This window comes from Micromonospora sp. NPDC050784, from assembly GCF_044456765.1.
In the GTDB taxonomy this organism is placed as follows: Bacteria; Actinomycetota; Actinomycetes; order Mycobacteriales; family Micromonosporaceae; genus Micromonospora; species Micromonospora foliorum.
In genome coordinates this window covers 1-57,040 of sequence record NZ_JBITGG010000029.1, presented here as the reverse complement: position 1 = coordinate 57,040, position 57,040 = coordinate 1, and the positions used below count along the sequence as shown (strand labels likewise).

Sequence of the window (57,040 nt, the reverse complement as noted above, 5' to 3'; positions counted from 1 at the left end):
GGTATACGAAACCCGAGCTCAGAGAGCAGATCAAGGAAGAGGTCAAGGCCTCCGACAAGGGCGGCCGACCGGGGCAGTGGTCGGCGCGCAAGTCGCAGCTGGTCACTCAGGAGTACAAGAAGCGCGGCGGCGGATTCCTGGGCGAAAAGGACGAGCGGCAGAAGTCACTGCAGCGCTGGGGCAACGAGAAATGGCAGACGAAAGAGGGCGACACCCGGGCCCGCAAGGACGGCACGACCAGTCGCTACCTGCCCAAGAAGGCCTGGGAGGAGATGTCGGAGAACCAGAAGCAGGCGACCGACACGAAGAAGCGCGAAGCGTCCCGAACCGGCAAGCAGTACGTCGCCAACACCGGGCCGGCCAAGCGAGCCCGTCGGGATGCCACCACGGCCGGCCGGATGTCGGAGATGTCGGTCGCGGAGGCGGCCAAGCTGGTCCGTGGCCTCGACACGCGACAGCTCAAGACCGCGCTGCGTAACGAGCGTGCCAGCAAGGACCGCAAGACGCTCGTCCAGCGGTTGGAAGCCGAGCTCAACCGGCGCGGCTGACCCAGCCCTCGAGCGCCTTAACCCGGCCTTAGCCTCCGGACAGCGCGGTGCTATCCCGAACTGGCCGATCCTCGGAGTCGACAACCGAGGAAAGGTGGACACCACGATGAAGCGCACCAATCTGCTTCTGGCGTCGGTCGGCGGGTCGGCGGTGCTGGCGGTGGCCGGGGTCGCGCTCGGCGTCACCGCCGCGAACGACTCACGGACCGGCGGCACCGCACTCGCCGCGGCAACCGTCGCGCCGACGGCCACCGACGCGCCGGAAACCACCGGTTCGCCGTCGGCCGGCACCCCATCGGGTACGCCGTCGGCCGGCACCCCATCGGGTACGCCGTCGGCCGGCACCCCATCCGGTACGCCGTCGACCGGCAGCGCGCCGGCGGGTAGCGCGGTCGACGAGAAGCGCGCCGGTGAGATCGCCCTCGCCAAGGCCGGTGGCGGTCAGATCGTCGAGGTCGAAGCCGAGCAGGAGCACGGCCGGCCGGTGTGGAGCGTCGAGATCGTCGCGGGCGACACCGAACACGAGGTGGACGTCGACCGGGACAACGGTTCCGTGGTCAAGGCCGAGCAGGAGCCGGTCGACGACGATGACAACGACGCCGACGACGCGGACGACGACGACAAGGACGACGACAACGACGACGACGACGACGACTGACCGAGGGCCGCTGCCCACCCCGGGTGCTTCCCGGGGAGGGGCGGCGCGTTGTGACGCGGTGGTCGGACCGTCCTTCCTGGACGGCTCGGCCACCGCGTCCGTCTGCGGCGCGCGCGAAGCGTCAGATGGCGACGCGTTGCTCCTGGACCGTCGGCTGGTCCTGGGCGAACTGGGTGCGGTACAACTCGTGGTAGCGGCCACCAGCGGCGAGCAGGTCACTGTGTCGGCCACGTTCGACGATGCGCCCGGCTTCCACGACGAGGATCTGGTCGGCCGCCCGGATGGTGGAGAGCCGGTGCGCGATGACCACACTCGTCCGACCGGTCAGGGCCTCGGCCAGGGCGTCCTGCACCGCCGCCTCCGAGGTGGAGTCGAGATGCGCGGTGGCTTCGTCGAGGATGACCACGCGCGGACGGGCCAGCAGCAGTCGCGCGATGGTGAGCCGTTGCCGTTCGCCGCCGGACAGGCGGTATCCGCGCTCACCGACGACGGTGTCCAACCCATCGGGAAGGCTGCGGATCAGGTCGTCGAGTCGGGCCCGCTGGAGCACCTCCCACATCTCGTCCTCGGTCGCGTCCGGCTGGGCGAACGCCAGGTTGGCGCGGATGCTCTCGTGGAAGAGGTGCCCGTCCTGGGTCACCACGCCCAACGCCGTCCGGATCGACTCCGCCGACAGTTCGCGTACGTCGACGTCGGCGAGCTTCACCGCGCCGTCCTCGACGTCGTACAGGCGAGGCACGAGCTGCGCGATCGTGGACTTGCCCGCCCCGGACGAGCCGACGAGCGCCACCATCTGCCCCGCTTCGGCGCGGAACGAGACCCCGTGCAGCACTTCCTCGCCGCCGCGCGTGTCGAGCTTCGCCACGTCCTCGAGGGACGCGAGCGACACCTTGTCCGCCGAGGGGTAGCCGAACCGGACCCCGTCGAACTCGACCGCGACCGGCCCGTCCGGAAGGGGCCGGGCGTCGGCCCTGTCGAGGATCAGCGGTTTGAGGTCGAGAACCTCGAACACCCGCTCGAAGCTCACCAGCGCGCTCATCACCTCGACCCGGGCGCTGGCCAGCGATGTCAGCGGTGCGTAGAGGCGCGACAGCAGCAGCGCGAGGGCGACCACCGTCCCGGCGTCGAGGCTGCCCCGCAGGGCGTAGAGACCACCCAGCCCGTAGACCAGGGCCAGCGCCAGCGAGCCGACGACGGTGAGCGCGGTGATGAAGACCCACTGCAGCATCGCCGCACGGATGCCGATGTCCCGGACGCGACGTGCCCGCGCCGCGAACTCGGCGGACTCCTCGGCCGGCCGCCCGTACAGCTTGACCAGGGTGGCACCGGGCGCGGAGAACCGTTCCGTCATCCGGGTGCTCATGGCCGCGTTGTGTTCGGCTGCTTCACGTTGCAGCTGAGCGAGCTTCGAACCCATCCGCCGGGCCGGGAGAACGAAGATGGGCAGCAGGACGAGGGCCAGCAGCGTGATCTGCCAGGAGAAGGTGAGCATCACGGCCAACGTCAGCATCAGCGTGACGGCGTTGCCGACCACACTCGACAGGGTGTCGCTGAAGGCCCGCTGCGCGCCGATCACGTCGTTGTTCAGGCGGCTGACCAGCGCACCCGTGCGGGTCCGCGTGAAGAACGCCACCGGCATGCGCTGAACGTGGTCGAAGACAGCCGTCCGCAGTTGGACGATCAACCCCTCACCGATGCTGGCGGAGAGAAATCGCGTCACCAGACCCAGCCCGGCTTCGGCGAGGGCGATCACGGCGATCAGGACGGCCAACCGGATCACGACGCCGCTGTCGGCGCCGTCGACGATCGCGTCGACCACGCGGCCGGCGAGAACGGGCGCCGCCACCGTGAGGACAGCCGTCACCACACTCAACATCAGGAACCTGATGATCAAGGCGCGGTGTGGCCGTGCGAACCGCGCGATCCGCTTCAAGGTGGCGCGGGACAGCGGTCGCTCGTCCTGCGCGTTCATCGCGTGGTGCAGGGACATCCACGCGGTAACTTCCATGCTCATGCCTTACCTCCGATACGGCAGGCTAGGACCTCACCCGAGCTTGAGGTCAAGTCAACGCGCGGGCTGCTTCATGTCGGCGCGGATCCGACCGAACACACCACGCGGGTCGAGCCGTGGGGGCGGTCAGTGATCTCGATCATCGGAGCTGCTCTGCCTCCCTCACCGACGGGCGAAGACGAAGCCACCTCGGACGCTCGGGGCTTGGCGATGCGACATCTCCGCCTCGACAGTGAAGCCGGAAGCATCCAACCAGGTCGCGACCCGGGCCGGTGACCGACGGTGCACGTAGACGTTCATTGGATGCCCGCCGTAGCCCTCCGTCTTGAGCCTGCTGCCGTCGCCTGCGTGGAAGCCCAGCAGCAGGGCTCCGCCGGGCCGCAGCACCCGAAAGAACTCGGCGAAGACTGTGGGGACCTCGTCGTCGGGGATGTGGATCAGAGAAAACCACGCGAGCAGGCCGGTCAGGCAACCATCGGCCAGTTCGAGAGCAGTCATCGAGCCGACCTCGAACCGTAGGCCGGGGTGGTCCTGCCGGGCCACCTCGATCATGGCGGGCGACAGGTCCACACCGAACGCGTCCAGGCCGATGTCGTGCAGATGGGCGGTGATCCGCCCCGGACCGCACCCGATATCGGCGACCGGCCCGTTCCCCTGGGCTCGCACCAGTTCGGCGAAGAGCGCCAGGATGCCCCGCTGGAACGGCTCGTCGGCGATGACGTCCCGCAGCAGGTCGGCGTAACTGACCGCCACGGTGTCGTACGAAGTCCTGGTGTCGTCGAGCCAGCCGCGATCGCGCATGCGATGCACGATAACCCCGGCGTGGAGGCGGTCACCGCCTGCGTTGGCGCCGCCGCCGGGGCCCTCGCCGAGCCTGAGTTGATCGCGGCGCGGTGACGGTCACAGGCCGGCGTGCATGGTCAGGCTCTGCCGTAGGTGGAGTTTCGGCCTGGACCCGACGACCGAGCCGACGACCTCGCCCCGACGGAACACCAGCAGCGTCGGCAGGGACATGACTCCGTAGCGCCGGGTGGCCTGCGGGTTGTCGTCGGAGTTGAGCTTGGCGATGGCCATCCGGTCGCCGAACTCCCGCGCCAGCTCGACGAGGCTCTTCTCGATCATCTTGCACGGCGGGCACCACTCCGCCCAGAAGTCGACCACGACGGGCCGGTCGCTGGCCAGTACCAGCTCGGCGAACGTGTTGTCGGTGACGGTGGTCAGGGAGCTGACGCTCGTTTCCTGGGGCATGTTTCCTCCCGGTGCGCGATGGCGTGGGTGAGCTGCGTGTGCAACTGCTGACGGACCGCTCCGAGCCGATCGAGGTAGTCGTCGACCTCGGCGAGCTTGCGTCGCAGCACCAGCACGGAATCCGGACAGACGTCGCCGGACGCGTTACCCGCTCGTAGACAGGCGACGAACGGACGGACGTCCTCGAGGCCGAAGCCGACGTCGAGCAGCGCCCGGATCTCCCGGACGACTCGCAGCTCCGCCTCGTCGTAGACGCGGTAGCCGTTCGCCGAGCGCTGCGGGTGTACCAACCCGTGAGCTTCGTAGTAGCGCAGCGTTCGGGTGCTCGTGCCTGCCCGTTCCGCCAGCTCGCCGATCAGCATCAGACCTCCTCGACCAGCCCGTCGCGACCACGCTAGACCTTGTCGTCAGCGTCAAGGCAAGCCTGCTCCCGGGTCCGAGCACGACTCAGGGCGCCGCGAGGCGGCGCCCTGAGCGTCTGTGCGTCAGCCGATGCGGAACTGTTCGCCGTAGACGGCGAACACCAGTGGGGTGTTCAAATTGAAGTTGCCGTTGTTGAGGAACACCCGCTGGGCCGTGTCGACGCGGGAGGTGTCCGAGTGGGCCTCCTCCTTCTTCATCTCGATGACCCGCTCGTCGAGGAAGGCGTTGAGCCAGGTCCGCTCGTCGCCGCCCTGGGCCGGCGGCTTGGCCCGGTTCAGGGCCCGGCTGCGGATCTGGCGCATGCCCTCGTACCCGTGCATGACCGCCGCGTCGTAGTAGGCGAACTGACCGAGTGCCCGGACCTGGTCGTTCTTGCCGTCGCGTACCGATGGGTTGAAGTAGACCCGGTCGCGTTCGGCCTCCTGGGCGGCCTGGAAGACCGGGTCGGTGGCCGCGGTCCGCCAGTCGCGCGGGAAGTTGGGGTCGAGGCCGGCGTGCGACGAGGTGCCGTTGACGTTGCGCAGCGCCGGCAGGTAGCCGGCGAGCACGTTGCCCGGCTTGGTGCGGGTGTACGCCTCGACCAGTTCGAGCATGTCGCCGGTGCCGGAGCAGAAGCCGATGATGCCGGCGGTGTAGCCTCGCCCGTCGCCGATGTCCTCGATGTAGGAGAACTGCGCGCGCCAGTCGAGCGAGGAGTTCTCCGCGGCCGAGACGAGCTGCATGGCGACGTTCTTCTTCGCCGGGTCGTCGAGGTTGGTCCCGCTCGGGGTGGTGGGCGTGGGCGTGGGGGTGCTGCCGCCGCCCGGCAGGGTCCACTGCTGGTTCGTGGTGCCACCGCAGGTCCAGATCTGCAACCGGGCGCCGTTCGCGGTGCTCCGGTCGGTGACGTCGAGGCACTTGCCGGAGCCGGAGTTGACGAGCGCGCCGTTGCTGGCGGTCCACTTCTGCGCGCCGCTGTTGTTGCAGTCGTACAGCTGCACCTTGGCGCCGTTGGCGGTCGACGCGGCGGTGACGTCGAGGCACTTGCCGAGGGCCCGGATCGAGTTGTCGGTGTTGCCGACGGTCCACGTCTGGGCCGCGCTGCCGTTGCAGTCGTAGAGCTGGACGGGCGTGCCGTTGGCCGAGCTGGCGCCGGCCACGTCGATGCACTTACCGCCGAGGCCGGTGATCGGGCCGGCGGCCGCGGCGCTCGCCGATGGCAGGCCGTAGCCGACGGCGGCGACGCCGACCAGCAGGGTGCCCACGACGTAGGCGGCTGTTCTCTTGTGAACCATGGTGTTCCTTGGGGACGGGGCGGCGGGCCGCCAGCCGGTCGGTGGCCCGGCGCGACGGTTGGGCCCCGGCGGGCACCGCGAGCATCAGGAAACTGTATTAACAGATACCAGTACGTCGATTCCTCGTCAATCGCCGACCGCGAGGCGTGACGGTGCCTGTTCATCCCGTCGTTGGCGGGACGTACCTGCCGGTGGCTATCGTCGGGCCGTAACTGATCTACGGGCCGGTCCATCGGAACCAGCACCGTCCGACGGACAGAAGATGGTCATGGAGTCGAGTCTGCGCGCTCGGGTGCGAGCCGGTGACCCCGGCGCGTTCGCCGAGCTGTTCGACAAGTACGCGCGCTCGGTGTACAACCACGCGTTCCGGCTGACCGCCGACTGGGCCACGGCCGAGGACGTCATGGCCGCCACGTACCTGCAAGCCTGGCGTTCCCGGGAGCGGGTCACCGAGGAGGGCGGGTCGCTGCGTCCCTGGCTGCTCGGCATCGCCACCAACGAGGCCCGCAACCACACCCGCAGCAACCGCCGTTACCGCAGGGTGGCCGCGGCGCTGCTCGCCACCGACCTCACCCTGCCCGACCACGCCGACGAGGTCGCCGGCCGACTCGACGACAGCCGACGCATCGCCGCCGCGATCGACGCGCTGGCCCGGCTGCGCCGGCCCGAGCGCGAGGTGCTGACCCTGTGCCTGTGGGAGGGCCTCGACTACGAGTCCGCGGCGGAGGCGCTGGGTGTTCCGGTCGGCACGGTGCGCTCCCGGCTGTCGCGGGCCCGCGCCCGGCTCCGCACCCTCGTCGACGCCCCGCAGCGCACCGCGCGGCCGCCGATCATGGACGCCGCGCTCGTGCGGGAGGGCAGCCAGTGAGCGCGCCGGACCCGGCCGAGTGGGCGGAGATCGCGCCGCACCCCGGCGATCACGACCTGCCGGCGGGCCGACACGAGCTGCACCGCAGCCGCCTGCTGACGGCGATCGCGCAGCAGCCGCGTACCCGAGGAAGGGCTTTCGTGCCGTTGCGGCCCGCGCTCGCGGCGGCCGCGGTGGTCCTGGTCGCGGCGGGTATCGGCGGCGGGCTCGCGGCCCGGTCCGACGACGAACCCCCGGCCGCGCTCCCGTCATCCGAGACGAGCCGCCCGGCCGCTCGGCCGGCGCCGCCGAGCCCGGCCGCCAAGAACCGTGGGTACGGCACGGTGCGTCAACTCACCGACACCGCCGACCTGGTGGTCCGCGGCGAGGTGGCGTCGGTGGCGGACGGGCGGGCGGTCTACCGGGTGGCGGAGGTGCTCTACCGCGCCCCGGACGCTCCGGTGCCCACGGAGATCACGGTGGCGGCGGAGGTGTCCGGGACAGCCGGTCGGCCGACCGTCCTCTACCTGGGCCTCGCCGACCCAGGTGCGCGCGTCTACCGCCCGCTCGGCGGCGAGTTCGGGATCTTCGACCTCGCCGGGGAGACGGCGACCAGCCGGTCACCGGCGATGTCGGTGACCGGTCTGCGCACCGAGGACGCCACCGGGGCGGGTCGCGCGTTCGTCACCACGCTGGCCGAGCTTCGGCAGCTCGCCCGCGAGCGGCGCTGAGCCCCGGCAAAGCTGAGACCGAGAGACTGAGTCCGAGAAAAGAATGGAACTCAGTGCCCGGGACGCACAGATAGAAGGCGTAAGCAGTGCCGCGTTCCGAGCGAGACGACCCGGGACGGCACCGAGACGCGAGGAGCGTTCCATGGCAGTCGACAGTCGCCGTACCCGGCCTCTGTGGGCCACGGCCGCCGCCGTGCTCGCCGCGGCGGCGTTGTCCGCCTGCGGCAGCGGCGGCGACGCGGCCGCAGCGCCCACCCCGAGCAGCGCCACCCCGAGCAGCGCGGCCACGCCGACCGACGTCGCGCCCCCGCCGATCAAGGGCAAGCTGCGTGGGTACGGCACCGTGCGGCAGCTCAGCGAAACCGCGGACCTGGTCGTACGCGGTGAGGTCGAGGCGGCCGGATTCCGGGTCGACGAGGTGCTGCGCGCGGCGACCGGATCGACGGTGCGGGCCGGGGCGCGGATCACGCTCGCCACTCTGCCCACAGGTGTGCCGGACCTGGCGAACATGTCGACGCTCGAGGCGGGCCAGGTCGTGGTGCTCTACCTCGCCCAGGACCCGGCGGCCCCGACGTTCCGGACGCTCAGCGGCGACTTCGGTGTGTTCGACCTGAACGGATCTGGCGCGGAGGCCGTCGCCACGACCCGCTCGCAGACCATGGCCGTCAGCGGGCTGAACGCCGAGGACCCGGCCGCGTCCGGCCACGGTTTCCGCACCACCCTCGGCCAGCTACGCGCCGTCGCCGCCCAGGCGAAGTAGGACGAGTGGGAACGCGGACGGCACCCACCGACGTGCCGTCCGCGTGGTCACTGCTCCCGGTAGGTGGCCAAGTCGAAGTCGGCGTGTACGCCGTCGCCGCCCAGGTCCTGCACCCACAGGCCGAGGAAGGCCCCGGTGAAGCCCCACGCCGCCGGCTCACCGTCGATGATCAGCGCGGCGTGTTCGTCGGACAGGATGGTCGCGTCCAGCTCGATTGGCAGCCGCTGCCAACCGGCGCCGAGGTCGTAGTCGAAGCGCACCGCCGGCCCGTCGAACACGGCCCGCAGGCCGACCCGGGTGACGCCGCCGACATCGATGGTCAGCTCGGGGTACGCGGTGCGCCGCCCGTTGTCGGAACTGAGCAGCTCCAGCACCGTCCGACCGTCGTCGGCCCGGGTCAGGTAGAGGTGGTGCCAGTTGAGGGTGTTGTAGTAGGCGGTGATCCCGGCGAGCTGGCGGTGGTCGGCCGGCTGAAACTCCACCACGGTTTCCAGCGAGCACTCCATCGCGCCGACGCGTCGCCCGACCAGGCTGGGTGCCTGTCGACCGACCGGGGACTGCCCGCCGTGGACCCGCAGGTACGACGGGCGGGTGTGCAGGTCGACCCAGTCCGGGGTGGCCGGTCGGCGCAGCGTCGACCAGCACCGGCCCAGCTCGGGGGCGTCGAAGTGGTCCGTCTCGGGTTCCGCCGGCCATGGGTGCGCGGGCAGTTCGGGTGCGACGACCTCATCCGCGGGCACCCCTCCGGCGATCCGCGGCCAGCCGCCCGACGGCCACTCGACCCGCTGGATCGCGGTCTCCCGACCCAGCACGCAGTTGCCCAGCGGGGAGTACGGGCGCCCAACCAGGTGGGCCAGGTACCACTCGCCGCTCTGCGTGCGGACCAGGCTGCCGTGACCCGCCTTCTGCAACCGCAGCTCGGGCCGTCCGAAGGAGGTGAGCAGCGGCCCGTCCGGGTCCACCTCGTACGGTCCGAACAGCTCCCGGGACCGCGCCACGGTGACCTGGTGCTCCCAGCTGGTGCCGCCCTCGGCGGTGATGAGCCAGTACCACCCGTCGTGGCGGTACAGGTGCGGACCCTCGGTGACCCCGGCGGGGGAGCCGGTGAACAGGATGCGGGGGCTGCCGACCAGACGGCGCGCGGCCCGGTCGTACTGCTGGATCTCGATGCCGCCGAAGCGGTCGCGGCCGGGTCGCCAGTCCGCGCTCATCCCCAGCAGCCACGTGCTGCCGTCGTCGTCGTGGAACAGCGACGCGTCGAACCCGCGCCCGTGCAGTTTCACCGGGTCGGACCAGGGTCCGGTGATCTCCTCAGCGGTGACCAGGAAGTTCTGCGGATCCCAGTAGCCGCTGGCGAAGCTGGCCACGTCGCTGTAGACGAGGTGGAACTGACCGTCGTGGTACGTGAGGTCGGGCGCCCACACCCCGTTGGAGTCGCCGCATCCGCGCAGGTCGAGCAGGCGCCGGTCGGTGATGATCCCGCCCAGGCTGCGCCAGTTCACGAGATCACGCGAGTGGTGCACGAGCACGCCCGGATACCACTCGAAGGTCGAGGTGGCCAGGTAGTAGTCGTCGCCGACGCGCAGGATCGACGGGTCCGGGTGGAAGCCGGCAAGGACGGGATTGCGGATCGACCGGGTAGCGGTCGCCACGTTAGCGATGTCGGTCGACACGAGCGCTCCTCTGGGCGGGCTGGCGGTAACTTCCGGAAACTCGCGGTCCCCGGCCATTGAAGGTTGCGCCTACGTTAGCCGGTCTTTTCGCAATAGGACAGAGGTATTGACCGTTGCGGCAACAGCTCGTAGCGTGCCGGCCATCGATCGGTATTACCGGCTAAGCATCGAAAGTTTCGGAGATCCACAGCTCCCCACCCCGCCGGCTCAGTCGGCGTCCGACTACACCGTGAGACAACGCACCACCGCGAGCAGACCTGAAGTTTCCAGCAGGACGCAGGGGGACCGTGGGCATGGACAACGGCCGAAACGTCACCATCGCCATGATCGCGCGGTTGGCCGGCGTCTCCGTGCCCACCGTCTCCCGGGTCATCAACGGCCGCTCCGACGTCGCCGCCGACACCCGGGAACGCGTCGAGGCGCTCCTGCACCGGCACGGCTACCGCCGCCGGTCACCGGCCCGGCGCACCGACGCCGCCCTCATCGACCTGGTCTTCAACGACCTGGACAGCCCATGGGCCGTGGAGATCATTCGTGGTGTGGAGGACGTCGGCCAGACCAGCGGCGTCGGCACCGTCGTGTCGGCCATCCACTGGCGCATCTCCTCGGCCAAGCAGTGGCTCGACAACATGCGTACGCGCTCCACCGAGGGAATCATCTTCGTGACCTCAATGGTGAACCCACCGTTGCAGGCCGAGCTGCGCCGGCTCCACCTGCCGGTCGTCATCATCGACCCGGCCGGGGTCGACCCGCAGGAGTCACCCACCATCGGCGCCACCAACTGGGCGGGCAGCCTCAGCGCCAACCAGTACCTGATCAGCCTCGGCCACCGCCGCATCGGCTTCATCGCCGGCCCGCCGCACCTGATGTGCAGCCGGGCCCGGTTGGACGGCTACCGGGCCGCTCTCGGCGCCGCCGGTATCCCCGTCGACGACGCCCTGATCCGCCCGGGCAACTTCTACCACGAGTCCGGCTTCACCGCGAGTACGCAGCTGCTGGCCCTGCCCGATCCGCCCACCGCCATCTGCGCCTCCAGCGACCAGATGGCCCTCGGCGTCTACGAGGCCGTCCGCAAACGGGGCCTGCGGGTGCCCGACGATGTCAGCGTGGTCGGCTTCGACGACCTGCCGGAGGTGCGGTGGTGCTCCCCACCGCTGACCACCGTCCGGCAACCCCTGGCCGAGATGGGCATGCTGGCCGCGCGTACCGTGCTGCGCCTCGCCGGCGGCGAGAGGACCGAGAGCCCCCGGGTCGAACTCGCCACCGAACTCATCGTCCGCGACAGCGCCGCACCACCACGGTCGTGAGCATCTTCAGCCGACGCTGTTCAGGACTGACGTCCGCGGCCCGGGCCTTCGTCCGGGCCCATGCGGCGCTGGTAGGAGTCGATAATGGCCTGCCCGGTAGGGTCGCCGTCACCAAGGGTCGCGGTGGTCGCCTCGGTGAGCCTCTTCAGCAGATCGGCGTGGGCGGCTCTGGTGGTCGCCATGATCTGGCGGGCGGTCTGGGCCGAGGAGTATTGCCGGATGCGTTCATCGAGCCGCAGGCCAATCAACAAGCCGCTCGCGTTGACGGTTACCTCGACCGAACGATCGGGGCTGGTGGCGGTGCCGGTGAGTGCCTGCACCTGCGTGGACAGGGCCTTTGCGCGGGCGGCCCGATCAGCAATTGATGTTTCCCACTCATCGAGGCGGCGCCCTGCGGCGTCCAACGCGGCTTCGTCCGCCCACATGCCGACCCCCGGTGACATCGGCGGCCATCACCGCCTGGTCAGCGCCACGTTACCTCGACGCGCAACGCGTCGTCGACGCCCGTCTCCCGGCGCCCGAGGTGCGCCGGGTCCCGACCGGAGAGCAGATCCAGCGCGGCCTTCAGGCAGGCGCCGTTCTCCCGGGACGAACTGAACCACCACGTCTGGGCGTACCGCTTCGCGCTGTCGTCGCCCACGCCGTTGGCGTCGATGCCGAGGCGCCGGCACAGCGCCACGGCGCGCGGAAGATGGAACGACTGGGTCACCACCGTGGCCCGCCGCACCCCGAAGATCCGCTCGGCCCGCGCACACGAGTCGTACGTGTCGAAGCCGGCGTAGTCCGGCACCACCTTGTCCGCCGGTACGCCCCGCTGCACCAGCCAGCTCCGCATCGCGGCGGGCTCGTTGTAATCGGCGTTCATGTTGTCGCCCGACACCAGGATCGCCCGAACCTTGCCGGCGTCGAACAGTCGCCGCGCGATCTCCAGCCGGGCGGTGAGGACGGGCGAGGGCGTGCCGTCCGCGTCCACCTTGGTGCCCAGGACCAGCGCGACCGGTGCGTCCGGCACCTCGGCCTCGCCGTAGAGGTGGCCCTCCGCGGTGTCGCGGATCCACGTGACGCTGGCTACCGTGCCGCCGGTCAGCGCCACCGCCCCCACCACGAGCGCGAGGACCGTTCGGCGGACCAACCGCCGGTGCTCCGCGTACCAGCGCTTGGCCGCACCGAATCGTCCCCGCATGCCGCAAGGCTATTCGGCCCACGCTCACGTCTGTCGTCGGCGTACACGCGAAGCATCCCGAGCAGCAAACGAAGACCGTTGTCTATGGACAATCGCTCACTGTTAGCGCTAACGTGACGGACAGTCGTCGACACTCGAACAATCTCGGGCGGCTGCGACGGAGCTGTCGCCATTGACCCGAGACGTGCTGGACGACGATCGTGGCGTGGGGCGGGTGGCACGTGGCCGGCGCGAGACGGCCCGAGACCACCACCGGGCGACCCGCGCGCCGCGCGGCCGAGGCATGAACGGCCACCGGAATTCCAGGGCACCGCGGCAGCCGGGACAGTCGTGCGACGACAACCGGCCCGCTCACCTGCCCAGCGCACGCGGCTGAGCAGGGCCCACACCTGGGCCGCCCTGATGACGACCGTCGGCACCCGCCCTGGCCGCCGGGTGGCGTCCCGCTGTTCGGAGTCCGGGCCCGAACAGCGGGACGCGCACCCGCACGAGCAACCGACGAGGTGCGCCGCCGACGTCGGTCACCGGGTCAGCTTCGAGTCCACCGCTGGCTGTTCGTGCCGTTGCACGTCGACAGGACCGCAGGGGTGCCGTTGGCGGTTCCGGCGGCGTTGGGCGTCAGGCACAGGCCGGACTGCACGCCGGTGACCGTGCCATCGGTGTTGACGTTCCACTGCTGGTTGGTGCCGCCGTTGCAGTCCCAGATGATCACCCGGGTGCCCGGCGAGGTCCCGGCACCCTCGGCGTCCAGGCACTTCGTGCCATACACCTGGAGTTGTTTCGTGGCCGTCGACGTCCACTGCTGGTTGGTGCCGCCGTTGCAGTCCCACAACGTCAGCTGGGTGCCGTTGGTCTGCGACCGGGACGGGACGTCCAGGCAGCGGTTGGCGCCGGTGTTGCGCAGCGGCGCCGACGTACCGCCGGGTGGCGGCGTGGTGGGGCTCGTGGTGTCGAAGCCGAGGAACCGGATGGCCTGCGCGGCGTCGAAGGGGATGGAGTGGCCGTACCCCTGGAAGCTGATCGCCTCGACGGGCGCCGTGCCGCCGGTGCCCCCGTAGCGGGTACGGGTGGCGCTGGTCTGCGGGGAGTCGGTGAAGCTGGGGGTCTGCGACACGCCCTGCACGTTGGTCCACTGCTTGATCTGCTCGCCGAAGTTCACGTAGCTCAGGGTGGTGTCCGTGGTGCCGTGCCAGATCTGGAACCGGGGACGCTTGCCGGTGTAACCGGGGTAGGCGTTGCGGACCAGGTCACCCCACTGCTGCGGGCTCCTGACGATCCGTCCGCCGGAGCACTCGCTGTTCCACTCGGCTCCGTTGGTGGTGGCGAAGCACCCGAACGGCACCCCGGAGGAGCTGAAGCCGGCGTTGAACAGGTCCGGGTAGAGGCCGACCATGACGTTGGTCATCATGGCGCCGGAGGAGAAACCACCCACGCCGATCCGGTTGGCGTCGACCGGGTAGCGGCTCCGGACGTAGTCGACCATGGACTTGAGGCCGACCGGGTCGCTGCCGCCGTCGCGCCGCAGGGCCTGCGGTGACGAGACGTCCCAACACTTGCTGCTCCGGGTCACCGACGGGTAGATCACGATGAAGCCGTAGCGGTCGGCGAGGGTGCTGAGCCCGAAGCCGCTGTGCACCGCCGGACCACTGCCGGTGCAGTAGTGCAGGGCGAGGAGCAGGGCCGGTTGGGCCGCGACCCGGTCCGGCACGTACAGGTGCATCTGCAGGTTCGTGGGGTTGGTGCCGAAGTTGGTCACCTGGGTGAGCGTCGCGGCCGACGCCGGGGTGGCGACCGTGAGCACGGCCGTCACCGTCGCCAGGGCCGTGACCAACGTGGCGGCCAGCAGCGCGATCCTTGATCTCATCGGCGGTTCCTCTTGTCGTGAGTCGGGGACCCGGCGTGAGCCACGGACACTGATCGCCTCGCATCGACTGTGAGCGATAACATGCCGTTCGTCAAGCTGTAACGTATGACGTCTGTCGATCTCATGTCGAGCGTTCACGTCTTCCACTCGGTGGGGAGTAAGTGCCACAATGAGGGCGGCGCTCAAGCGGTCACCGCTGGGCCCGGGGGAGGGCCTTCCGCAGGAAGCGGACGGTGGGCACGAACCCGGAGGCCGTCTCATGACCCATCTGCCAGACGCTACTGCCATCTCCGGCGTGGTCGATCTGCTCGGCGGCGTGCTGCAACTGGCCGCCGCGGTCGTCACTCTGCTGGCTGCCGTGAGTGTCCGTGGGCGTCGTTCAGGGCGCGGCGGCCGCGGCGAAGACGACGTTTGACGCACCTTGAGATTGTCGGACCGACAGTGCCATTGTGGTACGTCGATGAAGAGCCGCGCGCGGGGCTGACGTCCGTCCACTGGGCAACCGGGATCCAGGTGTGATCTCCGGAGGACGGTGACACAAGCGACGGACCAACGGTCGGTCGTCCGCGAGTTCGCCCGTCACCGCGTCGCACCCTGACCGGCCGGGCGGCTCATCTGCGCGAAGGAACCCCGCCCATGCGTAAACCGAAGACCCGAGCAGCACTCCTGACGGGCCTGCTGCTCGCCGCGAGCGCCCTCGCCGGCGTCGATCCAACCACCGCCAGCGCGGCGGCCGACCCGGTCACCGTGACCGTCAACGCCCGCGCGGGTCTGGCGACCGTGCCGGACACCGCTCTCGGCGTCAACCACGCCATCTGGGACGCGAACCTCGGCACCGCCGAGACGTCGGACCTGCTCAGGGCTGCCGGCGTGCAGATGATGCGCTACCCCGGCGGCTCGTACGCCGACATCTACCACTGGAAGGACCACACCGCGCCCGGCGGCTACGTCGCGCCCGGGACCGACTTCGACACCTTCATGGCGGGGGTCCGGCGCGTCGGCGCGCAGCCGATGATCATCGCGAACTACGGCACCGGCACGCCCGCCGAAGCCGCCGACTGGGTGCGGTACGCCAACGTGACCAAGGGCTACGACGCGCGCTACTGGACCGTCGGCAACGAGAACTACGGCAACGGCCACTACGGGTCCGCGTGGGAGGCCGACGATCACCCGGACAAGAGCGCGACACAGTACGCGAGGCTGGTCGTCGAGTACGCCGACGCGATGAAGGCGGTCGACCCGAGCATCAAGGTCGGAGCGGTGCTGACCATGCCGGGCAACTGGCCGGACGGAATCACCGCCGGCAGCGACCCGGGCCCGTGGAACCAGACCGTGCTCTCCATCGCCGGCCCGAAGATCGACTTCGTGGACGTGCACTGGTACCCAGGCGGCACAGCCGCCGAGTCGCTGGCCCGCGTCAACCACCTCCCCGACGCGACCTACCTGCTGCGGCAGCAACTCGCCCGGTACGCCGGCGCGAACGCCGACCGCATCGGCATCAGCTTCACCGAGCTGAACGTCGACGCCGGCCGGAACACCCAGCCGGCCGCGCTCTTCCTGGCCGACGTCTACAGCGGGCTACTGGAGAACGGCGTCTTCACCGCCCAGTGGTGGAACGTGCACAACGGCATGGGCACCGTGACGCAGGTGGCCGGCCAGACCGACTACGGCGACTTCGGGATGCTCTCCAGCGGCGCGTGCAGCGAGGACGGCTCGGTCTGCCAACCGCCGCTGAACACACCGTTCGCGCCGTACCACGGGCTGAGCATGATGAAGCTCTTCGCGAAGACCGGCGACCAGTTCGTTCGCGCCGGCACCGACGAGCCCCTGGTCACCGCCCACGCCGTCCGCCGTGCCAATGGTGACCTCGCCGTGCTGCTGGTGAACAAGGACCCGGCCAACGCTCACCCGGTCACCATCGACTACGCCGGGTTCACCCCGTCGACCGTCGCGCCGACGGTCTCCACCCTCACCAACGGCGCCACCGGCATCGCCACCAGCCAGTCCGGCTCGGCGACCAGCCGGACGCTGCCGGCGTACTCGTTGACCACGCTCGTGCTGCGCCCGGCCGGCGCGACCGCCGGACGGCCGTCGGCACCGGGTCAGCCGACCGCGAGCGGCGTCACCGACCGCGCCGCGACGATCACCTGGCCGGCGGCCACCCCGGGCGGCAGTCCGATCGCCAAGTACGAGGTGTACCGGCAGCACGGCGCGGTCAGTGAGCAGCTCGGCGAGACGGCGACCACCTCGTTCACCGTCGACAACCTCGTGCCGGGCAGCAGGTACACCGTCAACGTGCTGGCCCGCGACACCGCCGGACGGGTCTCCTGGGCCTCACCGCCACTCACCTTCGCCACCGGCAGCCCCGCCGACAGCCCGTGCACCGTCCGCTTCACCACCAGCAACGACTGGGGCAACGGCTACATCGGTGGCGTCGAGATCATCAACAACGGGGCCAGCCCGATCAACGGCTGGACGCTCACCTGGACCTGGCCCACCGGCTGGCAGCAGGTGAGCAGTGGTTGGAGCGCCACCTGGGAGCAGGTCGGCACCGCGGTGCGGGTCACGCCCACCACCGACAACCGGCAGATCGCCGCCGGCGGCACCGTGAGCGCCGGCTTCGTCGGCGCGTACGGCGGACCGAACGTGCTGCCCACGGCGTTCACGCTCAACGGCACCGTCTGCGCCACCGGCTGACCGATTGGCCAGGGGTGTCGATGGTCAGGGCGGCTCGGGGTTGGCCCCTGACGCGATCCCCGAAGTGTGTGATGCCTGTGGGTCATCAGGATGACTCACAGGCATCACGCTCGTCCGGGAAGAGCCGGCCCCCACAACAGCCGCCGCAGTCAGAGCTCCTGGCGCATGATGACCGTGGCCGAGCCGGTGTCGTCCGCCCACGGGTCGAGCACGAGGGTGTACGTGCCGCCCTTCGGCAGCGGACCCGTCTCGAACCGCCCCGTCCCGCCGATGACGCAGCCGCTTCCCACCGCGTCGCCGGCCGGGCTGTTCAGGAGCAGAATCCCGCACCGGTCGGGCAGGCTGGCGGCGGTCACCTCGACGATGATGCGACGACCGGCGTCGGCGGAAAACCGCAGCCGACTCACCGCGCCGGGCCGGCTGACGGTCACGGTGGCGGATCGACCGTCGGTGACGGTGTCGGCCTGCTCGTCGGTGGCGTCGCGCAGCCGAACGTCCGCCGAGCCGGTGTCGGTGGAGGTCCCGTCGACCTCCAGCACGTACCGGCCGCTGGCCGGCAGGACGAACCCGTCGACGTACCCCTGGCCGCCGATCACACAGCCGCTGGTCACCTGTTCGCCGGCCGGGTCGCGCAGACGCAGCAGGTTGCACCGGTCGGGCAGTGTGGCGTCGGTGACCTGGAGGAAGACCTTCTGGCCGGCGCGCCCGTCAAAGGCCAGGCGGCTGACCGCCCCCGGCTGGGCGAGGGTCACCCGGACCGCGGGCCCGTCCAGCGTGAGCGTCCTCTCCTCGTCGGTCACCGGAACGACCCGCACCGTCGCCCGGCCGAGGTCGGCATCCCACGGGTCGAGCACCACCTGGTGGTCGCCGGTGGCGGTCAACGTGGTCGTGTCGATGAAGCCGACGCCGGAGATGACGCAGCCGGTGGCCAGCTCACGGCCCTGCGGGTCGAGCAGCAGCAACACGCCACAGCGATCCGGTACGGTGGCGGCGGGCACCTCCACGAAGATCTTCTGGCCGGCCCGGCCCGGCACCTTCATCGCGGCCGTGGTGCCGGCCCGGCTCACCTCCAGGTCGACGTCACCGGCAGCGGGCACGTCGCGCTGCGCGCGGGCGGCGTCCTCGGCGAACGCGACCTGCCCGGTGAGGCCGACGTCGAGCACACAGTCGGCGAGGATCTGCGGATCGGTGACACCGGCTCGCCGGCAGACGAGTTCGGCGGTGGCCCGGTTGGGCAGGTCCCCGACGGTGGGCAGCCGGTCCGGGAAACGCCGGTCGGTGAACGTGCCGGTGTTCTGCCCCGGCTCGTAGTCGAACAGCGAGCGTTGCGCCTCGACACGCCAACTGTCGGAGAAGCCGGGGTACAGCGCCTCGAACGCGGGCGGCTGCGCCAACCGCTTCCCGCCGCGCACGGTCAGGTCGTCGCCGCGGTCACCGTCATGGTCGCCGAGCAGACCCTCCAGCGTCCCGGCCCGTGCGGTGGGCGCGCTGACGCTCACGCTCAACCCCCACACCCCGATCGGCTGCGCGGTCAGCCGAGCGCCGTCCGGCCACTGCACGGTCACCGTGCCGTCTCCCCAGGTGGTGACGGTGCCGCCGCGCGGCAGCTTCGTCCCGTCGGGTGCGGACACCGGCGCGGCGCCGTTCACCCGGACCGCCGGGCCGTCGGGTGTGACGTACACGCCGACCCGGTCGCCGGCCACCCGAACCGCGACGGCCGAGTTGACGGCCACCACCGAACTGGCCGGGAACATCGTCTGTCGTACCTGGACCTCGAAGTCGTCGCTCGTCGAGCGGGTCAGCACGAACTCCCCGGCGGCCTGGAAGTCGTAGCGCAGACCGTCGTAGGTGAGCAGGTGCGGGTCCCCGTTGCTGTTCGCGCACCGGTAACCCTTGCCGATCACCGAGATCGAACAACCACCACCACCGGGTGGTCGGGGCTTGGGCTGGTCGCAGTCCTTGCCGTTCGACGGCAGCTTCATTCCACCGTACGACGGGCGGAGCGGCACGCCGACCGCCTTCCGGTACGCGTTCTCCGCCAACACCGCATGCACCTCGTCGGGGTCCACGGTGCTCGCCTGTTGGCCGCCCTGTGTGCAGAACTGGCCGCGGTCGGTGTCGTTCACCTCGTCAAGGGCGTGGTTCATCTCGTGGATGAGGGTGGCGCACTGGTCCTCGGTGAAGCCGGGACCCTCGTCGTCCAGCTTCCGCCCGTCGTTCTCCGGCACCCAGTTGATCTGCACGTCGCTACCCGGGACGTACGTCGTGGTGCTGCTCTCCGAGCCGAAGATGGGCCTTCGGACCTGGATCTTCTTTCCCGAGCGTTCGAGTTCTTCGAGCACCTTGCCGTTGCCGGAGCTGCGAATCTGCCCGACGCAGCCCGCGTACTCCGTTTGCAGGTCAGAATTGACGCTGACCACGGCGGACGCCGCCTGGGGGGCCACGAGCACCAGCACGCCTGCCAGAACCAGACCCGTCCGGATCACGCGCATCCCGGTCATCCGCCCCTCACCTCGAACGCGACGGCGCCCTGCTCGGCCGTCGCGGCACAGGCATCCGCCGGCACACCCCGCAGCGGCGCCCGCAGGTAGCCCAGCACCAGCCGGTACGCCCCGGGCTGGTCGACCGGCCACCAGGTGACGGTGGCGCCACCCCGCCCGTCCGGCGCGGAGGTGGTCAGCGCCGCGCCGACCGGGCTCTGCGGGTCGCTGCCCAGCGTCAGCTCCACCGACCCGCGCGACGGCACCCGCACCAGGTTCTCGACCAGGTACGCGGTGAAGTCCCGGTAGTAGGTGGCACCGCCGACCGCGGGTGCCACCGCCGTGCCGTCGCGGGTCAACGACATGACCGTCACCGCCCCGTCCGGCACCCGGCTCAGTTGACACTCGGCGTCGCGGTTGTTGACCAGCTTCAGCCGCAGGCTGATCTGCTCACCCACCCGGTACGACGGTTGCGCGGCGCTGACGGTCAGGCCGACGGTCGCCGTGCCGCCGGTCGGGGCCGAGGACGGACGCGACCGTCTGCAGCCGACCGTGGTGGCCATCAGCAGCAGGGCGAGACCGCCGGCGAGCGCCGCTCGACCCGCCGTCCCTACACGGGGTACGCCCATGGGCCGCGAGCCTCCTCCGGGTGCCGACCGTCGTCGTCGGCGATTCCGGCCAGCCTGCGCGCAGGGTGCCGTGAGCGCTGTCGTGATCCGGCCCGCAGGATGTCAGCTAGCCGACCCGAGGGGCCGGAAATGGATCATCCTGGGCGTTGTACAGACGCGAGGGCTGAGGTCAATCCACTACCTCTATTCGGATCGGTGTGCCATCGGGCAGGTTCTTGATCTGATGCCAGATTTGCCCGCCGACATCCCAGTTTGTTCTGCCGTGCAGAAGCTTCAGATTACTAACGTCGTCGGCGCCGCCGAGTTGCAGCTCCCACACATGGTCGGGCTGCTGCTTGCGGAGTCGGGCAGCGAGGGCGTTCGCCATCTTCTTGTCGTGGGGCCAGTACTTGTCGAAGATCTTCTGCCGGATGCGCTTCTTGTAGTCCGCGGTGATCTTCTTGTCCCGGCCGACCGGGTTCGCCTGCTTGAACAGCTTGCCCTCGTCGCTGAGCTTCTTCAGCGCGTTCATCTTCCGGTCAAACTGGCCGCGGGCGTGGAACGGCCTGCGCTGCACCTTGATCGTGACCTCGGGCAGGTCGTTGTTGCGCACCACCGGCGTGGCGGGGGGCTTTTTCGCCTTCGGCTTCGCGGTGCTCTTCTTCGCCGGCTTCCCGGTGGTCTTCTTCCCCGACGTCCGGAGGCCCTTGCCAACCTTTGGCTTACCCGCGCCGCCTCGTCGCGTCGAGCTCTTCGGCGCCCTGCTACGCGTCGGGGCTGGTTCAGTAAGCCCGGAGTTCGACACACCCAGCCGCATGCCCGCAGCTTGAATGGCCTTCACGCAGAGGGCGGCGGCAACTTCGTACTCATACTTGGCCTGCAGAGCGGAAGCCCGGGCTTTCCCGCGTTCCTCCGCGCAGAGGCGCGCGTTTCGAGCGACAGCGAGAGCCTGCGAGCGGACCGGTTCGCGCAGCGGTGCCGCGTACGACTCGTCCAGTCCATACCAGACGCCCGGACCGTAGGTGCGCATGCCGGTCAAACCGCAAAACTGTTGAAGCAGACCCCGGTACTGGCTCTCAGCCGTCATTCCGATTCGCAGCGCACTGCGGGACCGCACCTGCAGCTGAGTCAGCTCGTTGGCGAACGCCGACAGGGCCGTGGCACAGGCCAGGTAGGCATCGGCCAAAACCTTCGCCTCGCCGGGTAGTCGCCCGAGCTCGCGATCGATTTTCGCGGCGTAGTTGCCCCGCAGCCGCATGCTGCCGCTGTTTGCCGCGACGGAGCGGAGCCGTGCCGTGTGCCCGTTGATTTCCACCGCGCGGCGCTGCGAGGAGGTCGCCATCGCCTGAATCGAGGCTGGCGTGCCCGGGGTCGGATCGCCGTCGTATATATCGAGTACGTGCCAGTCGTCCATGTCGGCCGGTGATCAGCCGTTGATGCCCCCGGCCAACCTGGCGTCCAGATCCTGGTGCTCGCGTACGACGCCGACCAGGAACGACGACATGCCCTCCAAGCCACCGATCATGTTCTGGGCGCCGGTGGTCCACTGCTGGTAGGAATCCTGGAAGCGGCCCGAGGCCAGTTGGGTGCGGAATTCGCTGTTGACCAACTGGTCGATCATCGCCTTCAGGGCGGTCAACTTCTGGGTCATCTCCTCCTGCCCGGTGCTCAGGGTCCGGGCCGCCGACTGGAGGCCCTCGTAGCCGACGCTGACGTCACTCATCGATCTTCCCCTTCGGTGGTTGGTTGCTCGCCAGCTGGCCGCTCAGCGAGCTGTCGAGCTGTGCGTGGCTTGCCACCACGTCGTTCAGCAGGTCCGCTGCGGCACCCACGGCGATGGTCAGGCCACTCTGGTGTCGCATCGCGGCCTCGGTAAATCCTTTGAGAGCCTGGTCGACATCTCCAGAGCCAGTCGTGGAAGATGGCCCGGTCTGCCGTCGAGACGAATCGAATTCAGCCGTCAGGCTCCGCAGTTTTGCTGCGGCGGCGAGCACCGCGTCCCGATCGAAGCCAAAACTGGTAGCCATGCCCGTGACCCCCTGAAGCCGTGCTCACATCGATCGCGACCAGCCGCGCTGCCCGCTTGAGCGGGACGTGCCGAACTGGTCGAGTCCTTTGTGGACGGACATCGCTCCGGTGCCGGTCGGAGTATCGTACGCACCGACTGTAGTGGTCGATGGCAAGGAGCGCGACAGTGCCGGATTCCCAGCCGTCGCAGCGGCTCGTTGTGGGGCGTTACCGGTTGGAGAGCATTCTCGGCCGAGGCGGCATGGGGGTGGTTTGGCGAGCGATCGACGAGCTGATCGGACGTACCGTCGCGGTCAAGGAGATCCGCGCTCCAGCCGGGCTACCCACCGATGAGCGTCGGCTGTTCGGTGAGCGGGCGCTGCGGGAGGCGCGCACTGCCGGGCGGATCAACCATCCGGCGGTCGTCGCGATCCATGACCTCGTGCCGGCGACTGACGACGACGAGGCCGTCTACATCGTGACGGAGTTGGTGGACGCTCCCACGCTGGCCGACCTCCTGGATCGGGAGGGAGCTCTGCCACCCGCCCGGGTGACGGCAATCGGCATCCGCGTGCTGGACGCACTCAAGGCCGCGCATTCGGTCGGGGTGGTGCATCGCGACGTCAAGCCCGGCAACATCATGGTTCTTCCGGGCGACGAGGTGAAGCTTGTCGACTTCGGGATCGCCCAGGCGGCCGGGGACGCTCGCCTGACCCGGCACGGGATGATGGGCTCGACGGGGTATCTCGCGCCGGAGTTGTTCCACGGCAGCGACCCCACGCCCGCCGCGGATCTGTGGTCGGCCGGAGTGACCCTCGCCCAGGCCGTGAACGGTGAACTTCCGTTCGAGCGGGCCTCCACGGCGGCCACTCTGCACGCCGTTCTGTACGGCGACATTCCGGCCGTCGACTGCGAGGAGCCGCTGTCCACAGTTGTCGCCGGTCTGCTCACCCGCGACGTGGCGCAACGGCTCACCGTCGAGCAGGCTCGTGACCTCCTCGACGTTCCGATCCTGGCGCGTGCCACCGGTCAGCGGGACGACGCCATTCCGGTGATGTCGGGTGGGCCCGACCGATCGGCCCCGGAGGGTGGCAGCCCCGCGCCGGAGGGCGAGGCATGGGAGCGGCAGCCCACCACCATGCAGCCGGACGGGCCTGCTCCACCCCGCCAACGATCAAGCGCTGCCGGGTCAGGGGCGCCGTCGACGGGGGTGAGCTTCCAGGTCGTCGTGCCGGAGAGGGTCCGCAGGGCCAACGTCGCCGTTCGGGTAGTCCTCATCGGCCTCGTGCTCTGGGCGACCGTGCTTCTCATCAACGTGCTGACGACGATCGACGTGCCCGTGTGGACGGTGTTTCCCGCCTTCCTGGCGGCGGGGGTGGCGGGAGGATGGGTTGCGCTGAGGGTCGTCGACCCGCCGCACGGACCCCTACGCGTGGACTCCCGGACGGTGCGGATGAGTGATGCTCGTCGCAAGGCACACGAACTGCTCTGGGAGCATGTCGCCAGCGTCACGGTCGGGCCTGGTGACAGTTCGTCAACCGTCCGCTCCCGGCTCGGCATCGAACTAACAAGACGCGTACCCGAGTCCACGCTGAGTCGCGCGAGGGCCGTCGGGCTTCTTCGAGAGCAGGGCGACCGCGCCCCGGTCTGGATCATCGGCGACCTCAACCTCAGCCCAGCGCACACAGTGCGCACACTGCGCCCCGTCGTCCCGAGTCACGTCCGGATCGTGGGCCCGGCCGGCGAGGTCGTCGGCTGGCCTTCGCGGGCCTTTCGGCCGCTCGGTCGTCGTCTGCCGGAGGTGGTGCTCTGTTTCGCGCTGCTGGCGGCTCTCGTGCTGAGCGGTCACCTCTACACGTACCGCCAGCAGGCGGCGATGGCGGCTTTCGCCGACGATCCGGTCAGCGCGGTGGCGTTCAGCCCCGACGGCACCACGCTCGCGAGCGCGAACACCGCGACGTTCAGCATCACCTTCTGGAACGTCGCCGACCACAGAGCCGTGGCTGTCATCCCCGGACACACCAAGAAGATCAACGTGCTGGCCTTCAGCCCGGACGGAAAGACGCTCGCCAGTGGCGGCGAGGACGGTGTCGTCAAGCTCTGGAACGTCGCCACTCGCCAGAACGCGTCCACGCTGCCCTTCGGCGAGACCCAACGGGTCTCCGACCTGCTGTTCACCCCCCAGGGGACCGGCATCGTAGCCGTCGGCTCCGGCGACGCCAAGGCATGGCCGTCACTGTCCACTGGCAAGCGCGTCGACCTGCCCGACGAGGAGAGGTACGTGGAGTCGATCCGCCTCAGCCAGGATGGCCGGGTGCTGGTGACCCTCGACCGCAAGGGGTCGGTGCGGGCCTGGGAGACCGCCAGTGGCCGCAGCGCGGGCCGCATCGACGGACCCATTGCGCCGTGGTCCGAGGTGTCCGCCGACGGGGAGGTGCTGATTCACGCCTCGGGCTCGGGCCAGATCCTGGCCACCCTGGTCGGTGAGGCGGGGCGCCCCAGCGCCACGGCATTCGGGCCGGGGGATCTCTTCGTCACCGTCCGTTGGGACGAGATCCGCGTCTGGCGGACGACGACCGGCCGGACCGTGCACGTGTATAAGGCGGGGTTCTTCCCCACGGACGAGTGGGCCTCGGACGTGGTGGCGCTGAGCGCGAGCGGTGCTGCCGCAGTGGGCGGAGACGAGGGACTGTGGGTATGGACGTACGGCTCGGGCAGTTGAGGGGCTAGCGGTGATCGTGCGCATGACCGTGCGGGACGTCGGCACCGGGGTCGCGTACGACGTCGAGGTGACCGCCGCACCGGCCGCCAGTGTGCGGTCCCTGCTGGCGGCGCTGCCCGTACCCGTGGCTGACCGCCGCTGCTTCGTCGGTGCCGTACCGTTGGATCCGGCCGCCAGCCTGTCCGACAGCCCTCTGCTGAGTGGCTCGGTGATCAGCGTGGGTGGGCCCGGGCAAGTCGGTCGCCTCGTCACCGACGGAGCGGTGGGCGTGCTGGAGGTGGTGGACGGTCCCGACGTCGGCTTGGCCGTCGCCCTGCGGCCCGGGGCCCACTCGGTGGCCCGCAGTGCCTCGGCTGCGCTGCCGCTGCGGGACGCGGACGTCTCCCGCAGTACGCACGCCCTGCTGGAGGTGTCCGCCGACGGCAGCCTCATCGTCACGGATGCCGGGTCGAGCAACGGCACGTGGGTGGACGGCGTCCGGCTCACTGGCGAGTCCGCGGTGTCGTCGAGCAATGTGCTCCAGATCGGCGGGAACGAGCTGCGGTGGACACCCCTTCCCGCTGGCGCACGACGACTCGTCCGTGCCCCGGATGGTCGGGTCGACTTCGACCGTGCCTTCGCCCGCGCCCCGGTGATCCCCAGCATCGACGTGACCATGCCGGTGCCACCGGTGGTGACGCGGGGTCCCTGGGCGGCCGGTTTTCTGCTGGGTGGCGCCGGGTCGGTGGGGGCTGCACTGTTCACCCAGACGCCGATCCTGCTGCTCGGCGCGGCGGTCTCGCTCGCGGGCTTCCTCCTCAACCATTCGGCGCAGGAGAAGCAGGACAGGGAGCGCGAGGCAGAGTTCACCAGGGCGAGAAAGGCCGTCGAGTCGACGATCGCGGCCCAGGTGAAGGCCGAGCGACGGTTGCGGCAGGCGCTCGCCCCGAGCCCCGTCGAGATCTCCGAAGCGGCCACCGGAGTGCGATCCGGCCTGTGGACGCGGCGGACGGGCGCCCCGTACGCGCTGGCGTTGCGGGTTGGTGTCGCCGACGAGCCGGCGTCGGTGACGGTACGCGGCGAGCCCTGGTCGGGTTTCCGCACTCCGAAGCTGTCGGCCGTTCCGATCACCGTGGACCTGGGCGCCGTCGGTGTGCTCGGCGTGACTGGCGCCGACGGGCCGGTCCACGATGTCCTGTGCTGGTTGCTCCTGCAACTGGCTACCCTTCGGGGTCCCGACGATCTGCGGATCGTGCTGCTCAGCAGCGATGACGCGACGAATCTGGCCTGGGCGCACTGGTTACCGCACGTCGACGCGGGCGACACCGCCCCCTTCCCGTGCTGGATCGGCAACACCACCGCCACCCGCGCCGACCGGGTACGCGAGTTGCGTACCCTCGTCGCGACGCGGCGCGCCGACCGCGGCAACCAGCAGTTCGAGGATGTGGTCGTCGTCCTCGACGGCGCGTTGGCACTGCGGGACCTGCCCGGCATGGACGAGGTGTTGCGCGACGGGCCGTCGGTCGGTGTCTACCTCATCTGCGCCGACCGGCACAGCATGAACGAGTGCCGGGGTCTGATCGAGACGTCCGGAGACTCGGCGCGGCTGACCCGCAGCCCGGATGGCCAGGCGCTGACGGTGCGGGTCGACCGGCTGGACGCGGCGACCGTCGAGCGCCTGGCCCGGGCGTTGGCTCCGATGCGCGACCGGGCGACACTCGGGGCGGCCCAGAACGCCATTCCCGGGGCGGTGCGCCTGCTGGATCTTCTCGACCTCGGGACGCCGACAGCCGCCGACGTTCTCGCGCTGTGGGAACGGGGTCGGGGGCCGCGCACGCGTGTGGTGCTCGGTGCGGACGCGACGGGCCCGGTGCACGTCGATCTGGCTGGTCAGGGCCCGCACACCATGTTGGGCGGTGCGACGGGCGCCGGTAAGAGCATCCTGCTGCAGACCCTTGTCACGTCCTTGCTGCTGGCCAATCGGCCGGATGAGCTCAATCTGGTGTTGGTCGACTTCAAGGGCGGCAGCGCCTTCCTGCCCTTCGAACGCTGCCCGCACGTCGTCGCCCTCATCCGTTCCACCGGCGAGACTCCCGCAGACGTGTTCGACGACGCGGCCGCGGCTCGGGTGCTCGCCTCGATCCGGGCGGAGGTGAGCCGCCGGGAGTCCGTGCTGGCCCGCTACGACGGGGAGATCGACCGGTACTGGCGAAGGCGCCTGGGCGGCGCGGACCTGCCGCCGCTGCCCCGGCTTGTGTTGATCTTCGACGAGTTCGGGCGGGTGCTGGACGCCTCGCCTGATTTCATCAAGGAGTTGGTCAACGTCGCCGCGAAGGGGCGGTCGCTGGGCATGCACCTCGTGCTGGCCACGCAGTCACTGCAGGGCAAGCTCTCGCCCGAGTTGAAGAACAACGTGTCGCTGCGGATCAGCCTTCGACAGAACGAGCCTGCGGACAGCATCGAGGTCCTCGGAGTCCCCGACGCCGCCACCATCCCGGGTGTACTGCGTGGCCGCGGCATGATCCTGTGCACCACCGCGGAGACCCGGATCCCGCAGCCGTTCCAATCCGGCTACCTCGGCGATTCACCGCCGGGAGGTGGAGCCGCCCCGGCCGTCGTCCGCGTCCTGAGCCCGACCGACCTCGGTACCCCTCGACCCACCGCTGCGCCGACGGTCGACGCGGGGCCCACCGACCAGGCCCTCACCATCGCGGCGATCGAGGACGCCGCAGGTCAGTCCGGGCTACCGGCACCCTTCCGGCCGATTCTGCCCCCGCTACCGGCCAGCCTGACGGTGGACGAGCTGCCGTCCCGGTGGACCGTCGCTGTGCCAGACACCGCCGTACCCTTTGCCTTGGCCGACGACCCGGCAGGCCAGGCCCAACCGGCGGAACTCCTCGACCTCGCCGGAGTCGACCGACTCCTCGTCGCCGGTGGCCCGCAGTCCGGACGGACGACGTTCGCCCGCACCCTGATCACCGGCCTGGCTGCCCGCTTCCGGCCCGATGAGGCACACCTGTACGTCGTCGAACGGCACCCGGCGGGCCTGGCCGAGTACGCCGCGTTGCCCCACTGCGGCGGGGTCTTCTCCCCAGCGGAGCCGGACCGGATCCGCCGTCTGGTCACGTGGCTCGACGAGGAGGTCCAGCGCCGCACCACTACCAGGCCCCCGCCTGATGAAGCGCACCCGCACATCGTGGTCGTCGTGGATGGCTGGGAACACTTCGAGGACCACGGCGACCCCGCCTTCATCGAGACGTCCCTGGTTGCCACCCTGCGTGGCGTCATCACCGCGGGTAGCCCGCTCGGGGTGCACGTCGTGGCGCTCGGCGGCCAGGACATGCTCACCCACCGGCTGCCGACCCTCTACAACCGGCGGCTACTCCTGCCTTTCCCGAAGGAGGAGACCCGGCGGATGCAGCTGCAGAGCGGTATGGCCAGCCCGCCGGTCCTGCCCGGGCGGGCCATCGACGCCGGCAGCGGCCGGCACGTGCAGGTGTGCCTACCCACGGGGTCCGCCAGTGCAATCGCCGCCAAGGCGCACGACACGCCGCCGCACCGACTGCCCCGACGTTTCCCAGCCCTGCCCACCCGCGTCGACCTCGCCGCGCTGGGGCCGAACCCTGCTGCGGTCGGTCAGGGTCGGTCCACGTGGATACCGCTGGGCCTCGGCGGGCCCGACACCACCACGATCGGCGTCGACCTGTTCGGGGCCGGCCCGCACCTGATGCTGGTTTCCGGGGCCGGTGGGACCGGCCGTACGACGGCAGCCGCCACGGTGGTCCACGCGCTGCTCCGGCGCGGCATCGGCGTACTCGCCGTCGCGCCGCCGCAGTCGCCGCTGCCGGGTTTGCTCCCCGACGACCCCGGGCTTCGGGTGTACACCGGTGTCACGATCAGGGACGTCGACCTCCGCGAGGCCGTCGCGGCGTTCGGCGACGAGCCGTACGCGGTGGTCGTCGACGACGTCGACCGGGTCACCGTGCTGCCCACCGAGCAGGGTTTCGCGAGCAGCCCCACGTTGCTGGACGACCTCATCCATCCGGCCGCCCGTGGTCGGCGGGCACTGGTCGTCACCGCTGACGCCGCACCCTTGCTGACCGGTTTTCCCAGCCCACTCACCCGCCTCGTCAACGCCGTGATGATGGCCGGGACGCGTCTCGTGCTGGCCCCCGGCAACCGGATGACGGCGGTGGCCCACAACATCACCCTGGAATCCGACCAGTACCTCACCGGCCCGCCGGGGCGCGGCTACCTCTCCGCCGGCCGTGACCCGCTGCTGGTCCAGGTGGCGGCAATCGGCTCACCCGCATCTGCCGCGGCGGCTTGACGAAGCCGTGCTGGATCGCGGTCGCCATTTTCGCGGTGATCGGCGTCTCGCCGGGCTTCTCCGCCCGCCGGGGGAGGGACGGCACCAATGGTCGAGACGCTATGGAGCTGATGTCGCGAACGATTCACTCTCTCGCCCCGCCCATGTGAATCGTTTACGACATCAGCTCGACAGGCGCCCCCCCACTGCTGACACCCTAGGGCGGCTTGGTCGTCACGGCGATCGCGTCGAGCCGTCGGCCGGGGGCCGGGGCCGGTGTCCCGATCGGTGAAGCGTTGGTGCCGAAGCGCCCGCCCCCAGCCGAGGGGACGGGCGCTTCGCGGTGCGGGGTCGGTCAGCCCACCACCGACCGCAGAGGCACCTTCGCCTCGCGCAGCTCGCGTACCAGATCGCTGGCGAACGGGTGTTCGTCGACCTGGAGTCCCTGCGGGTTCGGGATCACGACGTACGCCGAGCCGTTCTTCGCGGACGCCTGCGCGTCCGTGGTGAAGCGTTCGACGATCGCCCGGGTGCGGGGTAGGTCGCCGGCCGCCACCTGGATGGTGATCGGCCGCCACCCGCCGCCCAGGTCCGGCGTGACCGGCGCGGCGGCGGCGCTGGCGCGCGCCGCGTCGACCCCGGCGGAACGCCGGGCGTCGGGCGCGGCGGTCGTCGGGTAGAGCAGCGCGTTGGCGACCAGGTGCAGACCATTTTCGTTGTACGCGCGGAAGAGCGGATTGAACGCGAACAGCACCGCCCGACCGGCGCCGGTCGGCTCGTCGACGACGGCGGCCGTGCCCTTCAGCGTCTCCGCCCCGACGGTGTAACCGTTGGCCCAGAACGTGTCACCGGTCGGGTAGGTGAGCACGTTCGTCCCGGTGGTGCTCGGGGTGAGGATCGGGTCGCTGTTGTTGAACTCGAAGTCCTCCGCCGGGCGACCCAGCGCCACCGGGCTGTCCTGGTCGACGTCGACGCGCAGGTGCGAGCCGATCACCAGGTAGTCCGCCGGCTTGGTCTTCTCCGTGGTCGAGGTGAGCCCGGCGGCGCGGGCCACCCGGGTTCCCTCGTTGCGCAGCCCGAGGTAGGTGTGGCCCTGGCCGATCCAGGCGCGCAGGTTGGCCTGCCCGGCGGCGGTCAGACCTCCGGTGGCGCTGCTGCCGTCCGGCACCAGCAGCACGGTACGCCCGGTGAACGCCTCGGTGTTGTCGTTGATGTCGGCCGTGGTGACCGGTTTCAGGTCGAGCCCCCACCGCTTGCCGAGCACGTAGCGGGCCTCGCCGTGTGAGCCGGAGGTGGTGGAGATGCCGGTGCCCTGGAACAGCCCCACGTCGGGCAGGTCGAGGCGGGTGCCGGTGGGCCGACCGCCCGGGGTGAGGGTGACCCCGAGGGATTCGGCCATCTCGTCCACGGTCCGGCTCACCTTGGTCGCCGCGATGGCGACCCTACTGGTCGTGAGGTCACGGACCAGGGGGACGCCACGGCCGAGCAGACTGAAGGTGAACTCCGCGGCGGCGGCCGAGTCGAGCGGGTACGTGTACGAGCCCCAGGGCCACGCCGCACCGGTGCGACCGCCGGAGACCTTGCGGACCAGTTCGGCCCTCGGCCGGACGGTGTCTCCGGTGTAGATGGTGTTGATGCCCATCAGCAGCGGGTTGCTCCAGGACGACACGTCGTAGAAGTACGGGAAGGGGACGTACGGGTCCTCGCCCATGATGGCCTGGATCCAGTGCTTCTGCGGTTGGTCCATCGGGATCCAGTACGCGCCCTTGGGCACTGTCACGTTGGTGGCGCTGCGCCCACCGAAGACTCGGGCGGTGGGCACCCGGGTCGCCTTCTGCACCTCGTACACCTCGACGTCCATCCGGCGCAGCCGCTCGACGAGCTGGCGGACGTCGGCGAGCTGCCGGTCGGGCAGCAGGAAGTACGAGCGGATGGTGAGGTCCGGAACCGGGAACTGGACCTCGTTGGTGGGTTGCACCACCTCGTTCGGCTCCAGCGTGCCCGCCCTGCCCTGGGCGAGCGCGTCGGTCCAGATGTCGAAGTAGCCGTCGAGCACCTCGCGCTTGTTCGCGGCGGCCCAGCCGAGCGTCGACCACTGGGTGTTGAACTGCTGCTGGACCCGGTCGGCCACGGCCGAAGCGCTGCCCTTCTCGTACGTCATGCCGGCCGCGCCGAAGCCGGTGGTCGGCACCGTGTCGCCGTAGCCCATGAAGAACATGTCGTACGTGTCGTAGTTGAAGTAGCACTCGGTGGTGACGGTCTCGTCGCAGGCCCCGTTGAAGCCGAAGCCGGCCTTGTTGGCCTCGCCGATGCGGTTGATCCAGTCCACCGCCTCACCGGCGATCTCGTGGTGGATCGGGTCGGCGTTGGGCGGGAAGAAGTACTGCCGGCCACCCATCTCGTGCGCGTCGATGAAGACCTGCGGCGGGTAGCGGCGCAGCAGTTCGAGCTTGCCGTCGGTCTCCTGCTGGGTGCGGGCGAACCAGTCCCGGTTCAGGTCGAAGCCGAACTCGTTCTGCCGGCGGGTCGCGTCGCGGCCGTCCGGGTTCTGGGTGGGGACGATGATGGTGACGAGGTTGTCGTTGCGCTGGGCGACCGCGCAGGACAGGCCCGCCGCCAACTCGTACAGCGTCCTGAGCGCCGCGTCGGCGCCGCTCTTCTCGCCGCCGTGCACGTTCGCGGTGACCCAGACGATGGCCGGGCTGTCCTTCGCCGTCCGGGCGGCCGTTCGCGCGCTGGTCCGGCGCGGGTCGCGCAGGTCCCGGACGTCGTCGGCGATCTCGCGTAGCGCGGCGGGCCGCACGTGGCGCTCGTTGGACACCACCGCGTACGGCAACGGCTGGCCGAGCACGCTTGTGGTCATCACGCCGGTGACGACCCGGTTGGAGGCGCGGTCGACGGCCCCGAGGTAGGTCCGGACCTCGTCGTTGGTGACGACCCGTTCCTGCCCCGCGCCGAGCGGGAAGCCGAGCACGTTCTCCGGGCTCGGTACCGTGCTCAACCGGGCGGTCGGGTCGTCGCTGCACCGGGAGGGCTGGGCGGCGCTCGCGGCCGGTGTGCCGCCGAGCAGGGGAGTCATGCCGAGCAGGAGCGTGATCGTGGCGGCGCTTGCCAGCAGCCTGGCGGAGACCATCCGGAACGGACGTATCGATGGGGCCATGAGTCGTGTTTCCCTTCTGGGGAACAACCTCGCAGTGGCCGGAGCCTATGAACCGTCGATACGGCGGTCAAGGGTTGATCGATATTGCCGACTACTCGGCGTGCCTGTTCCGACGCGGACTGGCAGGATGGTGTCGTGGGCTTGTCATCGTCTGGGAGGAGGAGACGTGCCGGAGATGATCACGCTCTCGGTCCATCCGGATCTTCCGTCCGCCGATGCTCGGCGTTCGCTGGCGTCCTGGCTGCGCGCTGAGGATCGGCTGCGGGAGGGGGTGACCACGACGTCCCCCGGCGAAATGTCGGCGGACCGCGCGGACGTCCTGCGGGTGGCGGCCAGCGACGCGGGCACCGCCATGGTGCTGGTGCAGGCGATCGCCGGCTGGCTGACCCACCGCCGCGACGACGTGACGGTGAAGCTCACCCGGCCCGACGGATGGTCGGCCGAGGTGGACGTACACCGGGCTCGGGACATGGACCAGGTGACCGCGCTCATCGAGGCCGCGGTGCGCGCGGTGACACCCGCGCAACGGTAACCGGCCCGCCGCCGGCCGAGAGGTCGGCCGGCGACGGGCCGGATGCGCACGTACGGCTACCAGGTGGTCAGGCCGATGCCGATCGTCTTGGTCAGCGTGGCGTTGTCGTCGTCACCGTCGAGCGACCAGATCATGGCGCCGGCCAGACCGGCCCGTCGGATGTAGAGCGTCTTCTGCAACACGACAGCCGGGTCGTCGTACGTCCAGAGCGTCGTACCGTCGAACAACCAGGCGTGCCCGGCGCGCAGGTCGCGGTGCACGGTGTAGCCGTTACCGGCCAGGGTCTTCAGCTTCTTGTAGTCCTCGTACCCGGCCTCGAAGGTGGCCGGCGCGGGCCCGGTGGCCGGCTGGAACAGGCCGTTGCCGTCGCCGGTGATGCCGGTCCAGCCGCGACCGTAGTAGGGGATGCCGAGCACGAGCTTGTCCCGCGGCGCGCCACGGGCGATCCACCCGTCGATGGCCACCTCGACGGAGAAGTCCGGGTTGTCCGGGGCGCCCGCCGGGACGCGAAGCGCCGACTGCTGGTTGGCCCGCGCGTCCCAGCCGCCGTGGAAGTCGTACCCCTGCACGGTGGCGAAGTCCAGGTACTTGAAGATCTTGCGACCCTCGTAGCCGGCGTCCATGGTGGCCGGGCTGGCCGGCAGGAACGCGGTCAGCGGGTGGTGCGCCCGGGTGGTGCGCCCGTACGCGTCGAGCTGCCGGCGGAACTCGGCGAGCAGCTTGGTGAAGTTCTCCCGGTCCTCCGGGCGGATGACGTTGCCGGGCTCACCCTCCCAGTTGGGCCACTCCCAGTCGAGGTCGATGCCGTCGAAGACGCCGGCCGCGGCACCCGGGCCGCCGGCGGCGCCGTCCCCGCCGGGCAGGTTGCCCTTGAGGTAGAGGTCGATGCAGGACGTGACGAACGCCTTGCGGGAGGCGTCGGTGCGGGCCGCGTTCGAGAAGTACGTCGACCAGCTCCAGCCGCCCAGCGAGATCAGCACCTTCAGCTTGGGGTGCTTGGCCTTGAGCTTGGCGAGCTGGCCGAAGTTGCCGTTGAGCGCCTGGCCCGGCGCGTCCGCGACGCCGTCGACGCTCTCCTCGGCCGGGACGGGTCGCTGGTAGTCGGCCCAGGCGTCGCCCTCACCCGGACCACCGTCCAGGTAGCAGCGGCCGTCCTCGCTGACGTTGCCGAAGGCGTAGTTGAGGTGGGTGAGGCGGCTCGCCGCCCCGGAGGTTTCCAGCTTCTTGACCGGGAAGGCTCGGCCGTAGATACCCCACTGGGTGAAGTAGCCGACCCGGTGGTAACCGGTGCTGCGCTGGTGGTTGCCGCCGGCGCTGGCGGCGGTGGGCGGAGCGGCGGTGACCAACAGGGTCGCCAGGGCGACGACGGCGGTGAGACGGCGGTGGCGGAATGATCGCATCGGCACACTCCCACGAGACATCAAGCAGAATTAGTAAAGAGACTTATCTGATTGATGAAGTTAAGCCGATCACCGTCCGGGGTCAAGGGCCACCGCCCTGGCGCCCTGACGGGCTGCCGTCGGGGCGTCAGGGCGGGCGGCGACGTCAGCCGACCTGGTCGTTGTCCTTCTGCGCGCCCCAACCGTGCCAGCGGTCGATCTCGATCAGGGCACTGACCCGGGCACGGTCCCGGCGTGGGTACGCATTGCCCGTGTAGTGCTCCGACAACCGGTCGATGTCCGCGAGGCCCTCGTCGGCGCGCAGCTCGGCGACGTGCCCGATGATGCTGACGTGGGTGTACCAGCCGGCCTCGTCGAGCACGGTGAGCGACACCCGGGGGTCGTTGCGGACGTGCTCCAGCCGGCGGCGGCTCTCGTCCATGTTCACCAGGATCCGGCCGTCCTCCCAGAGGTACCAGGTGGCGGCGGACACCGGCTGGCCACCGTTGCGGAGGGTGGTCATGACGGCGGGGTTCGGCTTCTGGAGCATGGCGACCGCGGCCTCGGGAAGCGGTGGCTTGGACATGAAGTCTCCTCGTCGCGACAACGTTTACCCCTGCACGTTACGCACCCACCCGCCCGATCGCGCTCTGATCGCGATCGCGGCGCGGCGGGCCGGGCCCACCCGGCTGCCGGGCTGACGCAGCCTGCGGCGAAGATGTGGTCATGAGCAATTCCGCACTGCCCAGGCGGGTCGTCGTCACCGGTGCCACCGGCAAGCTCGGCCGTGCCGTGGTCGCCCACCTGCGCGCCGTGGGCGTCGACGTGTTGGCGGTGGACCGCGCCGGCGGTCGCGACCCGCGCGACGTGAACGGCGAGTTCCTGCTGGCCGACCTGACCGACTACGGGCAGGTGGTAGAGGCCTTCACCGGGGGCGCCGACGAGCACGCCGGCGGCGTCGACGCGGTCGTGCACCTGGCGGCGGTCCCGGCCCCCGGGCTGATGTCGAACGCGACCACCTTCGCGAACAACTCCGCCGCGACGTACAACGTGTTCGCCGCCGCCCGGGCGGCCGGAATCAAGCGGGTCGTGTGGGCGTCGAGCGAGACCGTGCTCGGGCTGCCCTTCGACACCCCGCCGCCCTACGCGCCGATCGACGAGGAGTACGCGCCACGGCCCGAGTCGACGTACTCGTTGAACAAGGCCCTGGAGGAGGAGATGGCCCGGCACTTCTGCCGGTGGGACCCGGAGCTGGTCATGGTGGGCCTGCGCTTCTCCAACGTCATGGACGTCGAGGACTACGCGCCGTTCCCCTCGTTCGACGCCGACCCGCAGCTGCGCCGGTGGAACCTGTGGGGCTACATCGACGCCCGCGACGGGGCGCAGGCCGTCGAGCGCGCGCTGGCGCACAACCAGCCCGGCGCCGACGTCTTCATCATCGCCAACGCCGACACCGTCATGACCCGGTCCAGCGCCAGCCTGATGGCCGAGGTCTATCCGGGCGTCGAGATCCGTAAGGAGCTGGGTGAGCACGAGACGCTGCTCGGCATCGACAAGGCCCGCCGGGTGCTGGGCTACGAGCCGCAGCACTCCTGGCGGGACCACGTCGACCTGCTGTAGGTCAGCGCGCCGCCTGGTAGGCGCGGCCGACAGCGGTGGCGGTGCTGCCGTTACGGAACAGGCCGGTCTGGTCCTTGTCCGTGGCGGGCAGGCCGAACCACGCGTACCGCTGTAGCCAGGACAGGCCGCCCAGCATCCGGGTCGCCGCGGTGAGGAACGCGGCCTGCTGCGCCTGGCTGGGAAAGCGGACACCGTTGGAGAAGTCGATCAGGGCGAACTCGGTGAGCCAGATCGGCAGCTGGTACCGGTCGTGCACGGCCTGCAGGTACGACTTGAGCTGGTTGACCGCGTTGGCGGTGGTGAAGTCGCCGCCGTACCAGTGCAGGGCGATGAAGTCGACGCGGTAGCCGCGCTGCTTCGCCCCGGCCATGAACCGGTCGAGCCATTCGCCCGGCCGGTCGCCGCCCCAGGCCACCGCCGGGCTGCCCAGCGGAAGGCCGGTGGCCTGCAACTGCGGCCACAGCTCCAACGCCTGCTCGACGGTCATCTCCGCCTGACCCTTCAGGTCCGGCTCGTTGAACCCGAGCAGGTAGCGGCCGTTTTTCTTGGCCTGTTGCAGGTTGGTGGCGGTGACGCTCTTCGCTCCCCAGATCATCGGGACGAACTCGGCGCCCTTCGGGCTGGTGACGCCCGAGTGGGCCACGTCCCAGGTGTAGTACCAACTCGCCCCGGAGTTGGCCAGCGCCTGGCTGACGCCGTCGAAGGTCCACACCCCGACGCCCTTGCGCTTCGAGGTCGCTACCGAGGCCGCCGGGGCGACCGGCCGCCCGGTTGTCGGCTTCGCCGTCGGCGTCGGCGTCGGAGCCGCCCCCGTCGGGCTCGTCGGGGCGACGGGGGTGGCCGTGCTGGCCGCGGCGGACGTGGGGCTGGTGGCCAGCGCTTCGTCGATCCCTTGCGGGGCCGCCGCGGGGGCGGGCGCCGGCCCGGTGGGCTGCATCACGACGACCACACCGGTCACCAGGACGGCGACCACGGCGGCCACGACGAGCGGCCACAGCACGCGCCTCGCGCCGCCCGGGAGGCGGCCGCGCAACCCACGTCGGGATTCGGCGTGGACGCCCCGACTTCCCCTCGCGGCGTCCGTTGCACCCTGACCGGTTGTGCGCATCGTCTCGACTCCTCCGTGTGGTCGCATCGCTACCCGATGCGGTGCTGGCGGGAGTCCCCGCCACCACCTTCCCCTCAGGAGACTCGCCCCCCGTTCCGGGATAACAGTTTCTGCCCGGGTCGGCGGCCGACGCACCGCGCCGGATCACCCCTGCATGCGCGTCAACGAGCTGGCGGGGTCGCGGGCTGTGCGTCCACCGTGGCGAGGCTGGCCAGGTAGTTCCTGAGCATGAGCCGGGGACGTGCGGCGAGGAGGAGGATGACGAGGCCGAAAGTTTCCGGGTCGACCTCGCCACCGGACACGACGACAACGACGATGACGCCGACCACCCAACCGCAGAAGGCGAGCACGACGAGGGCGGGCGTGGCCCAGCGCCGGTTGAGCAGTGCGGTCGCGGTAGCGATGACCATGAGCAGGCAGCTGAGGGCACCCACTGCGCCGGCCGTGAACGTGGGGTCGCTGGCCAAACCGCTGCCCGGCTCGTCCGTGACGACGAGATAGACCAGGACCGAACACACGGCGCCGATGGTGAGGAAGAAGAACAGGCCGAGGACGACGCCGTTGCGGGCCATCCGCGCGTCGAGTGGGTGGCGGTTGAGGCGAATCATCAAGCGCCCACCCCGCGTGCGGGACGTCGCCTGACGTCGACGAGCATCACCGAGCGGTGATTGTCGAGAGCGTCGCTCACCTTCGGCACCGTGACACCGTACCGCCGGGGAGTCACCTCGTGGAGTCCACTCGGCGAAGAGCGGGGCGGCGGTCGATGACCGCCGCCCCGCCGGTCGGTCAGACCGTGATGCGTCCGGCGCCGGCACCTGCGGCGACGCTCGCCTTCACACCGCTGGCGGCGTCGAGTTGGTAGGAGTAGGGGATGGCGGCGACGTCCCCGGCGCTCTCCGGTGCACCGGAGTTGACGAAGATGTTGTCGCGCTGGACGAGGTCGCCCGGGCCCGATTCGGCGTAGCCGACCGCGGTCGGTCGGGTCACGTTCTCGAAGTAGTTGCCCTCGACGAGCACGCCCGCGCCCATCGTGGACGCCACGCCGTAGTCCGCGCCGAAGTAGTAGTTGTTGAAAACGTGCACCGGGTCACCGAACCGGACCCGGGGGTGCCGCTCCTTGCTGCCGTCGAACCAGTTGTGGTGGTAGGTCACCCGCAGGTGACCGATGTCGGCGGTGAAGCCGTCGTCGTGGCCGAGCAGCATGCTCTTGGTGTGGTTGGTGACCCGGTTCCACGAGACGGTCACGAAGTCGGACTCCCGCTTGATGTCCAACGCGCCGTCGTAGCCGCCGTCGAAGGTGTTGTGGTCGATCCACACGTTGCGCGAGTTCTGCACGTTGACCGCGTCGTCGTCCCAGCCCCGAAAGGTGAGGTTGCGGATGATGACGTTGGTGGCGCTGCTGACGTTCAGGCCGTTGTCCAGCGTGGCGTTGCCGACGCCGAGCACGGTCTTGTTGGAGCGGACGTCGTTCATCTTGTCCGGCATGGTGAGCGAACCCTGCACCCGGATGATCAGCGGTGCCGCCGACTCCAGGGCGTCGGCGAGGGCCGGGCCGTCGGAGACGGTGACCGTCTGGCCACCCGCGCCGCCGGTGGTGCCACCGTTCTGGGTGGCCCAGCCGACCAGGCCGGTCTGCGGTGGGGTGGTCGGCGGCGGGGTGGTCGGGGGAGGGGTCGTCGGGGGCGGGCTGGTCGGCCCGCCCGGCAGGCCGACCTTGCCGACCCCGGCCTGCGCGGTCACCACGGCCTTGATGTCGCAGGCGGTGGTGATGGTGTACGCGTACGGCGGGTTGGTCACGCTGCCGCCGGTTTCGCCCGTGCCCGAGTTGATGAGGCAGTTGTTGCGGGCGACGAGCCGACCGGGGCCGGAGTCGGCCTCGGCCAGGTGGTACGGGTCGTCGACGTTCTCGAAGTAGTTGCCCTCCACGATCACGCCGGAGTTCTCCGTCGCGGCGACTCCGTAGTCGCCGGTGTTGAGGTAGTAGTTGCTGTAGACGTGCACCTGGTCGCCGAAGCGGACGCGGGGGTTGCGCTGACGGGTCTCGTCGAAGAAGTTGTGGTGGTAGGAGACCTTCAGCCGCCCGGTGTCCTGCGCGGCGTTGCCGTCGTCGTGCCCGAGCAGCATGTTCTTGTTGGTGCCGTCGGCGTGGTTGTAGGACACCGTCACGTACGACGAGCCGCGCTTGATGTCGAGGCCGCCGTCCGAGCCGGTGGTCCAGGTGTTGTGGTCGATCCAGATGTGGTGGGAGAACATCTGCACGTTCATCGCGTCGTCAGCCCAGTTGCGGAAGTTGAGATTCCGCACGATCACGTTGTGCACGGCGTTCGCGGGTGGGCTGGTTACCGCGTTGTCGATCGGCAGGCCGATGTTGAGGCCGCCGCCGGTGAAGCCCGAGTTGGCGCCGAGCCCGACGATCGTCTTGTCCGAGGTGACCTCGTGCATCGGGCCGGGCAGGGCGATCAGTCCGCTGACCTGGATGATCTTCGGGCCGGCCGAGGCGGCCTCGGCGATGAACTGCGCCGCGGTGGTCACCGTGACGGTCGGGCCGCCGGCCCCGCCGGTGGTGCCGTTCTGACCCCAGGCGTCGACCGAGGCCCAGCCGTCGGCCACGTTCGGGCCCGGGTTGCCGGGCGGGTCCGTCGGGTCGGTCGGGTCCGGCCCGGGGGTGGCGCTGGTGACCTGCACGTTGTCGAAGTTCGCACTGGCGTTGAAGGTGGCGACGCCGATCCGGCCGCTGGCGAACTGGCTGTCGGTGGCCTCGGTCAGCAGCGTGCCGTTGACGTAGCCCTTCAGCGAGTTGCCGGCGACGTCGATCCGCAGGGTGTACGCGGTGCCGACGGCGACCGTGACGGCGGCGCTGTCCAGGGTGGTGCCGGAGCCGCCATTGAGCCGCTTGAGCTCGACGGTGTTGTTGCTGCGCAGCGCCAGGTAGTAGTAGCTGGTGCTGCTCTGCGCCCGGGCCAGCAGCGCGACGAAGCGGTTGGAGCCGTTGAACGCGGTCGGCTTGACGGTGGCCTGGACCGAGTAGTCGGTCCAACTCGCCGTGCCGGCCAACGACCGGGCGTCGCTGCTGGTGCCGGACTGCCGGTAGACCCGCGAGCCGTCGGTGGCAACCGTCCAACTGCCCCCGGACGCGGTCCATCCGGTGGCGTTGCCGTCCTCGAAGTCGTCGGTGAAGAGGGTGTCGGCGTAGGCGCCGGTGGCGCCCATGCCGAGAGCGAGGGCGATCGCGGCGAGCGCGGCCCCGATCGTGAGCAGGAGACCTCGGCGATGCCTTCGCCAGGTGTCGGTGGTGTGCACGGAACCTCCTTGGTGGTGGTCTGCCCAGGAACGTGGGCATAAATTGATGTGCATCTATACGTGAGAGCGGCGTCGTCCCTTGGTGACCGGGTCGGTGCCTGTCGACCGGCCTCGCCGCCGCTGCTAGAAGCCGAGCTTTCCGGTGCCGGAGCCGGCCGAGACGACCGACTTGATCGTGTTCGGATCGGTGACCGTGTACGGGTAGTAGGTGCTCGGCTCCTGCACCGAGCCACCCGCGTCACCCGGCTCGCTGGTGCCGGCGAGCACGTTGTTCCGGGCGATCAGCCGACCCTTGGCCCCGGCGTAGCTGATCGACCACGGCACCTCGACGTCCTCGAAGTAGTTGCCCTCGACGACGCAACCGGAGTTGAGCTGGCAGGCGACCCCGACGTCGGTGTTGTAGACGAAGTAGTTGTTGAACACGTGCACCGGCTCGCCGAAACGGACCCGTGGATTGCGCTGCGGTGTCCGGTCGAACCAGTTGTGGTGGTAGGTCACCTTCAGATAGTTGGTGTCCTGGGCGGCGTTGCTGTCGTCGTGTCCGAGCAGCATGTTCTTCGTGTGGTGGTGGGTGTGGTTCCACGAGACGGTGACGTAGCTGGCGCCGCGCTTGATGTCGATCAGCCCGTCATAGCCGTACGCCAGGTCGTTGTGGTCGATCCAGATGTGGTGCGAGAACATCTGCACGTTGATCGCGTCGTCCACCGTGTTGCGGAAGTTCAGGTTGCGGACGATGACGTTGTGCACCGCGTTGGCGGGCGGGCTGGTCGCGGTGCTCACCGGCAGGCCGATGTTCAGGCCCCCGCCGGTGATGCCCGAGCTGGCACCCACGCCGACGATGGTCTTGTCCGAGGTGACGTCGTGCATCGGGCCAGGTAGCGCGATCACACCGCTGACCCGGATGTTCAACGCGCCGGCGGTGCCGATCGCGGCGAGGAACTCGGCGGCGGTGTCGACGGTGACGGTCGGACCGCCCGCGCCGCCGGTGGTGCCGTTCTGGCCGAGCGCGTTCACCGACGCGAAGCCGATCGGCGGTGCGCCCGGGTCCAGTGGCGGTTCGGTGGGTGGCAGTGTCGGCTCACCCGGCGGCTCCCCGGGCGCTCCGGTCTCGGTGTCCACCCGGACGTCGTCGAAGGAGGCGCTGGCGTACGACGTGGCGAGCCCGGCGCGTCCGGCGGCGAACGCGCTGTCGGTCGCCTCGACCACCAGCGCACCGTTGACGTAGCCCCGCAGTGTCGTGCCCACGGCCTCCAGGCGCAGCGTGGTCCAACTGCCGGTGGTCACGCCACCGGCGGCCGAGTCGAGGGCCACCGGGTCTCCGCCGGCCCGCCGGAGCAGTTGCACGCCGCCGCTGGCGGTGACCGCCAGCGCGTAGTAGCTGCTGCTGTTCTGTGCCCGGGCGATGACTCCGACGTGCCGGTTCGTGCCGCCGAACCCGGTGGGTCTGACCCGCGCCTGGACGCCGTAGTCCGCCCAGCCCGGGGCGGAGGCCAACGCCCGCGCGTCGCTGCTGGTGCCGGACTGCCGAAAGACCAGTGAACCCTCGGTCACCACCGACCAGCTGCCTCCCGACCGTGACCAGCCGGTCGAGTTGCCGTCGGAGAAGTCGTCGCTGAGCAGCGTGTCGGCGAAGGCGGGCGGGGTGGCGATGAGCACCGCTGTGGCGGCGAGCGCTCCGGCGGCGAGCGCCGCCGCGACCAGCCGGGGCGTCGGCCGGCCGCGAGGTTTCGTTGATGACATCGTGGACCTCCCTGGTGGTGGTGGTCTCAGATTTCGTTGCCGTAACGGATACGAAATGAGCCATACACGAACGGTAGGGAGATGTACTGGCGGGAGTCAATGAATTGAATGTGCAGGTATGTTGCAGGCTATTTGGGCAACACTTATTGCTCGGCCGCTGGCGGTCGAGTCGGCAGGCATTCGGTCCGGTTGTCACCGAACGGCCGTGCCCATTCTGTGCAGCCGTCGGGTGCTGTTTGCGGGGCTGCTGGTGTTCAGTTGTCGATGCCCGAAGCGCTCTTTTCAGAATCTGTCGAGTGGTCGGGTGGGGCGGTTCAGTAGTGGACCAGGGCGGGTGGCGGCGCGGCGCGGGGCCACCCGGTGGGCGGACGGTCGGCGGGGCTCAGGAGACCTCGGCCAACGGGCCTGACTGACACCGGCACCCACCTCCCGCACCTGCAAAGGTTTGCAGCGAAGTAAGCACAGGACCGAGAGCAACGTCAATGCCCTGCCGTGAAGCTGCGGCATTTATCCGCGTTGGTGGGGGAGGGGGCCACCACGCCGAGCCGCGGCGGTGTCGAGATCAGTAACGTTGGCCATGATCAATGCAACAACCGTTTGCAGAAAACGATGATCCGTTGATTGACATGAATTAATCGCCACGCCTAGCATGGGTGCCGGAAAGCGCTTTCCACCCTCGCACCCCACCGCCACGGATCGCCGGCCGATCCGGCGCTGGCCCGTGCCCGGCGACGCCGACGTCCAGGCGCGTCGCCGACCGGTTCGGGCTCCGCCGCGGCCCAGCGGACCACGCCCGGTCCGTGTTCCGTCCCGCGAAAGGCAGCAGCCACATGCTCTCCACGCCCGCTCGCCGCATCCCGCCGCGCTGGTGGTCACCCGCCGTCGTCGGCCTCGTCGCCGCCCTGCTCACCGCGCCCGGGCTGGCCCAGGCCGCCCCCGCCGCCGCGTCGTCGACCCCGGCCGCCGAAGCCGTCGCCGGCCCCGCCGACGGCTTCGCCAGTGTCGCCGCGCTCGGTCAGGCCGGCACCACCGGCGGAGCCGGCGGACCCACCGTCACCGCCACCACCACCGCCCAGTTCCTCGACTACATCGCCCGGCCGGGGCCCTACGTCGTCCAGGTCGCCGGAACCATCAACCTGCCCGCGGGCAGCAACGACGGAATGCACAACGTCGCCTCGGACAAGACCATCATCGGGCTCGGCGCCACCGCCACGCTCTCCGGCGGCGGGTTGAACATCGGCGTGCCGGTCGACGACGACGTCACCGAGCCGCCGGCGAACGCCGTACACAACATCATCATCCGCAACCTGCACCTGACCGGCGCGAGCGACGACCTGATCAACGTGCAGATGTTCTCCCACCACATCTGGATCGACCACAACGAGTTCTCGAACGGCGATGACGGCGCGGTCGACATCAAACGAGGGTCCGATTTCGTGACCGTCTCCTGGAACCACTTCCACGATCACGACAAGACGTTGTTGCTGGGCCATGACGAGGACGCCGGACCACAGGACATCGGCCGGCTTCGGGTCACCTACCACCACAATTTCTTCGACCGTTCCGACCAGCGCAACCCCCGGGTACGGTTCTCCGCCTTGGCGCACGTCTACAACAACTACTACTACGACAACAGCTACGGGGTCGCGTCCACCTACGACGCCGCAGTGCTCATGGAGAACAACTACTTCTACTCCGTGAACAACCCCGGCCGGGTGGACTTCAGCGGCGATCTCGGCCGGATCGTGGCCCGGGGAAACATCCTCGTCGCCTGCAACCATCCGATCGAGACCCGCGGCACCGTTCCCGATCCACGCGCTTACTACCCCTACCAGCTCACCTCCGCCGCCGACGTACCGACCACGGTTCCGGCCGGCGCCGGGGTGGGCAAGCTGTCATCGATGCTCGCCGCTGCCGCGCCGAGCGCGGTGCCGGCCGGCCAACCGGACGGGTTCGCCAGCGTCGTCGCCCTCGGTCAGAACGGTACGACCGGCGGGGCCGGAGGCCCGGTGGTCACCGCGACCAACGCGGCGGACTTCCTCGACTACATCGACACCATCGGGCCGATGGTCATCCAGGTCAGCGGTGTGATCCGGATCAGCAGCAAGCAGGGGGTGCGGCCGCACAAGACGATCATCGGCGTCGGGAACGCCGAGATCACCGGGGGCGGGTTGGACTTCTACCGGTCGTACAACGTGATCGTCCGCAACATCAACTTCACCGAGGCCGAGGACGACGCGATCAACGTCGGCCAGAACTCCCACCACATCTGGATCGACCACAACCGCTTCGCCGGCGCGATCGACGGCTCGGTCGACATCGTGCGGGGCGCCGACTACGTGACGGTTTCCTGGAACCACTTCGACCACGCCGACAAGAGCATGCTCATCGGGCACTCCGACGGCGCGGCGTCCACCGACATCGGGCATCTGAAGGTGAGCATCCACCACAACTTCTTCGACCACAGCCGCCAACGCCACCCCCGGGTCCGGTTCGGCGAGCCGGTGCACGTCTACAACAACTACTTCCTCGGCAACGCCCTCTACGGCGTCGCGTCGACGGAGAACGCCGGCGTCCTGGTCGAGGGCAACTACTTCCGGGACGTCCCGTACCCGCTGCACTCCGCGAGCGGGTACGCCGACAGCGGCCCTGGCCGTGCCGTGCAGCGCGGCAACGTCTTCGTTAACTCGGGCCAGCCCGAGACCGCCGGCACTGTCGTCGAGCCGCGTACCTACTACCCGTACCAGTTGGACCCGGCGGCAAACGTTCCGGCGCTGGTCACCGCGGGCGCCGGGGTCGGTCGGCTGACCTGACGCCCGCCGCGTCGTACCGTCGCCGGCACCCCGCACGCGGCCGGGACGGTACGACGCGGAACGGCCCGGTCAGCGCCGCAGCGTCGCCGACGGCGACTCCCCGAATCGCGTCCGGTACTCGGTCGCGAACCGGCCGAGGTGCAGGAAGCCGTGTTGCAGGGCAACAGTCGTCACGGACGTCCCCGGCCCGGCCGAGCGGAGCGTGCGGTGCGCCGCGTCGAGCCGGCAGGCCCGCAGGTACGCGGTCGGGGTGGTCTGCAACTCACGACGGAAACAGTCCTGCAGCGTTCGTACGCTCACCCGTAGCGCCTCGGCGACGTCACCGACGGTCAGTGCCTCTCCGTGGTGTTCGGAGATGAGGGCGCAGGCCCGGCGGACGAGACGCCCGGGGTGGGAGTGCTGGCCTGGCTCGGCCAGCAGGTGGGAATGGCTGTGCTGATGGGCCAGCAACAGCTTGCCGATGAGCCCCTGCTCGAAACGGGCGGCGACCTGCGGGTGGTCGAACAGGGACGCGTCCGCCGGCTGGGACAGCTCGTCGGCGAGGAACGCCACCCCGCGCGTCCACGCCTGCGCGGTCGGCGTGGTCATGAGCATGCCGATGTCGAGGCGGACCGGGTCGTCCACCGGGTGGCCCAGCAGGCGGGCGAGCTCCCGGTCGACGGCGCGCCGGTCGGCGTAGAAGATCCGGTGGGGCGAGCCCTCGGACCACCGCATGTCCGAGGGGTCGTACGGGGACAGGACCGAGGCGACGTCGGGAGTCGAGGTCACCGTCTGACCGGCGTGCCGGACCGTCGTACTGCCGGCGCTGGGGATCTGGACGAGGTAGAAGGTCTCCAGCGCGGGCGGTTGGATGCGGACCGCCTGCCCGTAGTCGAGGTCGATGACACCCACCCCGCCCGCCCGGCGAGCCGCCATCCGCAGTTGCACGCTGTGCACGCCCGGCTGTGGGGTGAGCCGGTGTGGACAGAAGATCCGCCCCACCTCGGCGCGAGCCCGGTCGACGTCGTCCGTGCGGACCGTCACCGCGTCCATCCGACACCTCCCGGGCGTCCCGTCGCGCTGACCGTAAGGCGTGCGCGGGCCGGACCAGCCCCGAAAGCCGTCGACCCGACAGGAAAAGGGCCGGCTGCGTACCGCGGATAGCGCCCGCGTCGTGCGGATAGCGACCGTCGCGGTCGGCTGGCTAGCGTGCGACCAACGCGGGCGGTCAGCGCCGGCACGGTTCGCACGTCCTTCGGAGGGAATCATGAGGATCGCCGTCGTCGGCGCCGGATTCGCCGGTGTGAGCGCAGCGAAGGTGCTGCGGCAGAGCGGGTTCGACGTCACCGTGTTCGAGCGGGCGCCCGACGTCGGTGGGGTGTGGAGCCGTACCCGGCGCTACCCCGGCCTGCACACCCAGAACGACAAGGGCACCTACCACCTCTCCGACCTGGAGATGCCCGCCGACTACCCGCAGTGGCCGTCGGGTGAGCAGGTCCAGCGGTACCTGGAGAGCTACGTGGAGAAGTTCGGGCTGGCCAGCGCACTGCGCCTGTCCACGGAGGTCGCCTCCGCCGAGCTCGTCAACGACGAGACCGGGTGGCTGGTCACGTCGCGGCCGGCGGGCGGCCAGGACCCGCTGACGGTGGAACGGTACGACCACCTGATCGTCGCCAACGGCATCTTCTCCGACCCGCTCGTCCCGTCCTTCGACGGGCACGCGGGCTTCGCCGCCGCCGGAGGGCGCGTACTGGCGACGGGGGAGTTCCACGACATCGAGGCGGCCCGAGGTAAGAACGTCCTCGTGGTCGGGTACGGCAAGTCGTCCTGCGACGTGGCGGTCCCGGTGAGCGAGGTCGGCGCCCAGACCCACGTGGTGGCTCGCCAGCTGCTCTGGAAGATGCCCCGCAAGCTCGGCGGCGCGCTCAACTACAAGTACCTGCTGCTCACCCGGATGGGTGAGGCGCTCTTCCGCTACCTGCACCTGAAGGGCTTCGAGCGGTTCCTGCACGGCCCGGGAAACGGCCTGCGCCAGCGCATGGTGGACAGCGTCGGCTCGGTCGCGACCCGGCAGTTCAACCTGCGCGAGCTGGGTCTCGTGCCCAACGGCAGCTTCGAGGACATCGCCCGCAGCACGGTCAGCCTCGCCACCGAGGGCTTCTTCGAGCGGGTCGCCGACGGCCGCATCACCGTGCATCGGGACCAGGTGATCACCGAGTTGCTTGTCGACGACCGTGGCCGGCCCGCCGCCCGCCTGGCCGACGGCACGGTGCTCCCCGCCGACCTGGTGATCTGTGGCACCGGCTTCCGCCAGCACGTGCCGTTCTTCGACGACGCGTTGCACGCCCGGCTCCAGGACGATGCCGGCAACTTCATGCTCTACCGGCAGATCCTGCCGATCGGTGTGCCACGGCTGACGTTCGCCGGCTACAACTCGTCGTTCTTCAGTCCGCTCAGCGCGGAGATGGCTGCGGTCTGGACGGCCGCGTACCTGCGGGGCGGGATCACCCTGCCGACCGAGGTCCGGATGCGCGACGAGGTGCGTGCCCGGCTGTTCTGGATGACGAAGCGCACCAACGGACGCCACGCTCGCGGCACGAACATCATCCCGTTCTCGATGCACAACGTCGACGAGGTGCTCGACGAGCTGGGGCTCAACGTCGGCCCGCTGACCCGGGCCCGGCAGTGGCTGTTCCCCGTCGACCCCGGCTCGTACCGCAGGGTGACGGCACAGATGATCCGGCGTACCGCCGACCCGGTATCCGCCATCAGCGGCGAGGGCCCGATAAAGATGGATAAAGTGCGCAGATAGGGGATCAGGCGGGACCGGTCGGCGAGGGAGGCTCGGGGACGATGGCAGCGGAACAGGGTCACCACAGTGGTGTGCCCGTGCCGGCGGCCCTGGCCGGCTGAGCTGACTCGCCGTCCGTGCTGACGCGCACCGAGTTCTTGCGTGGGCTCGGAGACAGCAAGAGCCCGCGCTCGGCGACCGTCCTGGAGCTGCTGTTCGACATCGTCTACGTCTTCGCGCTGGCCCGCCTCGCCGGGCGGGTCGCGGACGACCTGACCATCGTCCGGCACACGCTGCTGTCCGAGGCGGGCCAGACCGTCCTGTTCTTCACGGCGATGTGGATGATCTGGTCGCTCAACGCCCTGCTGGCGAGCACCTACGACCCCCGGCGCCCCGACCTGCAGGCAGTCCTGCTGGCGACGATGTTCGGCACGCTGGTGCTGGCCGTCACGTTGCCGCAGGCCTTCGGCCAACGCGGCGTCGTCTTCGCCTGCACCTACGTCGTCATCCAGGTCGGCCGACCGCTCTTTCTGTCGTTCGCCCTGCGGGGTCACGCGGGTCGCGCGTTCGCGCTCCGGGTGCTGACCTGGCACCTGGCGTCCAGCGTGCTCTGGATCAGTGGCGGCATCAGTGGCGGTCTCGGTCGGGGCGTCTACTGGACCATCGCTCTCGCCATCGAGATGATCGGCGCCGCCACCGCCTACCCCCTTCCCCGCATCGGCGGGAGACAGCTCACCAGCCTGGGGGTCACCGTCTCGCAGGAGCACCTCGCCGAGCGGTACAACCAGTTCTTCATGATCGCTCTCGCCGAGGTGGTGCTCGAAGCGGGCGCCGCGGTCAGCTTCCCCGGCTTCTCGACCGCGGGGACGATCACCCTCGTCGCCTCGTTCGTGGCGGTCGTCTCGTTCTGGCGGATCTACTTCTACCACGTCGGGTCCGGCCATGCCCCGACCCCGAGTGGGGAGGGAATCGAGCTGTCGCGGTGGGCGAGTTACAGCCAGCTGTTGATCGTCGGTGGCATCATCTGCACCGCCGTCGGCTTCGGCCAGGTCATCGAGGACCCGCACCCGCCGATCGACTGGGCTCTGGTGGCCATCATCTTCGGCGGCCCGGTGCTGTTCCTGATCGGGCGGAGCACCCTGGAGCGGGCGAACAAATCCACGCCGCGGTGCCGGGTGCTGTACCTCGGCGCGGTGGCGCTGGCCGTGGCGGCCCCGGTGATGGTGCTGCTCCCGCCGGTCGCCGTGGCGGCCCTCGCGGCGGTGATACTGGCCGGCATCACCGTGTTCGACCAGCGAGCCCACAGGCGTGGATCGGAGACCAACCCGACGCTGTGAAACTCCATTGCGGGCCGGCGACCGCCGCGCGTATGGTCGTCGGGCACGCCGTCGAGCTGGAAGGAGGTCAGAACAATGTCCGATGTTCTGCGCCCCCTCCGCGCTCCGGCGTCCGCGCGGATCTGACCCGGGGCGCGCGCTTCCCGGAGGACCAACCCATGACTGATCTGGTCATTCGTCCGCTCGTCGCGGGCGAGGAGAACCTGTTCGACTCCATGCCCGATCCGCTACCCCAACTGCGCCAGGTCGCGTACGCCGACGGGATCGCCGGCGGCGGCTACCGCCCCGAGACCACCTGGGTCGCGCTGCGTGCCGGCCGGTTGGTGGGCCGGGCCGCCTGGCTCCTTCCACCGGGCGCCGTCGGTGCCCCCTGGCTGGACCGGTTCGACCTGGACGCCGAGCCGGAGGTGGGCGCCGAGCTGTTGCGTGCCGCCCACGAGGCGCTGGGCGGTCCCGGCCTGTACTACGCCGCGCTGCCGGCGCACTGGCGGCGTCGACCCGAGGTCCTGGCCGCGGTGCGGGCGCCCATGGAGGCCGCCCGGCTCGCCGGGCTGGTCGAGCAAGGGGAGCGGCTCCGCTGTTCCTGGGCCGGCACACCCCTGCCGGCGTCCTCCGGGCGGTACGACTTCCGTCCGCCCGTCGACGTGGCGGAGATCAACGCCCTGGTCGCCACGATCGCCGAGCCGGACGTGCTGACCGGCGTCGAGATCGCGCGGGTGGTCGGCGGCGTCGACCTCGCCACCGACCCGCTGGCCTGGTTGGGCGAGAACACCGAGGAATGGCGCATCGCCGTGGCGGCCGGCAACCCGGTCGGGCTGGTCGGCACGGCCGGGGACGCCTGCTACCCCCTGCTCGCCTACCTCGGCCTCCTCGACGAGGCGGCCCGGCCCGAACTGCTGGCCGAGGCGGTCCGGGTGCTGGCCGCCGGCGGTGCCCGCGAGGTCATCGCCGACGTGGAGTCCCACCGGGTGGCGGTGCTGGCGGAGTTGGAGCGGACCGGCTTTCGACAGTTGCGCTCCAGGGTCGTCTTCGCGCCGCCGACCAGCAAGGAATAGCTGACCGGGTGCGCCCGGTCACCCGGGCGCACCCCCTCAGCCAGCGCGGAGCCCGGCCCCTGTCAGCATCTGACCATGCCGGAGATCATCGCGCTTCTCGTCGGCGGGTTGGCGCTCGTCGTGGCGGCGGTCGCCGGGCTCTACCTCTGGCCGGTGGACCGCCGTGGGCTACGGGTAGCGCCGGCCCGACCTCTCGACTTCGACACGGCCACCCGTGCCGCCGCGGCCATCATCGCCGCCGAGACGGCCGATCCGGAGGTCCGACCGGAGTCACGCAGCCGCCTGCTGAGCCACGGCTCCCGTACCGGCAGGGCCGTGCTGCTGTTGCACGGATACACCCTCGCGCCCGAGCAGTACGAAGGGCTGGCCGAGGAGTTCTTCAACCGTGGGTACAACGTCTGGGTTCCCCGGGCGCCCCAGCACGGGACCGTGGACCGGCGGGCCCACCACCGGGTCGAGGCCGGTGAGCTGACCACGTACGCCGCGCAGGGGTGGGCAGTCGCGGCGGCCCTCGGAGACGAGGTCGGCGTCGTGGGGATCTCCGGCGGCGCCGTGCTGGCCGCCTGGCTGGCCCAGGTGCCGGGGAACGTCGTACGGCACCTGCTGTTGCTGTCGCCGTTCTTCGGTCCGAACCCGCGACAGGCGCCGGCCTACGCGGTGAAACCGCTCATCGTGCTGTACGGGCGCCGGGTCCTGCGGGACCGCGTCACGTCGCGCGGATACTCGCTCGCCGCCGTCACCCAGTACCTGACGATCGCCCGTACGCTGCCGAACCCGCCGCGGCGGGCCGGTCTGCGGACCGCGGCGGTCGCGATCAGCCCGCTCGACGGCGTGGTGGACCTCAGGGCAGCGGTCGACGTGCCGCGTCGAATCGCCGCCGCGAACGCGGTTCCGCTGCGGGTGTGCACCCTTCCGGAGACGTTGGGCATCGAACACAACACCCTCAACCTCGCTGCCCTCGGCGCCGACGGCGACGAGTGGCGCCGGCGGTACGTAGCGCTCTACGAGGGCGAGCCGGCACCGCCCTCGGCCCCCGCGACGACGGGCGACGCGCCGATCCGTCGGTAGGGCCCCCGCACCCCGCTCCGCCGGCCCCCGCCTCGCCGATCTTGCACTTGTGGTTGTCGACATGAGTGGGATGCCCCTTATATCGGGACAGCAAGTGCAAGATCGCCGGGTAGGGGGCCGGGTAGGGGCGCGGGCGGCGCGATGGTGCCTGGCGAGGTCCTAATTGCCGTTGAACACCGGCGGGGCGTAGCCGGCGGGCTTGTCGCCGATGCCGAGGCCAGGGCTCACCACCCAGGACTGGTACTGCGGGGTGAACATGGAGTAGAGCAGCGGGACCTTCGGTGCGCTCGCCTCGTCGAGCCGGCGGCGGGCGTCGGCCGGGATCTCGAAGTCGAGCGCACCGAAGTTGCTGGCGAGCTGTTCGGCGCTGCTCGCCCCGATGACCACCGAACCGACGGCGGGCTGGGTGGCCACCCAGTTGATCGCCACCTGCGCCATGCTGCGGCCCAACTCGGCGGCCACGCTCTCCAGCGCCTCGATCACCTGCCAGTCGCCAGGGCTGATCTCCCGACCGGCGGCGTCTGGGTTGGTCAACCGGCCGGTCCCGCTCATGCCCTCGCCGATGCGCCGGTACTTGCCGCTGAGCAGACCCCCGCCGATCGGGCTCCACGCGGTGAGCCCCATGCCCAGGGTCTGGGCCATCGTCACGTGCTCCGCCTCGATGTCCCGGGTGACCAGGGAGTACGGCAGCTGCACGTTGATCATCGGGGCGAGCCCGTGCGCCTCGGCGTAGCTCTGGGCCCGCGCCGCGTACCAGGCCGGTACGTCGGAGAGCCCGGCGTACCGGATCTTGCCGGTGCGTACCAGGTCGTCGAAGGTGTGCACGACGTCCTCGACCGGGGTGATCCGGTCCCAGGTGTGCAGCAGGTACAGGTCGATGTAGTCGGTGCCGAGCCGGCGCAGCGACGCCTCCACGGCCCGCATGATGTGCTTGCGACCGTTGCCGCTGGCGTTCGGGTCGGACGGGTCGACGGTGTTGGTGGCCTTGCTGGTGAGCACGAGCCGCTCGCGCACACCGGCCCGGTCGATCAGGCGGCCGAGGATCTTCTCGCTCTCGCCGGCGGTGTAGAAGTCCGCCGTGTCGATGAAGTTCCCGCCCGCCTCCAGGTACTGCCGGAAGATCGGCTCGGCCTCCTCCTCGGTCTTGCCGTACGCGGCGTGGAACCCGTCGACGCCGAAGTTCATCGTGCCCAACGCCAGCCGGCTGACCCGCAGACCAGACCGCCCGAGCAGGTAGTAGTGGTTCATCGTGGTGCCCTCCCGATCGTGGTGTCGGCCCGCTGCGGACCGCGCGTTCCAGACCTTTGCTCGCGAAAAATGGACCTGCAAGTCCAAAACCGAGTAGGGTTGGACCCGCAGGTCCAGACCAGGAGGTCTCATGACACGGGCGTTGACCCGCAAGGGCGAGGCGACCCGGGCGCGGATCGTCGCCGGCGCCGCCGCCGAGATCCGCGAGCGCGGCGTTGACGAGGTACGCCTCGAGGACGTGATGGCCCACACCGGCACCAGCAAGGGCCAGCTCTTCCACTACTTCCCGGACGGGAAGGAGGGGTTGCTGCTCGCGGTGGCCCAGCACGAGGCGGACCAGGTGCTCATCGACCAGGAGCCGATGCTGAGCAACCTGACGTCCTGGCCGGCCTGGTTCGCCTGGCGCGACCGGCTGATCGAGCGGTACCTCGCGCAGGGGGTGAAGTGCCCCCTCAACGGCCTGCTCGGCCAGACCGGCCGGCGGGCGCCCGGGGCGCAGGCGATCGTGGCCGGGCTCATGTGGCGCTGGCAGACGGCGATCACCGAGGGCATCCGGCACATGCAGTCGACCGGCGACATCGACCCGGACCTCGACGCCGACCGGGCGGCCGCGGCACTGCTCGCCGGCATCCAGGGCGGGGTGCTGCTGCTGCTCTCCACCGGGAAGATCGACCATCTCGAAGCCGTCCTCGACCTCACCCTCGACTCGCTGCGGGCAGGTGCCCGGACGGCCTGACCCGGGTCAGGATCGGGTCAGCGACCGCCGAGTTATTCTTGCGCCCGAGTTGCCGGAGATCGGAGCAGACGTGGCAGGTGACGACGACATCTCCGGGTGAGCACCCGGACCGGCCGCCGACAGGCGCGTGATCGCGCCTCTGTCGCCGCGGCCTCCGTCGTCATGCCCTGCTTCCGCCGGGGTGCCGGTGTGCGCCCCGGATCGTCGTTCTCCGAGGTTCCCCATGTCTGTTCGACCTGCTCTCATCGCCCATGACCTCGTGCGGGTCCGCGGCGACCGCCGGGTGCTCGACGGCGTCTCCCTGACCGCCGCGCCCGGCCATCGGATCGGCCTGATCGGCGAGAACGGCACCGGTAAGACGACCCTGCTGCGGGTCCTCGCCGGTGTCGACCTACCCGACTCCGGTACCGTCACCCGTCACCCGTCCACCGGACGTCGGCTTCCTGCACCAGGAGCTGCCGTTGCCGGCATCCACCACCATCGCCGCAGTCCTCGACGACGCGCTGCGCGAGGCTCGCGCCGACCTCGCCGAGCTGGACCGGATCGGCGTCGCGCTCGCCGACTCGCCGGAGGGCACCGAGCGGCACGACCGCCTGCTGGCCGCGTACGGCGAGGTGCTGGAGCGGGCGCAGGACCGCGACGCCTGGGACGCCGACCGGCGGGCCCGCACGGTCCTCGACGGCCTCGGTCTCGGTGGGCTGCCCCACCACCGGACGTTGGGCGCGCTCTCCGGCGGGCAACGTGGCCGGCTCGCCCTCGCGTCGGTGCTGATCCGCCGGCCGAGCGCGCTGCTGCTCGACGAGCCCACCAACCACCTCGACGACGCGGCGGCGGCGTTCTGCGAGGACCAGCTCCGTGCCATCCCCGGGGTGGTCGTGGTGGCCAGTCACGACCGGGCCTTCCTGGACGCGGTCTGCACCGATCTCATCGACCTGGACCCGGCGGTCGACGGGCCGGTCCGCTTCGGCGGCGGCTACACCGCGTACCTGACGGCGAAGCGCGCCGAGGCGCAACGGTGGCGCCGGCGCTACGACGACGAGCAGGCGCTCCTCGCCGACCTGCGCGAGGCCGCCGCCGTGACCGGGCACCAGGTCGCCCACGGTCGTGGCCCGCGCGACAGCGAGAAGATGGGGTACGGACACACCGCCGGCCGTGTCCAGAACCAGATCTCCCGTCGTGTCCGCGACGCCGCCCGTCGACTGGAGACGATCGAGCGCGACCCCGTTCCGGTGCCCTCGGAGCCGCTGCGCTTCCACGCGCCGGCGCTCGCCGTCGGCGACAGCGACGGGGTCATCGTCACGGCGGACCGGCTGGAGGTTTCCGGCCGACTTCGGGTGGCGCACCTGGAGATCAAGTCCCATGATCGGCTATTGGTGACCGGTCCCAACGGCGCGGGCAAGTCGACTCTGCTCGCCGTGCTCGCCGGCCACCTGGCCGGTGCCGGAGCGCTCTGGCGACGACCGGAGCTGCGGGTCGGTCTGCTCGCCCAGGACAGCGTCTTCGCGGATGCGCGGCGGACGGCCCGGCAGGTCTACGACGCGGCCGTCGGAATGGAACGGGCCGAGGTCGTACCGCTGTCGTCCCTCGGACTGCTCGCCCCGGCGGACCTCGACCGCCCGGTGGCCGACCTGTCGGTGGGACAGCGCCGTCGGCTCGCCCTGGCGGTGCTCGTCGCGGATCCGCCGGAGTTGCTCCTGCTCGACGAGCCCACCAACCACCTCTCGCCGACGCTCTGCGACGAGTTGGAGGACGCCCTGGGCTCCGGCCCGGGTGCCATCGTCGTGGCCAGCCACGACCGCAGACTCCGCTCCCGCTGGCCAGGTCGGGAGCTCTCGCTCCCGGGAGTTGGAGGACGCTGTGGTCGCCGGGCGTAGGCGTAAGCCCGGACGCCGTCGCCGAGTTCCTATCCGGAATCGAGATGATCGAGTCGGGCGAGGTCGGCGTTGCCGGATCGGACCACGGCAGCCGCCAGCGCGACGGTCGCCGGCTGGACTCCGCTCTGCTGCTCCGAGGTGGCGACCCGGACCGACTGCGCGAGGTGCGCCCGCAGGTGCCCGGCGAGCAGGCGGTGGAACGGCTGCCCGCTGGCCGCGCGCAGCGCGGTCATCTCCTGCGCGGTGACCATGCCCGGCATGTCGTGCCCCTCGTGCGGATTCGTCGTCGGCGCGGCGGCCTCGGCCAGCAGTCGGTGGGCGCGGTCCAGCTCGGCGCGCCGGGTGGTCGCCACCTGGGCGGCCGTCCGCCGCCAGGCCGGGTCGGTGGTCCGCGCCGGCACCAGATCGAGTACGGGCAGCAGGCGTTCGGTCATCGCCACCGTCAGCTGCAGCCAGGCGATGTCGGTGGGGTTGAACGTCGTACCCGTGGGGGCCGGCGCACTCGTCGCCGGTGGCGCGGTCACGGGCGGTGTGGCGGTGCTGGCCGCGTCCCGTGGCCCGGCGCCGCAGCCGGCGACGAGCAGCACGGCAGCGAGCAGGGTGGACGCCGTCGGCTGGCGCATCCGACCTCCCTTCCGCCCAGGGCGGCGGGCCCGGATGACCCGGGCCCGCCTCCGTGGGGTGAACCTGTCGGCTCAGATCGGTCGGCCGTCGTGACCGCACTTGATGACGGGACGGATGCAGTCCTGGACCCGGCGGGCCAACTCCGCCACCGGCCAGGCGTTGAAGAAGTCGCCGTGCATCGTGTAGCCCGGCCCGGAGGCCAGCCGGAACCGCGACGGGTCACCGGTGACCGGGTACCGCAGCACCTGGCGCAACTTCGGCACGTGCACCGGGTGGGTGCTCGGGCAGGCCTGGTTCACCGGGTACGCCAGGTGGCTCTTGTGGTCCGGCGAGTCGAGGTCCCGGCCGTTCCAGCACTGCGGGAAGTCCAGGTACGACTCCAGCATCGTGCCCGCCGGGCAGTTGACGAAGTCCTTCGACGGGGGCACCTGCCCGGCGTGCAGGCAGGACCAGCGGGCGATGCTGTCGTTCGGCCCGGTGGCCTTCGCGTTGCCGGCGACGAGCCGCAACCCCTGCGGGAACGGCTGGGTGTTCGCGACGACGTCGGCGCGTACGCCCTCACCCAGGTAGTAGAACGTGGCGATCGCCGGCTCCACCGGGACGTTGTCCCGGTACAGGGTCGGCACCCAGTACGACGAGACGTCCACCCGCGGGTTGCAGGTGGTGGGCGAGTTGACCAGGTCCGGGAGGGTGGTCTTGGCGTTCGTCACCGTGCTGCCGAAGAAGCTGTGCATGTGCGACGCCCCGGGCAGCCCGGGGAAGACGATCGGGTCGTCCGGCAGCCGGTGGCTGTAGGTGCAGTCGGCCGGGAACTCGGCGACCCGGATGGCGTTGGCGCCGAAGTCAGCGCCGGCTCGGCCGGGGGCGGCGTCGGCCCGGTTGGTGGTGGACACCAGGTACGTGCCGAGTAGCACCAGCAGGGCGCCGATCGCCGTGGCGAGGCGCAGTCGGCGGGGGATGCCGGAGAGGGGTGCGGCCCTGTCCATCATGACTCCTGTCGGGGACGGGTCAGGGACAGCTCCGGCGCCGCCGCCGAAGGCATCGGAGTTGTGCCTGGCCAGACTTGGTGGTGGCCGGTTGGGCCGGTGTGAGAGAGCGCTCTCACCGCCTCAGCTTCATCCTGAAGTCGACAATTGTCAATACGTGCCGCAGTTGGTGGAAATGACGACGAAGGGCCGGGCCCCGTGGTGGGGTCCGGCCCTTCGCTTCGTGTGCTGGTGTGCTGGTGTGTGGGTGTCAGCTGGTGGCGTAGCCGCGGGTGGCGATCCAGTCCGCGAGGTGCTCGGTGCTGATCCAGTAGGAGGCGGTGTTCGGGTCGGCGGAGTCGGCGATCTTCACCGTGTCGCC

44 protein-coding genes and 2 pseudogenes (1 of these 46 cut by a window edge) are annotated in these 57,040 nt (G+C 70.3%); 20 read left to right on the top strand and 26 right to left on the bottom strand.

Annotated features, from left to right (window positions below):
- Both ACIBD9_RS29640 and ACIBD9_RS29635 read left to right on the top strand, forming a co-directional pair.
- Nucleotides 1-548 carry the 3' portion of a DUF5872 domain-containing protein gene (locus tag ACIBD9_RS29640; RefSeq protein ID WP_396722595.1) on the top strand. Its footprint begins 7 nt before the window's first position, so only the last 548 of its 555 coding nucleotides appear in the window; its start codon lies beyond the left edge, outside the window; its stop codon occupies nt 546-548.
- Between the two features lie 106 nt (nt 549-654).
- Nucleotides 655-1,206, top strand: coding sequence for a PepSY domain-containing protein (locus tag ACIBD9_RS29635; protein WP_396722593.1), 552 nt, complete (start codon nt 655-657; stop codon nt 1,204-1,206).
- A 121-nt stretch (nt 1,207-1,327) separates the two neighbouring features.
- Here the strand turns inward: ACIBD9_RS29635 and ACIBD9_RS29630 are convergent, their stop codons facing one another.
- From ACIBD9_RS29630 to ACIBD9_RS29610, 5 genes are all read right to left on the bottom strand, one after another.
- Nucleotides 1,328-3,220: an ABC transporter ATP-binding protein gene (locus tag ACIBD9_RS29630; protein WP_396722591.1), complete on the bottom strand. Its 1,893-nt coding sequence runs from the start codon at nt 3,218-3,220 to the stop codon at nt 1,328-1,330.
- Nucleotides 3,221-3,379: 159 nt separating this feature from the next.
- Complete coding sequence (locus tag ACIBD9_RS29625; protein WP_396722589.1) at nt 3,380-4,018, bottom strand: class I SAM-dependent DNA methyltransferase; 639 nt, start codon at nt 4,016-4,018, stop codon at nt 3,380-3,382.
- A 99-nt stretch (nt 4,019-4,117) separates the two neighbouring features.
- Nucleotides 4,118-4,465, bottom strand: coding sequence for a thioredoxin (gene trxA / locus ACIBD9_RS29620; RefSeq protein WP_396722587.1), 348 nt, complete (start codon nt 4,463-4,465; stop codon nt 4,118-4,120).
- Complete coding sequence (locus ACIBD9_RS29615; protein WP_366342129.1) at nt 4,435-4,827, bottom strand: MerR family transcriptional regulator; 393 nt, start codon at nt 4,825-4,827, stop codon at nt 4,435-4,437. Before ACIBD9_RS29615 ends, trxA begins: the two co-directional genes overlap by 31 nt.
- A gap of 123 nt (nt 4,828-4,950) precedes the next feature.
- Complete coding sequence (locus tag ACIBD9_RS29610; RefSeq protein ID WP_396722585.1) at nt 4,951-6,162, bottom strand: chitosanase; 1,212 nt, start codon at nt 6,160-6,162, stop codon at nt 4,951-4,953.
- Between the two features lie 268 nt (nt 6,163-6,430).
- Between ACIBD9_RS29610 and ACIBD9_RS29605 the strand changes: the two genes are divergently transcribed.
- The 3 genes from ACIBD9_RS29605 (at nt 6,431) to ACIBD9_RS29595 (ending at nt 8,500) form a co-directional block, all read left to right on the top strand.
- Entirely contained in the window at nt 6,431-7,030 is a 600-nt protein-coding gene (locus tag ACIBD9_RS29605) for an RNA polymerase sigma factor (protein WP_396722584.1), read from the top strand.
- On the top strand, nt 7,027-7,740 hold the full coding sequence (locus tag ACIBD9_RS29600) for a hypothetical protein (RefSeq protein WP_396722583.1): 714 nt from the start codon (nt 7,027-7,029) through the stop codon (nt 7,738-7,740). The genes ACIBD9_RS29605 and ACIBD9_RS29600 overlap by 4 nt, the downstream gene beginning before the upstream one ends.
- A 142-nt stretch (nt 7,741-7,882) precedes the next feature.
- Complete coding sequence (locus tag ACIBD9_RS29595) at nt 7,883-8,500, top strand: hypothetical protein (protein WP_396722582.1); 618 nt, start codon at nt 7,883-7,885, stop codon at nt 8,498-8,500.
- Nucleotides 8,501-8,547: 47 nt separating this feature from the next.
- Here ACIBD9_RS29595 and ACIBD9_RS29590 read toward each other — a convergent pair whose 3' ends face one another.
- Nucleotides 8,548-10,173, bottom strand: a complete 1,626-nt coding sequence (locus ACIBD9_RS29590) for a glycoside hydrolase family 43 protein (protein WP_396722580.1) — start codon at nt 10,171-10,173, stop codon at nt 8,548-8,550.
- Between the two features lie 293 nt (nt 10,174-10,466).
- On the opposite strand from ACIBD9_RS29590, the gene ACIBD9_RS29585 reads away from it, so the two are divergent.
- Nucleotides 10,467-11,480 carry a LacI family DNA-binding transcriptional regulator gene (locus ACIBD9_RS29585; protein WP_396722579.1) on the top strand — a complete coding sequence of 338 codons (1,014 nt, stop codon included), beginning with the start codon at nt 10,467-10,469 and terminating at the stop codon, nt 11,478-11,480.
- A 20-nt stretch (nt 11,481-11,500) separates the two neighbouring features.
- On the opposite strand, the gene ACIBD9_RS29580 is transcribed toward ACIBD9_RS29585, so the two are convergent.
- From ACIBD9_RS29580 to ACIBD9_RS29570, 3 genes are all read right to left on the bottom strand, one after another.
- Nucleotides 11,501-11,905, bottom strand: a complete 405-nt coding sequence (locus tag ACIBD9_RS29580) for a YbaB/EbfC family nucleoid-associated protein (protein WP_396722577.1) — start codon at nt 11,903-11,905, stop codon at nt 11,501-11,503.
- Between the two features lie 38 nt (nt 11,906-11,943).
- Nucleotides 11,944-12,663, bottom strand: coding sequence for a vancomycin high temperature exclusion protein (locus ACIBD9_RS29575; protein WP_396722576.1), 720 nt, complete (start codon nt 12,661-12,663; stop codon nt 11,944-11,946).
- Nucleotides 12,664-13,192: 529 nt separating this feature from the next.
- On the bottom strand, nt 13,193-14,527 hold the full coding sequence (locus ACIBD9_RS29570; protein WP_396722575.1) for a PHB depolymerase family esterase: 1,335 nt from the start codon (nt 14,525-14,527) through the stop codon (nt 13,193-13,195).
- 259 nt (nt 14,528-14,786) lie between these two features.
- Between ACIBD9_RS29570 and ACIBD9_RS29565 the strand changes: the two genes are divergently transcribed.
- The gene (locus tag ACIBD9_RS29565) at nt 14,787-14,942 is read left to right on the top strand and encodes a hypothetical protein (RefSeq protein ID WP_396722574.1); all 156 of its coding nucleotides are present in this window, start codon (nt 14,787-14,789) and stop codon (nt 14,940-14,942) included.
- 221 nt (nt 14,943-15,163) lie between these two features.
- Nucleotides 15,164-17,224, top strand: coding sequence for a cellulose binding domain-containing protein (locus ACIBD9_RS29560; RefSeq protein ID WP_396722572.1), 2,061 nt, complete (start codon nt 15,164-15,166; stop codon nt 17,222-17,224).
- A 149-nt stretch (nt 17,225-17,373) separates the two neighbouring features.
- On the opposite strand, the gene ACIBD9_RS29555 is transcribed toward ACIBD9_RS29560, so the two are convergent.
- From ACIBD9_RS29555 to ACIBD9_RS29535, 5 genes are all read right to left on the bottom strand, one after another.
- Nucleotides 17,374-19,725 (bottom strand): VWD domain-containing protein, encoded by a 2,352-nt coding sequence (locus ACIBD9_RS29555; protein WP_396722570.1) that lies wholly within the window; start codon nt 19,723-19,725, stop codon nt 17,374-17,376.
- Nucleotides 19,722-20,333 (bottom strand): hypothetical protein, encoded by a 612-nt coding sequence (locus tag ACIBD9_RS29550; protein WP_396722568.1) that lies wholly within the window; start codon nt 20,331-20,333, stop codon nt 19,722-19,724. The genes ACIBD9_RS29555 and ACIBD9_RS29550 overlap by 4 nt, the downstream gene beginning before the upstream one ends.
- 169 nt (nt 20,334-20,502) lie before the next feature.
- Nucleotides 20,503-21,726, bottom strand: coding sequence for a hypothetical protein (locus tag ACIBD9_RS29545; protein WP_396722566.1), 1,224 nt, complete (start codon nt 21,724-21,726; stop codon nt 20,503-20,505).
- Between the two features lie 12 nt (nt 21,727-21,738).
- Nucleotides 21,739-22,035 carry a WXG100 family type VII secretion target gene (locus ACIBD9_RS29540; RefSeq protein ID WP_396722565.1) on the bottom strand — a complete coding sequence of 99 codons (297 nt, stop codon included), beginning with the start codon at nt 22,033-22,035 and terminating at the stop codon, nt 21,739-21,741.
- The gene (locus ACIBD9_RS29535) at nt 22,028-22,339 is read right to left on the bottom strand and encodes a hypothetical protein (protein WP_396722563.1); all 312 of its coding nucleotides are present in this window, start codon (nt 22,337-22,339) and stop codon (nt 22,028-22,030) included. The genes ACIBD9_RS29540 and ACIBD9_RS29535 overlap by 8 nt, the downstream gene beginning before the upstream one ends.
- Before the next feature lie 167 nt (nt 22,340-22,506).
- Here ACIBD9_RS29535 and ACIBD9_RS29530 point away from each other — a divergent pair, with 167 nt between their 5' ends.
- Nucleotides 22,507-25,041: a WD40 repeat domain-containing serine/threonine protein kinase gene (locus ACIBD9_RS29530; protein WP_396722560.1), complete on the top strand. Its 2,535-nt coding sequence runs from the start codon at nt 22,507-22,509 to the stop codon at nt 25,039-25,041.
- Nucleotides 25,042-25,051: 10 nt separating this feature from the next.
- A complete protein-coding gene (locus tag ACIBD9_RS29525) occupies nt 25,052-29,350 on the top strand; it encodes an FtsK/SpoIIIE domain-containing protein (RefSeq protein ID WP_396722559.1) in 4,299 nt (1,432 codons plus the stop codon).
- A gap of 334 nt (nt 29,351-29,684) precedes the next feature.
- On the opposite strand, the gene ACIBD9_RS29520 is transcribed toward ACIBD9_RS29525, so the two are convergent.
- Nucleotides 29,685-32,462 (bottom strand): M14 family zinc carboxypeptidase, encoded by a 2,778-nt coding sequence (locus ACIBD9_RS29520; protein ID WP_396722557.1) that lies wholly within the window; start codon nt 32,460-32,462, stop codon nt 29,685-29,687.
- A 202-nt stretch (nt 32,463-32,664) separates the two neighbouring features.
- Between ACIBD9_RS29520 and ACIBD9_RS29515 the strand changes: the two genes are divergently transcribed.
- Nucleotides 32,665-33,021, top strand: coding sequence for a hypothetical protein (locus tag ACIBD9_RS29515; protein WP_396722613.1), 357 nt, complete (start codon nt 32,665-32,667; stop codon nt 33,019-33,021).
- A gap of 56 nt (nt 33,022-33,077) precedes the next feature.
- Here the strand turns inward: ACIBD9_RS29515 and ACIBD9_RS29510 are convergent, their stop codons facing one another.
- On the bottom strand, nt 33,078-34,421 hold the full coding sequence (locus ACIBD9_RS29510) for a glycoside hydrolase family 18 protein (protein WP_396722556.1): 1,344 nt from the start codon (nt 34,419-34,421) through the stop codon (nt 33,078-33,080).
- 145 nt (nt 34,422-34,566) lie between these two features.
- Nucleotides 34,567-34,986 carry a PPOX class F420-dependent oxidoreductase gene (locus ACIBD9_RS29505; RefSeq protein ID WP_396722555.1) on the bottom strand — a complete coding sequence of 140 codons (420 nt, stop codon included), beginning with the start codon at nt 34,984-34,986 and terminating at the stop codon, nt 34,567-34,569.
- A gap of 140 nt (nt 34,987-35,126) precedes the next feature.
- On the opposite strand from ACIBD9_RS29505, the gene ACIBD9_RS29500 reads away from it, so the two are divergent.
- On the top strand, nt 35,127-36,020 hold the full coding sequence (locus ACIBD9_RS29500) for an NAD-dependent epimerase/dehydratase family protein (RefSeq protein ID WP_396722554.1): 894 nt from the start codon (nt 35,127-35,129) through the stop codon (nt 36,018-36,020).
- A gap of 1 nt (nt 36,021) precedes the next feature.
- On the opposite strand, the gene ACIBD9_RS29495 is transcribed toward ACIBD9_RS29500, so the two are convergent.
- From ACIBD9_RS29495 to ACIBD9_RS29480, 4 genes are all read right to left on the bottom strand, one after another.
- A complete protein-coding gene (locus ACIBD9_RS29495) occupies nt 36,022-37,020 on the bottom strand; it encodes a glycoside hydrolase family protein (protein ID WP_396722552.1) in 999 nt (332 codons plus the stop codon).
- A gap of 269 nt (nt 37,021-37,289) precedes the next feature.
- Complete coding sequence (locus ACIBD9_RS29490; protein WP_396722551.1) at nt 37,290-37,736, bottom strand: hypothetical protein; 447 nt, start codon at nt 37,734-37,736, stop codon at nt 37,290-37,292.
- A 178-nt stretch (nt 37,737-37,914) separates the two neighbouring features.
- The gene (locus ACIBD9_RS29485) at nt 37,915-40,428 is read right to left on the bottom strand and encodes a right-handed parallel beta-helix repeat-containing protein (protein ID WP_396722549.1); all 2,514 of its coding nucleotides are present in this window, start codon (nt 40,426-40,428) and stop codon (nt 37,915-37,917) included.
- A gap of 123 nt (nt 40,429-40,551) precedes the next feature.
- Nucleotides 40,552-42,168: a family 16 glycoside hydrolase gene (locus tag ACIBD9_RS29480; protein ID WP_396722547.1), complete on the bottom strand. Its 1,617-nt coding sequence runs from the start codon at nt 42,166-42,168 to the stop codon at nt 40,552-40,554.
- 830 nt (nt 42,169-42,998) lie between these two features.
- Here ACIBD9_RS29480 and ACIBD9_RS29475 point away from each other — a divergent pair.
- Nucleotides 42,999-44,981, top strand: a complete 1,983-nt coding sequence (locus ACIBD9_RS29475; protein WP_396722545.1) for a polysaccharide lyase family 1 protein — start codon at nt 42,999-43,001, stop codon at nt 44,979-44,981.
- A 69-nt stretch (nt 44,982-45,050) separates the two neighbouring features.
- On the opposite strand, the gene ACIBD9_RS29470 is transcribed toward ACIBD9_RS29475, so the two are convergent.
- Nucleotides 45,051-46,013 (bottom strand): AraC family transcriptional regulator, encoded by a 963-nt coding sequence (locus ACIBD9_RS29470; protein WP_396722544.1) that lies wholly within the window; start codon nt 46,011-46,013, stop codon nt 45,051-45,053.
- A gap of 214 nt (nt 46,014-46,227) precedes the next feature.
- Here ACIBD9_RS29470 and ACIBD9_RS29465 point away from each other — a divergent pair, with 214 nt between their 5' ends.
- The 4 genes from ACIBD9_RS29465 (at nt 46,228) to ACIBD9_RS29450 (ending at nt 51,211) form a co-directional block, all read left to right on the top strand.
- A complete protein-coding gene (locus ACIBD9_RS29465) occupies nt 46,228-47,772 on the top strand; it encodes a flavin-containing monooxygenase (protein ID WP_396722542.1) in 1,545 nt (514 codons plus the stop codon).
- Nucleotides 47,773-47,888: 116 nt separating this feature from the next.
- The gene (locus tag ACIBD9_RS29460) at nt 47,889-49,088 is read left to right on the top strand and encodes a low temperature requirement protein A (RefSeq protein ID WP_396722540.1); all 1,200 of its coding nucleotides are present in this window, start codon (nt 47,889-47,891) and stop codon (nt 49,086-49,088) included.
- A gap of 158 nt (nt 49,089-49,246) precedes the next feature.
- Nucleotides 49,247-50,143, top strand: coding sequence for an acetyltransferase (locus ACIBD9_RS29455; protein WP_396722538.1), 897 nt, complete (start codon nt 49,247-49,249; stop codon nt 50,141-50,143).
- Between the two features lie 75 nt (nt 50,144-50,218).
- Nucleotides 50,219-51,211 carry an alpha/beta hydrolase gene (locus tag ACIBD9_RS29450; protein WP_396722536.1) on the top strand — a complete coding sequence of 331 codons (993 nt, stop codon included), beginning with the start codon at nt 50,219-50,221 and terminating at the stop codon, nt 51,209-51,211.
- Between the two features lie 159 nt (nt 51,212-51,370).
- On the opposite strand, the gene ACIBD9_RS29445 is transcribed toward ACIBD9_RS29450, so the two are convergent.
- The gene (locus tag ACIBD9_RS29445) at nt 51,371-52,459 is read right to left on the bottom strand and encodes an aldo/keto reductase (protein ID WP_396722534.1); all 1,089 of its coding nucleotides are present in this window, start codon (nt 52,457-52,459) and stop codon (nt 51,371-51,373) included.
- Between the two features lie 130 nt (nt 52,460-52,589).
- On the opposite strand from ACIBD9_RS29445, the gene ACIBD9_RS29440 reads away from it, so the two are divergent.
- From ACIBD9_RS29440 to ACIBD9_RS29430, 3 genes and pseudogenes are all read left to right on the top strand, one after another.
- A complete protein-coding gene (locus ACIBD9_RS29440; RefSeq protein ID WP_396722532.1) occupies nt 52,590-53,195 on the top strand; it encodes a TetR/AcrR family transcriptional regulator in 606 nt (201 codons plus the stop codon).
- 223 nt (nt 53,196-53,418) lie between these two features.
- A pseudogene (locus ACIBD9_RS29435) lies at nt 53,419-53,616 on the top strand (ATP-binding cassette domain-containing protein); the annotation flags it as partial.
- The gene (locus tag ACIBD9_RS29430; protein WP_396722530.1) at nt 53,579-55,069 is read left to right on the top strand and encodes an ATP-binding cassette domain-containing protein; all 1,491 of its coding nucleotides are present in this window, start codon (nt 53,579-53,581) and stop codon (nt 55,067-55,069) included. The pseudogene ACIBD9_RS29435 and the gene ACIBD9_RS29430, both read left to right, overlap by 38 nt.
- A gap of 29 nt (nt 55,070-55,098) precedes the next feature.
- Here ACIBD9_RS29430 and ACIBD9_RS29425 read toward each other — a convergent pair whose 3' ends face one another.
- The 3 genes and pseudogenes from ACIBD9_RS29425 to ACIBD9_RS29415 form a co-directional block, all read right to left on the bottom strand.
- Nucleotides 55,099-55,692, bottom strand: coding sequence for a DUF305 domain-containing protein (locus ACIBD9_RS29425; RefSeq protein ID WP_396722528.1), 594 nt, complete (start codon nt 55,690-55,692; stop codon nt 55,099-55,101).
- 72 nt (nt 55,693-55,764) lie between these two features.
- Nucleotides 55,765-56,679, bottom strand: coding sequence for a DUF1996 domain-containing protein (locus ACIBD9_RS29420; protein WP_396722526.1), 915 nt, complete (start codon nt 56,677-56,679; stop codon nt 55,765-55,767).
- A gap of 250 nt (nt 56,680-56,929) precedes the next feature.
- Nucleotides 56,930-57,040 (bottom strand): annotated as a pseudogene (locus ACIBD9_RS29415) (phytochelatin synthase); the annotation flags it as partial.

Excerpts from the sequence above, each read along its gene's own strand:
- ACIBD9_RS29605 (WP_396722584.1), top strand. The coding sequence starts at position 6,431 with ATGGAGTCGAGTCTGCGCGCTCGGGTGCGAGCCGGTGACCCCGGCGCG.
- ACIBD9_RS29420 (WP_396722526.1), bottom strand. The coding sequence starts at position 56,679 with ATGGACAGGGCCGCACCCCTCTCCGGCATCCCCCGCCGACTGCGCCTC.
- ACIBD9_RS29595 (WP_396722582.1), top strand. The coding sequence starts at position 7,883 with ATGGCAGTCGACAGTCGCCGTACCCGGCCTCTGTGGGCCACGGCCGCC.
- ACIBD9_RS29625 (WP_396722589.1), bottom strand. The coding sequence starts at position 4,018 with ATGCGCGATCGCGGCTGGCTCGACGACACCAGGACTTCGTACGACACC.
- ACIBD9_RS29610 (WP_396722585.1), bottom strand. The coding sequence starts at position 6,162 with ATGGTTCACAAGAGAACAGCCGCCTACGTCGTGGGCACCCTGCTGGTC.
- ACIBD9_RS29450 (WP_396722536.1), top strand. The coding sequence starts at position 50,219 with ATGCCGGAGATCATCGCGCTTCTCGTCGGCGGGTTGGCGCTCGTCGTG.
- ACIBD9_RS29550 (WP_396722568.1), bottom strand. The coding sequence starts at position 20,333 with ATGGGCGTACCCCGTGTAGGGACGGCGGGTCGAGCGGCGCTCGCCGGC.
- ACIBD9_RS29470 (WP_396722544.1), bottom strand. The coding sequence starts at position 46,013 with ATGGACGCGGTGACGGTCCGCACGGACGACGTCGACCGGGCTCGCGCC.
- ACIBD9_RS29535 (WP_396722563.1), bottom strand. The coding sequence starts at position 22,339 with ATGGCTACCAGTTTTGGCTTCGATCGGGACGCGGTGCTCGCCGCCGCA.
- ACIBD9_RS29585 (WP_396722579.1), top strand. The coding sequence starts at position 10,467 with ATGGACAACGGCCGAAACGTCACCATCGCCATGATCGCGCGGTTGGCC.
- ACIBD9_RS29445 (WP_396722534.1), bottom strand. The coding sequence starts at position 52,459 with ATGAACCACTACTACCTGCTCGGGCGGTCTGGTCTGCGGGTCAGCCGG.
- ACIBD9_RS29425 (WP_396722528.1), bottom strand. The coding sequence starts at position 55,692 with ATGCGCCAGCCGACGGCGTCCACCCTGCTCGCTGCCGTGCTGCTCGTC.
- ACIBD9_RS29580 (WP_396722577.1), bottom strand. The coding sequence starts at position 11,905 with ATGTGGGCGGACGAAGCCGCGTTGGACGCCGCAGGGCGCCGCCTCGAT.
- ACIBD9_RS29475 (WP_396722545.1), top strand. The coding sequence starts at position 42,999 with ATGCTCTCCACGCCCGCTCGCCGCATCCCGCCGCGCTGGTGGTCACCC.
- ACIBD9_RS29455 (WP_396722538.1), top strand. The coding sequence starts at position 49,247 with ATGACTGATCTGGTCATTCGTCCGCTCGTCGCGGGCGAGGAGAACCTG.
- ACIBD9_RS29480 (WP_396722547.1), bottom strand. The coding sequence starts at position 42,168 with ATGTCATCAACGAAACCTCGCGGCCGGCCGACGCCCCGGCTGGTCGCG.
- ACIBD9_RS29540 (WP_396722565.1), bottom strand. The coding sequence starts at position 22,035 with ATGAGTGACGTCAGCGTCGGCTACGAGGGCCTCCAGTCGGCGGCCCGG.
- ACIBD9_RS29565 (WP_396722574.1), top strand. The coding sequence starts at position 14,787 with ATGACCCATCTGCCAGACGCTACTGCCATCTCCGGCGTGGTCGATCTG.
- ACIBD9_RS29560 (WP_396722572.1), top strand. The coding sequence starts at position 15,164 with ATGCGTAAACCGAAGACCCGAGCAGCACTCCTGACGGGCCTGCTGCTC.
- ACIBD9_RS29575 (WP_396722576.1), bottom strand. The coding sequence starts at position 12,663 with ATGCGGGGACGATTCGGTGCGGCCAAGCGCTGGTACGCGGAGCACCGG.
- ACIBD9_RS29545 (WP_396722566.1), bottom strand. The coding sequence starts at position 21,726 with ATGGACGACTGGCACGTACTCGATATATACGACGGCGATCCGACCCCG.
- ACIBD9_RS29555 (WP_396722570.1), bottom strand. The coding sequence starts at position 19,725 with ATGACCGGGATGCGCGTGATCCGGACGGGTCTGGTTCTGGCAGGCGTG.
- ACIBD9_RS29515 (WP_396722613.1), top strand. The coding sequence starts at position 32,665 with ATGATCACGCTCTCGGTCCATCCGGATCTTCCGTCCGCCGATGCTCGG.
- ACIBD9_RS29490 (WP_396722551.1), bottom strand. The coding sequence starts at position 37,736 with ATGATTCGCCTCAACCGCCACCCACTCGACGCGCGGATGGCCCGCAAC.
- ACIBD9_RS29570 (WP_396722575.1), bottom strand. The coding sequence starts at position 14,527 with ATGAGATCAAGGATCGCGCTGCTGGCCGCCACGTTGGTCACGGCCCTG.
- ACIBD9_RS29635 (WP_396722593.1), top strand. The coding sequence starts at position 655 with ATGAAGCGCACCAATCTGCTTCTGGCGTCGGTCGGCGGGTCGGCGGTG.
- ACIBD9_RS29520 (WP_396722557.1), bottom strand. The coding sequence starts at position 32,462 with ATGGTCTCCGCCAGGCTGCTGGCAAGCGCCGCCACGATCACGCTCCTG.
- ACIBD9_RS29505 (WP_396722555.1), bottom strand. The coding sequence starts at position 34,986 with ATGTCCAAGCCACCGCTTCCCGAGGCCGCGGTCGCCATGCTCCAGAAG.
- ACIBD9_RS29615 (WP_366342129.1), bottom strand. The coding sequence starts at position 4,827 with ATGCTGATCGGCGAGCTGGCGGAACGGGCAGGCACGAGCACCCGAACG.
- ACIBD9_RS29465 (WP_396722542.1), top strand. The coding sequence starts at position 46,228 with ATGAGGATCGCCGTCGTCGGCGCCGGATTCGCCGGTGTGAGCGCAGCG.
- ACIBD9_RS29440 (WP_396722532.1), top strand. The coding sequence starts at position 52,590 with ATGACACGGGCGTTGACCCGCAAGGGCGAGGCGACCCGGGCGCGGATC.
- trxA (WP_396722587.1), bottom strand. The coding sequence starts at position 4,465 with ATGCCCCAGGAAACGAGCGTCAGCTCCCTGACCACCGTCACCGACAAC.
- ACIBD9_RS29630 (WP_396722591.1), bottom strand. The coding sequence starts at position 3,220 with ATGAGCATGGAAGTTACCGCGTGGATGTCCCTGCACCACGCGATGAAC.
- ACIBD9_RS29510 (WP_396722556.1), bottom strand. The coding sequence starts at position 34,421 with ATGCGATCATTCCGCCACCGCCGTCTCACCGCCGTCGTCGCCCTGGCG.
- ACIBD9_RS29500 (WP_396722554.1), top strand. The coding sequence starts at position 35,127 with ATGAGCAATTCCGCACTGCCCAGGCGGGTCGTCGTCACCGGTGCCACC.